Raw genomic sequence first — 55,101 nt, forward strand, 5'->3', positions numbered from 1 at the left:
GGGGGTGCGTCCGTCCTCCCCCCGGGTCCTTCGCCCCCCCTTTCTAGTTTGGGGCGTTGACGCGCCAACCGCTGCGGGCGGACACCCCCCGGCACGGCCCCTGCTCGCCGTACGCGGGTGCGGGCCGGCTGTGGTGGCGCAGTCCGTCTCGGTCCTTGGCGCCGGGCGGCGAGTGCGGGTGGGGTGTGGTCAGGGCGCGGTCGCCTTTGCGCGCTTGCGTACGGTCGCCGCCGCCATGGTGATCGCGGCTCCTGCCACCGCCCACGCCGACAGGACCAGGAGCGACGTCGTCATCGCGTTGGCGTCGAAGTAGGCGATGGAGCGGGTCGACCAAGTGCCGGCGCCCGGGGGGAGGGCCGGGCCGATCGCCTTCCAGAAGGGTGGGAGGAGGGGTGGGGGCAGCGCGCCGCCGGCGCTGGGGTTGCCGAGGATGACCACCAGCAGGATGACCAGGCCGATGCCGATCGTGCCGAAGAGGCCCTGCAGCGCGAGGGTGGCCGCGCCGACGGCGAAGATGATCAGGGTGCCCAGGCCCCAGAGGGCCGCGGTGCTGCCCGGCAGGGCGTCCAGGGCCGGGCCGGCGATGAGGGCTCCGCCGAGGCCTCCGGTGAGGGCGACCAGGGCCATGACCGCCAGCCGGATCGCGGCGCGGGAGGGGTTGGAGGGTTTCGCCCCGGCGCTGATGGCCAGGGCCGCGGCGCCCAGGTAGCCGCCCACGCACCAGCCGATCACCAGGTAGAAGGACGAGAGTCCGTTGGGGTCGTGGGGTGCGGACGGGATCACGTCGACCGTTCGGACGGTGCGTCGCTCGGACTTCTCCAGGTCGGTGACCAGGGCCGTCAGCGTGGTGGAGAGGATTCTGCCGCCCCCGGAGGCGACCAGGAGGGTGTCGGTGCCGCCCCGGGGGTCGATGATCAGGGCCGCGTCGATGTCGCGGTGGGTGAGCTGGGACCGGGCCGTGGCCTCGTCGGGCAGGGCGCGGGGGTCCAGGGGGGAGCCGGGCAGTCGTTCCAGCCGGGTGACCGCCTGGCCCGCGGCGGCCTGTGGGGCGACCACGCCGAAGGGCACGTCCTTGGGTTTCGGGTCGTGCAGTGCTCCCACGTACGAGGCGATGAACAGCAGCTGGAGCGCGATCACGCCGACGATGAGCAGGGTGGCCCGCGGGGTGACGGCGTCTCTCACCTCCGTGCGGAAAGAGCTGTGCGGCATGCCTCCACGGTCGGGGGGTTCGGGGTGTTTCCGCAGGTGGGGCGGGGCCGAACGGATGTCGCACATACATTCGAGGATGGAGGTATGGTGGGGGTGAGGTAGCTGGGAACAGATGTTCGAGAGCTGGTGTGGCTCACAAGTGCGGGAGGTGCGTGTGCCGGGGTTCACGCATCTGCACACCGTCTCCGGATTCTCGTTGCGCTATGGAGCCTCGCACCCGGAGCGACTGGCCGAGCGTGCCTCCGAGCGGGGCATGGACGCCTTGGCGCTGACCGATCGCGACACGCTCGCCGGCGCTGTCCGGTTCTCGAAAGCCTGCGGGAAGGCGGGGGTCCGCCCGCTGTTCGGGGCCGATCTGGCCGTGGCGGGTGCGGAACCCGGGGGCGAGCGGCGGGGGCGGCGGCGGACCCCGGTGCGGGGTGGTGCCTTTGTCGACGAGTCGGCTCCCCGCGTCACCTTTCTTGCCCGGGACGGTGCCCGGGGGTGGGGAGAGCTGTGCCGGCTCGTCTCGGCTGCCCATGAAGGGGAGGGGACGCCTCTGCTGCCCTGGGGGCGCAATCATGCCGAGGGGCTGACCGTGCTGCTCGGGCCCGCGTCGGACGTCGGGCGCGCCCTGGCCGCCGGGCGGCCCGACCGGGCGGCGCGGCTGCTCGCGCCCTGGCGTGACGTCTATGGCGACGCCCTGCGGCTGGAGGCCGTCTGGCACGGCCGGGAGGGCACGGGGCCGGGGTCGCTGCGGCTGGCCGCCCGGACCGTCGGGTTCGCCGCCGAGCAGCGGATCCGGCCCGTGCTCACCAACGCGGTGCGGTACGCCGACCCGGGTCTCGGGCCGGTCGCCGACGTGCTGGACGCCGCCAGGCTGCTGGTGCCCATCGACCCGGCCAAGGGGCTGGACTCCGGTGAGGCCTGGCTCAAGGGCGCAGGCGACATGCTCGCCGCGGCGGAGCGGATCGTGGCGGCCGCGGGGTTCCGGCGGGAGACCGCTCACCGGCTGGTGGAGCAGACGCAGGCCACGGCCGCCGCGTGCCGGGTCGATCCCGAGGACGATCTCGGGATCGGCACCGTCCACTTCCCCGAGCCGCATCTGGTCGGTGCCGGGCGCCGGACCGCCCAGCGGACGCTGGCCTCGCGGGCGGCGGCCGGCATGGTGCTGCGCGGATACGACCGGCGGCGGGAGTACTGGGAGCGGATGCACCACGAGCTGGACATCATCGCCCACCACGGTTTCGCCTCCTACTTCCTGACCGTCTCCCAGGTGGTGGAGGACGTACGGAAGATGGGTGTCCGGGTCGCCGCCCGGGGGTCCGGGGCCGGGTCGCTCGTCAACCATCTGCTCGGTATCGCGCATGCCGATCCGATCGAGCACCGGCTGCTGATGGAGCGGTTCCTGTCGAAGGAGCGGGTCGTCCTGCCCGACATCGACATCGACGTGGAGTCCGCGCGGCGGCTGGAGGTCTACCGGGCGATCATCGACCGGTTCGGCACCGAGCGGGTCGCGACGGTCGCGATGCCGGAGACGTATCGCGTGCGGCACGCGATCCGGGACGTGGGGGCCGCCCTGTCCATGGATCCGGCCGAGATCGACCGGGTCGCCAAGTCCTTTCCCCACATCCGGGCGCGGGACGCCCGCGCGGCGCTGGAGGAGCTGCCCGAGCTGCGCGCGCTGGCGGGGGAGAAGGAGAAGTACGGGAAGCTGTGGGAGCTGGTCGAGGGGCTGGACGCCCTGCCGCGCGGGGTGGCCATGCACCCGTGCGGGGTGCTGCTGTCCGACGCCTCCCTGCTGGCGCGTACGCCGGTCATGCCGACCAGCGGCGAGGGCTTTCCGATGTCGCAGTTCGACAAGGACGACGTCGAGGACCTCGGGCTGCTGAAGCTCGATGTGCTGGGCGTGCGGATGCAGTCGGCCATGGCGCACGCGGTGGAGGAGGTACGGCGGGTGTCGGGTGCCCGGGTCGATCTGGACGGGCTGGCGCCGGGGGATCCGGAGACGTACCGGCTGATCCAGTCCACCGAGACGCTCGGGTGCTTCCAGATCGAGTCGCCCGGGCAGCGGGATCTGGTCGGGCGACTCCAGCCGGCCACGTTCCACGACCTCGTCGTCGACATCTCGCTGTTCCGGCCCGGTCCGGTCGCCGCCGACATGGTGCGGCCGTTCATCGAGGCACGGCACGGGCGGGCGCCCATCCGGTATCCGCACCCCGACCTGGAGGGGCCGCTGAAGGAGACCTACGGGGTCGTCGTCTTCCACGAGCAGATCATCGACATCGTGGACATCATGACCGGCTGCGGGCGCGGCGAGGCCGACCGGGTGCGGCGCGGGCTGTCGGACCCGGAGTCGCAGGAGCGGATCAAGGTGTGGTTCGCGCAGCACGCGGCGGTGAACGGCTATGACGCGGAAACGATTCAGCGGACCTGGGAGATCGTCGAGGCCTTCGGGTCGTACGGCTTCTGCAAGGCGCACGCGGTCGCCTTCGCCGTGCCGACGTACCAGTCGGCGTGGCTGAAAACGCATCACCCGGCCGCCTTCTACGCGGGGTTGCTCACGCACGACCCCGGCATGTACCCGAAGCGGCTGCTGCTGGCGGACGCGCGGCGGCGGGGCGTGCCGGTGCTGCCGTTGGACGTGAACGCGTCGGGGGTCGCACACCGTATCGAACTGGTGTCCGGTAAATGGGGTCTGCGGTTGGCCCTCTCCGATGTGCACGGCATCAGCGAGGCCGAGGCGGCGCGGATCGCCGGGGGGCAGCCGTACGCCTCGCTGGTCGACTTCTGGGAGCGGGGCCGGCCCAGCCGTCCGCTGGCCCAGCGGCTCGCACAGGTGGGAGCACTGGACGCGTTCGGCGCCAACCGCCGCGATCTGCAACTGCATCTGACCGAGCTGCACCGGGGCGCCCGGAGCGGGGGCGGCGGCCAGCTTCCCCTGGCCGGGGGGCGCGAGACCGCCCCGGCCGGACTGCCCGACCTCACCTCCTCGGAGCGGCTCAGCGCCGAACTGGGCGTGCTGTCCATGGACGCCTCGCGGAACCTGATGGACGATCACCGGACGTTCCTCGACGAGCTCGGCGTGGTGTCGGCACGCCGGCTGCGCGAGGCCCGGCACGGGGAGACGGTGCTGGTCGCGGGTGCCAAGGCGGCCACCCAGACACCGCCGATCCGGTCCGGCAAGCGCGTCATCTTCTCCACCCTGGACGACGGCACGGGCCTGGTGGACCTCGCCTTCTTCGACGACTCCCACGACGCCTGTGCCCACACCGTCTTCCACTCCTGGCTGCTGTTGGTGCGCGGGGTGGTGCAGCGCCGAGGCCCGCGCAGCCTCAGCGTGGTGGGCGCCGCCGCCTGGAACCTCGCGGACCTGCTGGACGTACGCCGGGAGGAGGGGCTGGAGGGAGTCGCCGCCCGGCTGGCCGGCGGGGGTGGTTCCGGTGGTTCCGGCGACGACGGTGACGGGGCGGTGCGCCGGCGGCTCGCCGGCTCGGAGGGGGCGCCCGCGCCGACGGGTTCCGCGGCCCAGGATCCGATGGAGCAGCGGAAGATCCGCATGGCCACGGGGTACGAGATGCACCCCTGGGCCGATCTGCGTCCCGCGGGGGAAGGGCCCGCGGCGGTCGGAAGAAAGTTGTGGCACCAGAGTCCGGGGAGTGCGGGATGACCATCCTCTGCGTACGTTTCCAGCTGCCTCCGACGAGCGAGGCGGATCTGCCCCACCTGCTCGGGATGCTGGAGGAGTTCACCCCCGTCGTCCAGGCCCTGCCGCCGGACGGGGCACTGGCCGACCTGCGCGGCGCCGAGCGGTACTTCGGGCGGGACGCGGTCGAACTGGCCTCGGTGATCCGGGTGCGGTCGCTCGCTCTCCACGGCGTCGACTGTGTCATCGGGGCCGGGCCCGGGCCGATGCTGGCCCGGATGGCGCTGGACGACGCGGCGCCCGGGGTGACGCGTGCGGTGCCCGGCGAACCGGACGCCATCGCCGGGTTCCTCGCGGACAAGCCCGTCGCCGCGCTGCCCGGTGTGGGCGCCGCGACCGCCCGTACGCTGGGCGACTACGGCCTCGACACCCTCGGCCGCGTCGCCGCCGCACCGCTGTCCACGCTCCAGCGGCTGATCGGCGCGAAAGCCGGACGGGAGCTGCGCGAGAAGGCGAACGGCGTCGACCGCGGCCGGGTCGTGCCGAACGCCGTCTCCCGGTCCCTGGCGGCGGAACGCCCCTTCGGGCGCGACGAGCTGGACCCGGACCGGCACCGCCGGGCGCTGCTGTCGGCCGCCGAGGAGCTCGGCGCCCGGCTGCGGGCCCTGGAGAAGGTCTGCCGCACGCTCACCCTGACCGTGCGCTACGCCGACCGGTCCGCCACCACCCGCAGCCGCACCCTGACCGAGCCGACGGCGCACTCCCCGGCGCTGACCCGGACCGCGTACGGCCTGTACGAGGCGCTCGGACTGCAACGGGCCAGGGTGCGGGCCATCGCCCTGCGCGCCGAGGGGCTCGACCCCGCCGACCAGGCCTCCCACCAGCTGACCTTCGACCCGGTGGACGAGAAGGTCCGCCGCATCGAGGAGGTGGCGGACCGCGCGCGAGCGAAGTTCGGGCCGCGGGCGGTGATGCCCGGGGGGTTGGGCGGGGCGGCGGCGTAGAGCCCTCCGCCTGACGTCAGTTGGCCCACGGCGGCGCGATGCGGGTGCCGTCGGCCAGGCGTGCCTCCAGGCCGATCGAGGTGGTGACCCAGGAGTACGCGGTCCGGTCGGTCGGGTTCTCGACGGTCAGGGTGGCACCGGGATTGATGATCACCGTGTCGCCCGCGGTGATCCGCTCGGTGCGGCCGTCGAGGGTGATCAGCAGTTCGCCGTCGAGCAGATGGAAGATCTCCTCCCGGCTGACCGTGTGCGCGGGCGCCTTGAGGCCGGCCGGGATCTCCCCGCGCCAGGCGCACAGCTCCCTGCTGCCGCTGCTCGGGGTGGCGTACGAGACGAATCGGGCGCCGTGGATCTCGTGGGTGACGGCTTCGGACGATCGGACGATGGGCATGAGGCCTCCAGTTGGTCAACTTGGTTGACTATATGGTCAAGCGGGTTGACCAATACGTCAAGGGTGTTTCAATGCATGCGTGCAGAACTCCGAGGCCATGGCCCTGTCCGCCGCCCTGCTCGCTGTCGCCGGTGGGCTCACGCAACGCATCAACGAGGGTGTACTCGCCCGCGGCTTCGAAGGGGTGCGGCCCGCCCACGGCTTCGCCTTCGCCCGGCTCGCCCCGGACGGTGCGACGGTCACCGACCTCGCCGTCCATCTCGGGGTGACCAAGCAGGCCGCGAGCCGGCTCGTCGACGAGCTGGTGCACAAGGGGTACGCCGAGCGGGGGCCGCATCCCGAGGACGCGCGGGCGCGCCTGGTCGTGCTGACCGAGCGGGGGCGGCGGTGCACGCGTGCGGCGGAGGAGGCGGCCGCGGAAGCCGTTCGGGAGTGGGAGGACCTGCTGGGGGAGCGGGAGGTGCGGTCGTTGGGGCGGCAGTTGCTGCGAATCGCTCCGGACGGGCCCATCCGGCCCGCCTGGTGAGGGGGTGTCAGCCGGGGCCGGGGCGCCGGTTACCGCTGCAAGTTTTTACTGACGCGTAACTTCCCAGTTTGACTACTCGCCCGTAACTTGACGAGTGAACAGCATCCTCGTGATCCGGATCACAGGGCCAAGTGCCGTCGCACCTCCCTTGAGCCGCAAGGAGATCACCCGATGCTGCCCTGGAAACGAGTGCTCAGACCCCTGGCCGCGCTGCTGCTGACCGCCGCCGCCGTCACCGTCCCCGCCACCACCGCCCAGGCCGCCGGCGCCCCGGGCTCCGGCTGGAACGACTACTCCTGCAAGCCGTCCACCGCCCACCCCCGCCCCGTCGTCCTGGTCCACGGAACCCTCGGGAACTCCGTCGACAACTGGCTGGGCCTCGCCCCCTATCTGAAGGTCCGCGGCTACTGCGTCTTCTCCCTGGACTACGGCCGGCTGGACGGGGTCCCCTTCTTCCATGGCCTCGGCCCCGTCGAGAAGTCCGCCGGGGAGCTGAAGGACTTCGTCGACAAGGTGCTCGCGGCCACCGGTGCCGCCGAGACCGACGTGGTCGGGCACTCGCAGGGCGGCATGATGCCCCGCTACTACCTGAAGTTCCTCGGCGGAGCCGCCAAGGTGAACGCCCTGGTCGGTATCGCGCCCAGCAACCACGGCACCGACCTGAACGGCTTCACCCGCCTGCTGCCGTACTTCCCGGGCGCCGCGGACCTGCTGTCGAAGAACACCCCCGCCCTCGCCGACCAGGTGACCGGCTCCGCCTTCCTCACCAAGCTCAACGCGGGCGGCGACACCGTGCCCGGTGTGCGCTACACCGTCATCGCCACACGGTACGACGAGGTCGTCACGCCGTGGCGCAGTCAGTACCTGACCGGGCCCGACGTGCGCAACGTCCTGCTCCAGGACCTGTGTCCCGTCGACCTGTCCGAGCACGTGGCCGTCGGGCTGCTCGACCGGGTCGCCTTCCACGAGGTGGCCAACGCCCTGGATCCGGCGCGGTCCAGGCCCACCACCTGCGCTTCGGCTTTCGAATGACACGTGTCATCTGTTGACACGTGCCAGGGAAACGTTTCGGGGCCTGTCCGGCCTGAGCCGCCGGACAGGCCCCGGGTCATGGGGCGGTGGGGATCAGCCGCCGTGCCGCCCGCCGCTCACCGTCCGGCGCCGGGCCGACAGGAACAGGGCCGACGAACCGAGCGCCAGCGTGGCCGCCCCGCCGATCGCGAGGTACGTGGTACTGCTGTCGCCGCCGGTCTCGGCGAGGTTCTCGGTGGCACCGGCCGCCTTCGGCTGGTTGGGCGCGGCCGCGGCGGCCTTCGGCCGGTCGGCCGTGCTCTTGCGCGGGGCCGCGGCCGGCTCCGCCGAGGTGCTGGGGTCGTCGTCGCCGTGCCCGTGGTGCTCGATCGTGGACTTGTCGTTGCCCTCCTCGATCTGCTTCTTGGTCGGGGCGGAGGCGGTCGGGGCCGGGGCCGCGCCTCCCGCCGCGCCATCACCGCCGCCGAAGCTGACGTCCGAGCAGGAGTAGAACGCCTCCGGGCTGTCCGACCGCTGCCACACCGCGTACAGCAGGTGCTTGCCGGAGCGCTGGGGCAGGGTGCCGGAGAAGGTGTAGAAGCCGCCGGTGGCGGCCGGGTCGGTGGAGGTCGCGACCGGCTTCGCGAGATCCAGGTCCTTCCAGGCGAGCGGCTTGGCGGGGTTGTAGCCGGGCTTGGTGATGTAGACCTTGAAAGTGCCCTTGTGAGGGGCCGTCACGCGGTACTTGAAGGTGTGCGAGCCGCTTCTCACGTTCGTCGCCGGCCAGTCGGCGCGGGGGAGGTCGAGTCCCTTGAACTGCGCGTTGTTCGCGCTGCACAGCTTGCCGTCCGGGATGAGCTGCTGGTGCCGGCCGCCCGCGTCGCCGATGCGTATGCCGTTCCAGTCGTAGAGGGCCTGGGTGCCGCCCGCCGCCACCGCCGCCTTGCACGCGGCCGACTTCGGGCTCTCGGGGCCCTCCGCGTAGCACTGCGAGACGCGGCTGACCGGGTCGCCCATCGAACCGTGCGCGGCGGCCGGGGCGGCGGTCAGCGCGGTCACGGCGAGCGGGAGGCTGCCGAGAGCAGCGACGGTGGCTGCTGTGCGGCGTGCGGGCATGCGGGAACTCCTCGAAGCGGTGCGTGGAACAGGTCCGGACCCGGGTGGGCCGGATCCCGTGGGGTGCTCCGAAGCTAGCCCCTGAGAACCGTGAAATCGCCTGCTGGGGGCGGGTGGAGGAGATCCTTATGGCCCGCTTAAGGGAGTGTTCGGACTGGCATCAGGTAGGTACCGTCGCGACATGGCAGACGAGCAGATCCGGGCGGCCGTGGCCGCCGACGTACCGGTCGTCACGGATGTGATCGACGCGGCCTTCCGCCCGTACATCGAGCGCATCGGGCGGGTGCCGCAGCCCATGGGGGAGGACCACGCGGCGAACGTGGCGGCGGGCAAGGTGTTCGTGACGGGCGACCCCGTGACCGGACTCGTCGTGGTCGAGTCGTTCGCGGACCATCTCTTCCTCGACACCATCGCCGTCCACCCCACCGCGCACGGCGGGGGAGTGGGGCGGCGGCTGCTCCGGTTCGTGGACGCACACGCGCGGGCGCTGGGCCTGCCCGAGGTCAGGCTCTACACCAACGCGCTGATGTGGGAGAACCGGCGGATCTATCCGAGATACGGCTACGAACTGGTGGAACGCCGCGTGGACGGGCCCTACGACCGCGTCCACTACCGCAAGCGGCTGCTCTGAGGCATGCGTCTCATGACCGGCACCGGCCGCTCAGGCGTCCGGCCACCAGGTGCGGGCGATGTCCTTGCGGACTTCGGGCCGCCCGGCGGGGCGCTCGTCGGCCTCGTCGCGGACCCGGCGGACATCGGTCTTCTTCAGGGGCTTCTGCACGGTCACACGGCGCATGGCTGCCTCCTTAAAGGGTCTACCGGGTTCCGCGTTCTCACGGAGGTAGACCTTTCGGGGGAGAGTTACTCATCGCTCCTGGTCTGTCAGTGGCGGCAGTCACGATTCGAGTGTCAGTGGCGGGTGTCACTCTTGGCCCATGACGAATGTGGACTGGGACGCCGAGGCCGCCTCCTTCGACGAGGAGCCGGACCACGGCCTGCGCGACCCCGAGGTGCGCCGTGCCTGGGCCGGGCGGCTGCGCGGCTGGCTGCCCGCCCGGGCGGGAGACGTCCTCGACCTCGGATGCGGCACCGGCAGCCTGTCGCTCCTCGCGTCCGAGCAGGGACACCGGGTGACGGGCGTGGACCTCTCGGCGGCGATGGTGGCGCTCGCCAGAAAGAAGCTCGCCGGGCGTGACGCGGTGTTCCTCGTCGGTGACGCCGCGGCGCCGCCGGTCGGGGAGCAGCGCTTCGACGCCGTGCTCGTCCGGCACGTCCTGTGGGCCCTGCCCGACCCCGGCCGCGCCCTGAGGCACTGGCGCGGGCTGCTGCGGCCGGGCGGGCGGCTCGTGCTGGTCGAAGGCGTGTGGGGAAGCACCGCCCCGGTCGGCATATCGCCGGAGCGGCTCACCGGCCTCCTCGCCCCGATCGCCGGGCAGGTGCGCCTTGAGCGGCTGTCGGGCGATCCGTCGCTGTGGGGCAAGGAGGTGGCCGATGAGCGGTACGCGGTGATCGCGCAGGTCCGGGCGTCAGGCGAGGAGCGCGGTGAAGTCGCCGCCGCGGGCGAGTGACTCCAGCTCACCGAGCGCGGCCAGGGCGGCCCGCGCCGCCTCCGGGTCCGTCTCGGCGAGACCGCTCTCGGCGAACTCGTCCTCGTCCAGGCGGCGTACGTCCGAGCCGTCCGCCGAGCGCCACAGGTCCAGGTCCAGGTCCTCCACGACCAGCTCCGGCCCGGAGCGCACCGCGGGGCGGGTGATGTCGCAGTACCAGCCCTTCAGCGCGCCCGTGGCGGAGCGGACCTCCTTGATCGCGTACCAGCGGTCGCGCCAGTAGTACTCCGTGAAGACGTCCCCGGACTCGAAGCGGACGAAGCCGAAGTCGCGGACGCCGGAGCCCGCCCACGGGGCGCGGACCGCGACCCGGGTGCCGTCGTCCGACAGCAGCTCGCCCCGGTAACGGATCTTCGTACGGCCCGCCTTGACGAGCACGACCTCCAGCTGCGGGGGCAGGTCAGCCGAGTTCTCGGACATAACGCACTTCCTTCGCGCAGATCTCGTAGCCGAACCACTTGTTGATGGCGATCATCGGCTCGTTTCCAGTGTCGTTGCCGGTGAACGCCTCCGTGTACCCCGCGGCGCGGGCGCGGTGCAGGGAGTCGTTCTTGGCGAGCTTGGCCAGGCCCCGGCCCCGGAACGCGCGGGCGGTGCCCGTCATGGCGGTGGCATAACGGGAGCCGCCGTCGGTGTAGGCCGCGGTGAAGGCGGCGAGGCGTCCGTCGACGACCGCGATCGTGGTCAGCTCGTGGTCCAGGAGTGGCTGCCTCCAGGTCTCCTCGATCCAGGCCTCGTAGTCCGTCAGCTCCACATCGACGTCGCTCGGTTCGTCCGACGAGGCCTCCGCGTCCAGCTCGAACACGGGACGCGGGTCGTCCGCGAAGTCGGCGGCCGTGCGCAGCTCGACGCCCGCCGGCAGGTCCTGGCGGGGCGGCAGGGAGCCGTCCGCCAGAACCAGGCGCAGGAACCAGGCGGAACGGCTGGCCCGGAAGCCGTGCCGCTCGGCGAAGGCGTGGTTGTCCGGCTCGTCCAGCACCCAGGTGAACAGCTTGGTGACGCCCAGCCGCCCCAGCCGCTCCTCCGCGGTGCGCAGCAGGAGCGAGCCGGCGCCGCGGCCCGTGTGGCCGGGGCGCACGTAGATGTTGGCGGAGCCCTGACCCGGCTCCGGGCTCTCATGGGCGACGCTGATCTGGGCCGTGCCGATGATCTCGCCGTCCTCCTCGACGACGAGCTGCCCGAAGTGGGCGTCCGGGTGCGCGTGCGTCAGGGTGTGCACCACGGACTCCGGTGTGGAGAGCATGTACGGAAGGGCCAGGCGACGGGTGTCGGAGAACCCCTCGGCGTCGGCTCGGACGTCGGGACGCAGGTCGCGCACGATCAAGGTCATGAACGCGCACGCTACGTGTGGACCCGTCCGGGGTGCCTCTCATTTTCCGTCGGGTGCGCGACAATCGGCCTGTGACCTTGAAGATCGACATCGACGACAGCGCCCCGCCGTACGAACAGGTGCGGGCGCGGATCTCCGAGCAGGCCCGGTCGGGTGCGCTGCCGGTGGGGTACCGGCTGCCGACCGTGCGGGGGCTGGCGGAGTCGCTGGGACTCGCCGCGAACACGGTCGCCAAGGCGTACCGGGCGCTGGAGGCGGACGGGGTGATCGAGACGCGGGGCCGCAACGGCACGTTCGTGGCCGCCGCCGGCTCGGCGGCGGACCGCGAACTGGCCTCGGCCGCGCAGGCCTACGTGGAGCGGGCCAGGAGGCTCGGGCTGGGCGAGGACGTCGCGCTCGCCGCGGTACGGGACGCCCTGCGGGCGGCGTACGGGGAGTAGGCCGGCCCTAACCGGACGGTTGCGCCAGGCGTTCCGGAGTCCGCGTGACGTCCAGCCCCGCGGACCTCCCCGTCCGTGCGAACGCCATCGCGTCCTCCACCGCCGCGCCGCCCGGGTCGTTGTTGAAGTACGCGTAGACGTCCTCGCCGTCGGGCCAGGTCGTGGCGATGCGGTCGAGCCAGGTGGCCAGCGAGCGGCGTCCGTAGCGGGGCCAGGGCCGGGCGCGGCCCTGGTGGAAGCGGACGTAGCCCCAGTCGGTGGTGCGCCACAGGGGTGTCGCCGGGCGGGCCAGGATGTCGGCCCAGCACAGGGCGGCGCGCCGGGACTCCAGGACACGGCGGACCTGCGGGGTCCACCAGGAGTCGTGGCGCGGCTCGACGGCGACCCGGGTCGGGGCCGGGAAGCAGGCCAGACACGCGTCCAGCAGGCCCGGGTCGGCGCGCAGGGTGGGCGGGAGCTGGAGCAGCACCGGGCCGAGGCGGTCGCCGAGGCCCGCCGCGCGGCTCATGAGGCGGTGCACCGGCTCCTCGGGGTCCTTGAGCCGCTTGATGTGGGTCAGGTAGCGGCTCGCCTTGACCGCGACGACGAAGTCCCCGGGCACCCGCCCCCGCCAGTCCTCGAACGTCTCCCGGGCCGGCAGCCGGTAGAAGGCGTTGTTGATCTCGACGGTGGCGAACTGCCCCGCGTACTCCTCCAGCCAGAGCCGCATCGGCAGTCCGGACGGGTACAGCACGTCCCGCCAGTCCTTGTACTGCCACCCGGACGTGCCGACGAACAGGGTCATATCCCTATCAAAGCACCGCAGGCCCCGGAGGGCGGCCGTGGCGGTCGTGGCCTCCCGGTCCGCCGGACCGGCTACGCGTCGGCGCGCGTGTGGAAGCGGTAGAACAGCAGCAGGAAGAGGGCTGCCGTGACCAGCACCGCCGTGATGACCACGGGCCGGATGTCGTCGCCGGTCTGGCTGTAGAGGAAGCCCAGTGCGACACCGGCGAAGGCGGCCCGCAGCAGGGCGTGCAGGGCGTGCAGATCGCGCCTGAGGCGCCGGACCACCTGGACCACGGCGATGCAGAGCACCGTGAAGGCGAGCGCGCTCCACACGCCCGACGCCACATCCGATCCGGTGACCGGGCCGCCGTGACGCCGGTTCACCGCGACCCAGTTGCCGTAGACGGCACCCAGCACGACGGGCAGGACCCACCGTGCGACGCGGTGGGCGGGTTCGCTGAACACGGTGGGCGCCGTGTGCGCCATCAGAGGCCTCCCTGGTCCGAGCGGAGCGCGGCGTCGCTCCGCGGCACACCTTGGCACGCCCGGGTAACAGGGAGGTGAGAAGCGGTTGTGAGCGAACCCGGCGGTGGCCGCACCACAGACGCCGGCCGGCGGCCCGGCTACAGGTACAGCCCCGCGTCGACGCCCCCGCGCGGCTCCGGCAGGGACGTCGGGGACGTGCCCCGGCGCAGCGCGTACAGCTCCGCCAGCGTCGCGCCCTCGCGGCCGACGCCGTCCTCCTGGCCCAGCCAGTTCACCGCCTCGGAGCGGGTCAGCGGACCGACCTCGATCCGGGCGAGGCAGCGTCCGGGGCGGACCACGGCGGGATGCAGACGCTCCAGGTCCTCGTTGGTCGTGACCCCGACCAGGACGTTGCGGCCCTGGCCGAGCAGTCCGTCCGTCAGGTTCAGCAGCCTCGACAGCGCCTGGCCCGCCGTGTGCTTGGCCTCGCCGCGGATCAGCTCGTCGCAGTCCTCCAGGAGCAGCAGCCGCCAGCGGCCCTTGCCCGTCGCGTCCTCCTCGCCGATGGCGATGTCCATGAGGTAGCCGACGTCGGAGAAGAGCCGCTCGGGGTCCAGGACGCAGTCCACCTGGCACCAGTCGCGCCAGGAACGGGCCAGGGTCCGCAGCGCCGAGGTCTTGCCGGTGCCGGGCGGCCCGTGCAGCAGCAGGAGCCGGCCCGCGATGTCCTCGGGGGTCGTCTTCATCAGGCGGTCCATGGCGTCCGCCACCGGCGCGGTGTAGTTGGGCCGGACCTCCTCCCAGGTACCCGCCGCGATCTGCCGGGTGGTGCGGTGCGGGCCGCGGCGCGGGGAGACGTACCAGAAGCCCATGGTGACGTTCTCCGGCTGCGGTTCGGGCTCGTCGGCCGCGCCGTCCGTGGCCTGGTCGAGGACCTTCTTCGCGAGCTCCTCGCCGGTCGCCGTCACCGTGACGTCGGCGCCCCGGTTCCAGCGGGAGACCAGCAGCGTCCAGCCGTCGCCCTCGGCGAGGGTCGCGCTGCGGTCGTCGTCCCGGGCGACGCGCAGCACCCGCGCGCCGGGCGGCATCAGCGTCGCCCCGGACCGCACGCGGTCGATGTTCACCGCGTGGGAGTACGGCTGCTCGCCCGTCGCGAAGCGGCCGAGGAACAGCGCGTCGACGACGTCGGACGGGGAGTCGGAGTCGTCGACGTTGAGCCGGATCGGCAGCGCCTCGTGCGGGTTTCCAGACATGCCGCCATGATCCGGCACGGGGAGGCCGCGTGCACCCGGTTTCCCGGTGCACGCGGCATGTCGCCCCGGCGCAGGTCAGCCCCCGGAGCGGGCGACCAGCCGACGTGCCTGCCGAACCCGGCGTACGACGGCGTACCCCTTGGTCAGGGCGCGGTCCCCGGCGAACGTACGGGCGATCGCGCGGCCCTCGACGACCCGCTCGAACTCCTCGATGCCCGTGCTGCGGCGCACCGTCAGCCGCCGCAGCGCGTACGGCCCCTGGGCCCGCCGCGCGAGCCCGTTGCCGACGGCGAGGGCCTGGGCCCAGCCCGTCTCGCGCACCGCCTGCCGGACCCGGCGGCTGGAGTAGCCGTAGGGGTAGGCGAACGAGGCCGGTACGGTGCCCAGCTGGTCCGAGACGATCTCCTTGCAGTGGATCAGCTCGAACCGCAGTGTGGCGTCGGAGACCTGGTCGAGCTGCGGGTGGCTGTGGCTGTGTCCGCCGATCTCCACGCCTTGCGCCGCGAGTTCGCGGACCTGGTCCCAGTCCAGCATGGTGTCCAGGCCGCCCCCGGTGTCGTACGGCCCCCTGAGCCACCCCGTCGACACGAACAGGGTGGCGGGGAAGCCGTGCTTGGCGAGCGCGGGGAGGGCGTGCCGGTGCACGCCCTCGTAGCCGTCGTCGAAGGTGATGAGGACCGGCCGGTCGGGCAGTGGCCGGCCGGAGCGCCAGCGCGCGGCCAGCTCGGCCGTGGTGACCGGCCCGAGGCCCCGGTCGGCGAGCACCGCCATCTGCTCGGCGAACGCCTCCGGGGTCACCGACAGGGCGCGGGTCGCCTCGTTCGGGTCGGTCGCCACCGCGTGGTACATGAGGATCGGGACGCGGACGTCACTCACGGGCCGCCACCTCCACCCGGGGCACCCGGAACGTGGTCCCGCCCCGGCGCGCCCGGACGCTGCCGACGACGTAACCGCCCGCCGCCGTCAGCACCCCGGCCACGATCGCGCCGGCCCGTCCCGCCCCGCCCGGCCGGGCCAGCAGGGCGTCCCGTACCCCCCGCGCCACCCCGGCCGGCAGGACGCGCGTGGCGTACCGGCGCTCCGATTCCAGTCCCTTCTCGGCGCCGACGCTCCGCGCCACCAGCGCCTTGGAGAGGCCCTCGGCGTAGGTACGGGTGCGGAAGTAGCGGAAGTGCTCGCGGACCGCGGGCACCCGGTGGTGGATCACCGCCCGGTCGTCGATCAGCAGCACCGCGTCGGGCCGGGCGCGGCTGAGGCGGATGCACAGTTCCGTCTCCTCGCAGCCCAGCGGGCGTTTGTCGCCGTCCCGGCCGATGCCGGTGGCGAAGCCGCCCGCCGCGTCGAAGGCGCTGCGGCGGAACGAGGCGTTGCCGCCGAGCACGTTGCGCACCCGGACCCGGCCGGGCGGCAGGCCCCGGTACGTGCAGCCCACCACCCAGTCGAACTCCTCCGGGAACCAGTGCGGCCGCCGCCCCGACGCCCAGACCGGGACCGTGCGCCCGCCGACCGCCATCACCCGCTCGTCGGTGTAGGCCTCGGCGAAGTGGCGCAGCCAGTCGCGCTCGGCCACGGCGTCGTCGTCGAGGAAGGCCACGACCTCACCGCGGGCCGCGGCGATACCGGTGTTGCGGCCGGCCGACAGGCCTCGGGGCCCCGCGTTGGCGAGCACCCGCACCGCGGACCCCTCGGAGGACTCCTTGTACTCCTTGGCCAGCCGCTCCCGGAGCGTCTCGTTGTGATCGACGACCAGCAGCGTCTCCAGGGCCGGCCGCGACTGCGCGCGGACCGAGGAGACCGCCGCGAGGATGTCCTCCCAGCGGTCCTCGGTGTACGCGCAGATCACGACGGAGATGCCGGGACCGCTCAAGACACCTCTCCCCGCATCGCGGCCGGCATCGACGACCGAGACGAACGGCGCCGCAGGGCACGGCGGTTGGAGCGCTCCTGGAGGATGACCCGGAGCACGCGCAGCCCGTCCCGCACGGCCCGCAGGTTGCTGACGCCGTGGATGCGCAGGTACTCGTGGCTCGGGATCTCCTGCACCTTGAGCCCGGCCTTGACGACCCGGATGTTCATCAGGGTCTCGACCTCGAAGCCGGTGCAGTCCAGGTCGATCTTGTCGAGGCAGTGCCGCCAGAAGGCGTTGTAGCCGTAGCACAGGTCGGTGTAGCGGGCACCGAACTTGCGGTTGACGACCGTGCACAGCGCCCAGTTGCCCATCTTGCGGATGAAGGTCATGTCGTCGGTGCCGCCGCCGTTGGCGAAGCGGGAGCCCTTGGCGAAGTCCGCGCCGGAGACCAGGGCGGAGACGTAGCTGAGGATCTCGCCCCCGTCCGCCGAGCCGTCCGCGTCGACCATCACGATGATGTCGCCGGTGCAGGCCTGGAACCCGGTGATCAGAGCGTCGCCCTTGCCCTTGCCGCGCTGCTCGACGACCTTCACCTCGGGCCACAGTTCACGGGCCACTTCGACGGTGTTGTCGGTGGAGTTGCCGTCGACCAGGACCACTTCGTGGATCCAGTCGGGCAGGGTCTTGAAGACGTACGGAAGGTTCTCCGCCTCGTTCATCGCCGGGATGACCACGCTCACCGGCGGGGCTATGGCCAGGTGCGAGGAGACGGGCCGGTACTTCCCGGCGGTCGGCGGATGCGGGTCCGTCGCGGCCGGCTGCAGAACTGAACTCATGAGTCTGGTCCCTCTCGTCCGGTGGACCGCCCCCCCAGGGCAGTCCGGATCCAGTCCGGTTCGAAAGGGGGGTTCTCACCCGAGGCACGCCGAGATGGCGAGGCATGCCGGGATGAAGCTCCGGCACGCCGGGTGAGCTGGCAAAGCTGGCCGGCGGCGAAAAACGGCAGCCGACCGCGCGGCACGGCCCGGAGACAGTTGAGACCACCGAGCACGGCACCCCCCTACCGCGCCCCGCGCCGGTTCGTCGCGGTCCTTGAGCCCTCCCCTAGAGCCGCGTACTGACGGACCGATGCGGGTGAGATGTATGACGGTATTGACGATTGAACCCGTATGGCAAGACCTGGAACGGCCCCTCACGTTTTTGTTGGTTTGGCCGTTGCGGCAGGCGCCTTGTGCGACGCAAGTTGCGCGTTCCCTTCGCATAAACATGCGTTCCCCGGAGGCGATCAGGGCCTCCGGGGAACGTGTGTTCAGGTGCCGGTGCGGTCCGCGGTCACTGCACGAGCTGGAGCAGCCGGTTCGGCGAGCCGGAACCCGCGCCGGTGACCTTGCCGGTCACGGCGCCGTTCACCAGGGCCGTGGCGACCTGGGCCGGGGTGGACGAGGTGTGGCCCGCCAGGTAGACCGCCGCCGCGCCCGCGACGTGCGGGGTCGCCATCGAGGTGCCGGAGATGGTGTTGGTCGCGGTGTCACCGGTGTGCCAGCCGGCCGTGATGGAGGAGCCCGGCGCGAAGATGTCCAACGCGGAGCCGTAGTTGGAGTAGCTCGCCTTGGCGTCCGTGCTGGTGGTGGCGCCGACCGTGATCGCCTCGGCGACCCGGGCCGGAGAGGACGAGGAGGCGGTGGTGCTGCTGTTGCCCGCGGCGACGGCGTACGTGACGCCACTGGCTATGGAGTTGCGGACGGCCGTGTCCAGGGTGGCGGAGGCGCCGCCGCCGAGCGACATGTTGGCCACCGAGGGTCCCGAGTGGTTCTTCGTCACCCAGTCGATGCCGGCGATCACCCCGGCCGTGGTACCCGAGCCGCTGTTGTTCAGCACCCGCACGCCCACGATCTTCGCCTTCTTGGCGACGCCGTAGGTCGAGCCCGCGATGGTGGTGGCCACATGGGTGCCGTGGCCGTTGCCGTCGGAGGCGTTGCTGTCGCCGTCGACCGCGTCGTAGCCGTGGGAGGCACGGCCGCTGATCTGCTGGTGGGTGATGCGCACGCCGGTGTCGATGACATAGACCGTCACGCCGCTGCCCGCGCTGTCCGGGTAGGTGTAGGTGCCGGAGAGCGGCAGTGAGGCCTGGTCGATGCGGTCCAGGCCCCAGGGGGCGTTGGTCTGGGTGGCGGCGAGTCCGATCCGCTGGTTCTGCTCGACGGAGGCCACCGCCGGGTCGGCGGCGAGCCGCCGTGCGTCGGTGGCGGAGAGGGTGGCGGAGTAGCCGTTCAGCGCCTTGCCGAACGTCTTGTCGACCGAGCCGCCGTACTCCTTCACCAGCCCCTTGCCCGCGGCCGAGGCGGCCTTGAGGCCGGCGCTCTTCTTGAGCGTGACCAGGTAGCTGTCCTTGATCGCGGCCGGCGAGTCCGCGGCGAGCACCCGGCCCTCGGCGGGTGCGGCCTGGGCGGGGAGGGCGGTGAGCCCGCCCACGAGGGCGGCGGTCGCCAGCGAGGTGAGTGCGGCGAACCCGAGTCTCTTGCTACGCAGTTGTGCCATTACGAGGGAGTCCTCCTCCAGGCGGCGCGCGCCTGGGTGGGGCGCGCGTCATGTGGGGGTGTGCGCGTGCTCGCGCACACGGGCCGGGGAGCGTCGCGTTCCGCTCCCGGCCGGAGTAAAGCGTCGACCAACTACCGGCGTAGAACAAGAGAGTTGAGCATCCGTCAACAAATCTGTCATGGGCACGTAACAAGAGAGGTCCGACGCGTAACACGGGGTGTGGGGAACGTGCCGAGTATCCGCGGATGGACCGAAAAGACTTGGCATGGACACTTCCTGTCAACACGCGTAGCTGCTACCACGGTTATGGCAGAGATCCTGCTAAAGGGAGGTTCCATGAGACGTTCCCGACTTGTCGTCCTCGTGAGCTCGCTCCTCCTCGCCGTCGGCACCGCCCTCACCGGGGCAGCGACGGCGCAGGCGTCCTCACTCGCCGCAACTGGCGGCTACGTGGCGCTCGGTGACTCCTATTCCTCGGGAGTCGGAGCCGGCAGCTACATCAGTTCCAGCGGCGACTGCAAGCGCAGCACGAAGGCCTATCCCTACCTCTGGGCCGCCGCCAACTCACCCTCGACCTTCGCCTTCACCGCCTGTTCGGGCGCCCGAACGGGTGATGTTCTCGCGAATCAGCTCACTCCGCTCAGCGCCTCCACCGCCCTCGTCTCGATCAGCGTCGGCGGCAACGACGCCGGCTTCGCCGACGTCATGACGACCTGTGTCACCCAGTCCGACAGCGCCTGCGTCTCCCGCATCAACACCGCCCGGGCGTACGTCGACTCCACGCTCCCCGGCAAGCTCGACGGCGTGTACTCGGCCATCCGCTCCAAGGCCACCGCCGCCAAGGTCGTGGTCCTCGGCTACCCCCGCTTCTACAAGCTCGGCGCCACCTGCCTCGGTCTGTCCGAGACCAAGCGCAAGGCCATCAACGACGCCTCCGACCACCTCAACACCGCCATCGCCAAGCGTGCCGCGAACCACGGCTTCGCCTTCGGCGACGTCCGCACCACGTTCACCGGCCACGAGATCTGCTCCGGCGACTCCTGGCTGCACAGCGTCAGCTGGCTCAACATCGGTGAGTCCTACCACCCGAAGGCACCGGGCCAGTCGGGCGGCTACCTGCCGGTGCTCAACAGCAACGACTGACCGCTCAGCCGGAGCCGGAGTCCGAGTCCGAGTCCGATTCCGCGTCAGGGCCCGAGTCCGTGTCGGAAGGAGAAGGGGAGGCCCCGCCCGTCGGGGTCTCCGCCTCACACGCCACGGAGAACGGCACCGACTCGGACCTCGTCCGCACCGGCTCCCGCACCTCGACGCTGATCTCGTTCTCGAACGTCCCGGTCTCCGCCTCGGTCGTCACCCGCACCGTGTCCCGCTTCGAACGGGCGCCGCCCTCCGCGAACGACAGTGTCTTCCAGCCCCCGTCCAGCACCTGGCCGTCCCGCGTCACCCAGCGGTAGCTCACCTCGGCCGGCAGCCGCCCCACCGTGAGCGTCGCCGTGAACTCCGGCGCCTGGGCGTTCGGCGGCGGGCAGGTGCCCGCGTAGTCCGTGCGCCGGCCCTCCAGGGCGACCCGCACCGACTGCGGCGGCGGACTGCTCTCCTCGCTCTCGCTCGGGGTCGGCGACGGGCTGGACTTCTCGGTCGCGGTGTCCTCCGGCGCACTCTTGGTCGCCGTGGGCGTGGCGTCCCCGGCCCCCTGGTCGTTGCCGTCGGAACCGTCCCCGTTGTTGAGCAGCGCGTACGTCAGACCGCCGACCGCGAGCGCCAGCGCGATCACACCGGCGACCAGCACCCGCCCGGTCCTGCGGTCCCGGTCCCGGCCGGTGGCCGCCGTGGCGGCGGTCGTACCGGAGGCCGCCGACGGGCCGGGAAACGGCAGCGGGGGCGTGGGAGCGGGCTCGGGGTGGCCCGCGACCGTCGGCGGGAACGCCACCGCCCGCGTCGGATCAGGGCCCGGAGCGCCGCCCGCCGCGACGGCCCGCAGATCCTGCTCGGCCCGCTCGGGCGGCAGCCGCTGCTCGGGGTCCTTGCGCAGCAGCCCCTCGATCACCGGGGCGAGCGGACCCGCCCGGTACGGCGGCGGCAACTCCTCGTCGACGATGGCCCGAAGGGTGCTCAGCGGGGTGTCGTGACGGAAGGGGGGAGTGGCCCTCGACCGCCGCGTACAGCAACACCCCGAGCGACCACAGGTCCGACTCCGGGCCCGGTGTACGGCCGAGCGCCCGCTCCGGGGCGAGGAACTCCGGCGAGCCGATGACCTCCCCGGTCATGGTCAGCGCCGAGCTGCCCTCGACCATGGCGATGCCGAAGTCGGTGAGCACGATCCGGCCGTCGTTCGAGATCAGCACGTTGGCCGGCTTCACGTCGCGGTGCAGCACCCCGGCCTCGTGCGCCGTCCGCAGCGCCGACAGCACCTCGGCGCCGATGTGCGCCGCGCGCTGCGGCGCCATCGGGCCCTCGGCGTCCAGGACCTCCGCCAGGGAGAGTCCGCGGACCAGTTCCATGACGATCCACGGCCGGCCGTCGTCCGTCGCCACGTCGTACACCGTCACCACGTTGTGGTTGGCGACCCGGGCCGCGGCCCACGCCTCACGCTCCAGCCGGGCGTACATCCGCTGCACGTCGTCCCCCGCCAGCCCGGACGGGGCGCGCACCTCCTTGACGGCCACCTCGCGGTGCAGCACCTCGTCGCGGGCGCGCCACACGGTTCCCATGCCGCCCTCGCCGAGCGGCGCCAGCAGCCGGTAGCGGCCGGCGATCACACGCTCATGGCCCGGTTCTTCGAACACGGCGCCCCCATTCGCAGCCGGGCGAAATCTCCATGGGGTGTGTTTTCCCCACGAGGTCGGATTTCCTCACGACGTCCGTTTTTCTCCTGACGTCCGACGCCTCACGAACGTAACTCAGCCGAGTGCGGATGCCGCCCCCTTGAACACCAGTCCGGCACCGAGAACCACCACGGCGAAGGCCGAGCCGAGCGGAGCGGTCCGGCGCACCAGGGCCGCCATCGGGCCCACCGTCCAGCGGGGGCGCCGGTCCAGGAGCCGGGTCATGCCGCTGCCCGCCTTCACGACGGCGTATCCGGCGGCCGTGAGGGTCAGCGCCAGTCCGACGCCGTAGGCGACGACCAGCAGCAGCCCGAACCACGCCTGCCCCAGGGCCGCGGCGCCGACCAGCACCACCACGGCGGACGGGCTGGGCACGAGCCCGCCCGCGAAGCCCATGAGGATCGTGCCGCGCAGGGTGGGCGCGACGGGATGGCTGTGGGTGAAACCGCCGTGGGTGTGCTCGATCGTGTGGGCGTGAGGGTGGGCGTGAGGGTGGGTGTGATCGTGTGGGTGGTCGTGGTCGTGGTCGTGGTCGTGCTTGTGTTTGCGGCCGTGGTCGTGGTCGTGGTCGTGCCGACCGTGATGGTCGTGATCGTGGGTGTGGCCGTCGTGGTCGTGGGAGTGGGTTCCGTGGCCGTGATGATGACCGTGTGCGTGGTGGGTGTGCGCGCGGTTGCGCAGGGCGCGGCGGAGCAGACTCGCACCCGCCAGGGTCACCAGGATGCCGCTGGCCACACCGAGCCAGGCGATCACCGAAGGCGCCGCCGCCGAGCCGGCCGTGACCAGCAGGCCCAGGGCGACCACGCCCAGGGTGTGGGTGACGGTCACCGAGGCCGCCATGGGCAGGACGTCCTTCATCCGGGCCTGCCCGCCCCGCGCGGCCGCCGTGGCGGCCATGATGGTCTTGCCGTGGCCCGGCGCGAGCGCGTGCATCGCCCCCAGGACGACGGCGATGAGAAGGGCCAGCGCGGCGAAGCCGGCGCTGAGGTCCTGCCGGGCCACCAGGTCGTCCAGAGCACGCGTCCAGCGGTCCGCGCCGCGCGGGAGCACCGAGGCCGCGGGGGCGTCCGACCCCTCCTCGGCCAGGGCCGGGCCGCCGGGACGCACCCGCAGGGCGGCCGACGCGGTGTCGGCCGGGGAGGACAGCAACTCCTCCGGGTAGCGGGTCAGTTCGGCCGATATCGACTTCTCCGGCACGTCCGAGGCGGCGAGCGTCATACGGTCGCCCCGCGCGGTGATCTCCCGCCAGCCGGGGCCGCCGGAGGCCCCCGCACCGCGGAAGCCGAGGGACACGGCCTTCTCGCCCGTCGGCAGAGCAGCGGTCAGCTCGCACTCCACCCGCAGGGTGTCGAGCCCCGCCTGCCCGGGCCGCACGCGGGCCTCGCTGCGCTCGGCGGTGAGGGCGAGCTCGCGTCCGTCGACGGTCGCGCGGCTGTCCTCGGCGGCCGTGGCGCACCGCTCGCGGGCCCACATGGCGATGCCCAGCCGCTTGATGTCCGGCCCCGCCTGGGTCGCGGGGATCTCGGCGAGGTCCTCGACGTGGTGGACCCGCAGCTCGCCGGGGGTGGCGACCAGGCCGTCGTAGCGGTTGACGGTGAAGTTGCCCAGCGGGTGGGCGCTCGCCGTGGCGGCGGGCAGCAGGGTGAGCGCGCAGGCGGCCGTGAGGACGGCGGCGCCGGACGCGAACAGCCGGCGCAGGGTCACCGGTTCCCCTCCAGGTCCTTGAGTGCGGCCCGGGCCTCACGCGCGCCGGTGGGCGAGAAGCCGGGGTTCAGGTCCAGCGCGGCCTTCAGATGCCTGCGGGCCGCGCGCTCCTCGCCCGTGGCGCGTTCGATGACACCGCGGTGGTAGAGGAAGACGGCGTTGCGGTAGCCGGTCGCGGTCGCCCGGCGGGCGTACGGCAGGGCTTCCTCGTCGCGGCCGTTGACGTGCAGGGCCCAGGCGAGGGCGTCGGCGGTGTGCACGCTGTGGCGGCGGTCCCACTCGGCGCGGGCGGAGCGCAGGGCCTCCTTCTTGTCGCCGTGGTCGGCGGCGGCCATGGCCGAGTCGAGGTCGGCGTTGACGCCTCCGGCGCGGGCGAGGGCCGTCCAGGCGTCGACGAGGGCGTACTGGTCGCCGGCCTTCGCCCGGTCGCCGTCGGCGCCGCGGTCCTCGTACAGCTCGCCGAGGGCGACGAGCGGACCGGGCAGCGGGAACCGGGCGACGACCTGCTCGAGACCGGTCACGGCGGCGGCCCGGTCACCGCTGGCGGCCTGGGCGCGGGCACGGCCCTCCAGCGCGGGCAGGTACGCGTCGTCGGCGGCGAGGGCACGGGCGTAGTGGCCGAGGGCCGTCTTGTACTCGCCCTGGTTCCAGGCGAGTTGCCCGAGAGCGGTGGCGACGTACGCGACGTCGGCGGGGGCGCTCGCGGAGCCCAGGGCGCGCTCCAGCACGGACCGCGCCGTACGGACGTCGCCGCGCAGCTCGTGCACGTACGCGTACCGCGTGAAGACGGGGACACCGGGGCGCCGGTCGTCGGCGGTGTCGGCGGCCTTCGCGGCGTCGTCGTACCGGCCGAGTTCGACGAGGGCGTCGATACGGGTGCACAGGGCGCGTTCGTTGTAGGGGTTCTGCTTCAGGGCCCGGTCGGCGTGGTTCAGGGCGCCGGGGAAGTCGTGCCGGGCCGCGGCGAGGGCGGCCTGCCCGGCCAGGGCCTGGTCGTTGCCGGGTTCCAGGTCGAGGGAACGCCGCAGGGCGCGCTCGGCCTGCGGATACCGGGAGGGGTCGCCCTTCGTGCGGGCCTGCTCGACGTAGGCCACCCCGAGGGTGGACCAACCGCCGAAGTCCCTCGGCTGGGCGCGGAGGTGCTTCTGAAGGGACGCGATCCCCGCGTCGAGGTCTCCCCGGGCCAGATCGCCGGGCGACAACGCCCCGGCCGCCGACACGGCGTCGACGCCGGTCCCGCTGTCCTGCCCGCCGCCGACCGCGACGGCCCCGCCCGTCACCGCGACCGCCAGCAGCACGGCACACCCGGCCAGGTGCAGGTTCCGCCACCGCCGCCCCCCGTCGGCGGCCCGCCGCAACGCGGCGACCCGCTGATCGACGCCGGGTTCGAGGGCCGAGTCGCTCCCGGTGCCGTCCTCCCGCTCCCCGGCGGTCCCGTGCTCCGGCTCCGTCGACGGCGCGCGGTCGTCGTCGCGCCTCTCCGGTGTGCTGTCGGTCGTACGCGGAGGCATGACCTCTCCTCGGTCGGATGTGCTGGTGCGGAGTCGGCGACGCGGCCCGCGCCGTGGGGGACGGGGAACGGGCCGCGCCGGTCGGGGGAGCGGAACGGGTCAGTACGCCCGGTTCCGCATGCGGCGCCACCACATCAGGGCAGCGCCGATCAGGACGATGCCGCCCGCGCCGGCCCCCGCGGACGCGGCGATCAGGCGCATGTCGTCCGATTCCTGCGCGCCGGCCGGCTGGAGCGCGTCGCCCAGCTGGCTGCGCACGTCGTTGCCGCCGTCGACGCCCTTGGCGAGCGGGCCGCGCGAACCCTCCGTCGGCAGGGCGACGTAGGGGAAGGACTTCTCGAACTTCTTGTCGTTCTTGTCGACCGCGTCACCGAGGTCGTTCTTCGCACCCAGCAGCTCGCCCTCGACGACCTGGAGCGAGGCGTCGATCACGTCGTCGGTGAGGCGACGGCCGTTGGGGAAGCCGGCGTTGTCACCGTCGAGGACACCCAGCCGCTTGGGCTTCGCGGCCGGCTTGATCGAGGTGTTGAGCCGCAGCTGCTCCGAAGGCGTCACGTGCGGGGGCTGGTTGAGGTCCTTGACGCCCTTGAGGAACACGTCGACCAGGTCGTTGCGCGGCTCGTCCGGCGCCGGGATCTTGTAGATCGCCTCGATGAGCTTCGGCAGCTCCGGGTTGGTGACGTTCTCCAGGAACTGGGCGTCGTCCCGCGGCGTCGACGCGTTGAACGTGTCCTTGTCCTTGATCGGGTTGACGACCTCGTTGACCAGCGGGTTGCCGAGGCGCGAGACCTGCGTGAAGTAGCCCTTGGCGTTCTTGCGCTGGGTCGTCGACCAGATGCCGACGACCGGCTGCTCGTGCGACTCGGCGATGAAGCTGTTGGGGACCTGGAGCGCGATCGAGTTGACGTTGTAGCCCTTGAGGGTGTCGTTGCCGACCTCGGAGAGGTTCCCCCCGTACAGCAGGTCGAAGACGCGCAGGTCCAGGAAGAACGGGTCGTCGGCCTGTCCGGCGAACGTCTGGGCGCCCCCGGCGAGCTTGTGGACCGCCTGCTTGCGCAGGGCGGCGTAGTCCGGCATCGACGCCTTGCCGACGTTCGACGGCGCTACCGGCACGTCGTCGGCGACCTTGGTCTTCGACACGGCCTTCAGGTCCCGCAGCTTGATCAGTTCGAGGTCGTAGGTCTGCGTGATGTTCAGGTCGGGGTCGTCGAGGCTCTCGACCGGCCCGGTGTTGTAGAGGAACGTCTTGTCGTTCTTCGTGTGCGTCTTGAACGTGTACCGGAAGAGCAGGTCTTCCTTCGCGTCGCCGTTGCTGTCGATGCGCAGGTCGTACTGGGCGTCCTCGGCGAACGTGAAGAAGTTCGGGCCGCCGGCCGGTTCCTCGAAGGGGATCCAGTTCGCGACGATGGTCGTCGTGTCCGGCTTGTCCGGGCTGACGAACGCGTACACGTCGGTGTTGTCGTACTGCGGGGTCCCCGAGATCAGCGGGGCCTCGCGGTGGCTGGAGGCGGAGGCCTCCTCGGGTGCCAGCGCGGTCACACCGGCGGCTGCGAGCCCGCCGGCGGCCAGCGCGCCACAGATCACGGTCGCGATGCTCGCGCGTCCCGCACCGGTCCTGGAGATAGGTGTCATGCCGTCCGTCCTCCGTGCCAACTTGCCTGACACACGCCATTCGGAGCGGTCGGCGAAGCGGATTGGTCGAATCTCAAACGTTCTTACGGCGAGTCGGGAAAGTTGTTTCACCGCCGGGGACCCGCGTTTTCGGAGCGCTGATCCGTAACACCCTCCGGAGGTGTGTGCGTTGCGAATGCCTCGTGCGAGGGGACAGGCCCGGTGTGGCCTCGGAGAGGGGGACCGAGTGGAGGCGGACGAGCTGCTGCTGCTCGTGGCAGGTGGGGACCAGAAGGCCTTCGAGGAGTTGTACGGACTGGTGTCCGGGCCGGTGTTCGGTCTCGTACGGCGTGTGGTGCGCGACCCCGCCCAGTCGGAGGAGGTGGCTCAGGAGGTGCTCCTCGAACTGTGGCGGTCCGCGGCGAAGTTCGACCCGGGCCGGGGCAGCGCGATGGCCTGGATCCTCACCCTCGCCCACCGCCGGGCCGTCGACCGGGTCCGCAGCGCCCGGGCGGCCGGGGAGCGCGAGCAGCGCGAGGCGCTGCGCGCGAACCAGCCCGCCTTCGACCAGGTCACCGAGGAGGTCGAGGCCGGGCTGGAGCGCGAGTGGGTGCGCCGCTGCCTGGACCGGCTCTCGGTCCTTCAGCGCCAGTCGGTCACCCTCGCCTACTACGAGGGCTACACGTACCGTGAGGTGGCCGAGCAGCTCTCCCTGCCGCTGGGCACCGTCAAGACCCGGATGCGGGACGGCCTGACCCGTATGCGCGAGTGCCTGGGAGGTGTGGCATGAGCCTCTTCCGCCGCGAGGATCCGCACTCGCTCGCCGCGCCCTACGCGCTCGACGCCCTGGAACCCCCGGAGCGCGTCCGCTTCGAGAGGCACCTCGGGGACTGCGACCGCTGTGCCGCCGAGGTGCGCGCCCTGACCGAGGACGCGGTCCGGCTCGCCTGGTCCACGGCGGCCCCGCCCCCGGCCGCGCTGCGCGACCGGGTCATGCTCGCCGTGCGGACCACTCCGCAGGACCCGGCACCCCAAGGGGCCGCCCCGCAGGCGCCTGCGCGGGCGCGCGCCACGCAGCTGCCGCCGCACGTGTGGGGCGCCCAGCCGCCGCCGCGCCAGCGGCAGCGGCGCCGGATCCCGCTGTTCGTGCCCTTCGCGACGGCCACCGCCGCCGCGGCCCTCGTCGTCGCGTCGCTCTTCGCCGTCCAGGCGAACCGGGCCCAGGACCGGCTGACCGCCGAGCAAGATCGGTCACGTGAGATCGCCCACGTTCTGGCGGCTCCCGACGCCCGTGCGGGCAGTGGCCGGGACGGGCGGGGCCGCACCATCGGAGTGATCGCTTCCGCCACGGAGGGGAGTGCCGTGATCACCCTCGGCGGATACGGCGCCCCGACGGGCGGCCGCGTGCACCAGTTGTGGCTCATGCGCCCGGGCGCGCAACCACGCTCCCTGGGGCTCTTCGAGCGCGACACGCCCCTGGTCGCCACGGGTTTGGGCACCTCCGCGACGTCACTGGCCGTGACCGTCGAGCCCGCCGGGGGATCGCCGCAGCCCACCAGCCAGCCGATCGTCCAACTCGCCCTGAAATCTGTTGGATTCGGAGAGTGATCGGAGATACATCGTCAACCCCCTTATGGGGAAGGTGAATCCTGTGACCGCGATACACGCATGCCCGGACGGGGCGATAGGGTTAACCTGCCCGGGCCGGGTGGACTCGTACGGGTGGGGAGTGACATGGAACAGATAACAGTGCGCAGCAGGGCCAGGGTCCCTGCGATCACCTGCGGGAGCGGCGCGACCAGTTCGCGCCTCGACCGCCACCTCTCGGTGCTGGGCGGCCCCGCCGTCCCCCAGCGGGAGACGGTCGAGGCGACATCGCTGATGCGGGAACTGACCGCGCGTCAGCCGCACGACCGCAGTGGCAGGGGTGCGCGCGTGCGTCGCGTCTCGCTCTTCGCGCCGCTGCGCCGGCTGCGCCGCTCGCTCTTCGGCAGCAGGTAGGGGCCCGCGCTCGGGCGGTCACACCGCCCCTGGCGCAGCGCTGCGACACTCGTCGTCCGTCATCCCCGCGGCTCGCAGCGGCGCCAGGTGTGTTCCCGAGCGCGGCACGGCCCCTGTCGGTGTCTCATCCCCGCCCGGCAGTGACCGGGGGCCACGTCCGCGGTTCCGACCGCCTGTTCACCGCTCCCCGTGCGCGTACTGGCGCACGGCCAGCGGCACGAACACTCCCAGCAGCACGGCGCACCACAGGAGCGACCCCGCGACGGGGTGGGCCACCGGCCAGGCCGCCCCGTCGGGCGCCGGTGTGTTGCCGAAGAGGTCCCGCAGGGCCGTCGCCACCGCGCTGATCGGATTCCACTCGGCGACCGTCCGCAGCCAACCCGGCAGCCCGCTCGTCGGGATGTACGCGCTGGACAGCAGCGGCAGCAGGAACGTCGCCCCGCCGAGCTGCCCGGCCGCCGCCTCGTTGCGGGTGAGCAGGCCGAGGTAGATGCCGGCCCAGGTGCACGCGAAGCGGAACAGCATCAGCAGCGCGAACGCCCCCGCCGCTTCGAGCGGGCTCCCTTCGACCCGCCAGCCGACCGCGAGCCCCACCAGCAGGAACGGCACCGTCCCGACGGCCGTGGCCACGAGGTCCGCCGCGGCCTGCCCCAGTGGTACGGCCGCCCGGCTCACCGGCAGCGTACGGAAGCGGTTCGTCACGCCCCGGTGTGTGTCCTGGGCCGCCTGGAACATGCCGGCCATGATCCCGCCCGACGCGGTCGCCACCAGCAGACCCGGTACGAGGAACGCCCGGTACGCCTCACCCGGTACCGCCAGCGCGCTGCCGAAGACGTAGCCGAAGAACAGCAGCATGCTGATCGGCATCGTCTGGGTGAGGACCAGCAAGCCCGGGTTGTTGCGCAGCCGCAGCAGCTGGCGGCCCAGCATCGCGGTTCCGTCGTACGCCAGCATGCTCATGCGGCACGCCCCTTCTCGTCGGTCGTCGCGGTCGTCGCGGTCGTTCCGGTCGTCGCGGTCGTCGTGGTCGTCGTGGTCGTTCCGGTCGTCGCGGGCGGCGCGGTCTCCGTCAGACGCAGGAACACGTCGTCGAGGGTCGGCGGCCGCAGGCTCACGTCGAGCAGCGGCACGCCCGCCGTGTCCAGGGCACGCACGAGCAGCGGGATCGTGAGCGTCGGGTCCTTGCTGACCGCGCCGACGGCGTTGCGCTCGTGGTCGAACGACGGCTGCGCGCCCGTCAGCCGGTCCAGCACGGCCGCCGCCTCCGCGAGGAGGTCCGCGTCCGGTACGACGACCTCGGCGTGTGCCCCGACGAGCGACTTGAGCTGCGCGGGAGATCCGGTGTGGGTGACCCGGCCCCGGTCCACCAGGGCGATGTCGTCGGCCAGTTGGTCGGCCTCCTCCAGGTACTGCGTGGTGAGCAGCACGGTCGTGCCCTCGGCGGTCAGCTCGCGCACCACGTCCCAGATGAGGGTGCGGCTCACCGGGTCGAGGCCGGTCGTCGGCTCGTCCAGGAACAGCACGTCGGGGCGGCGGGCCAGGCTCGCCGCGAGGTCCAGGCGACGGCGCATGCCGCCGGAGTAGGTGGACGCGGGGCGGTCGGCGGCCTCGGCCAGGCCGAAGCGGTCGAGGAGTTCGGTGGTCCGGCCGGCCGGACCGCGCACCCGGTGCAGCCGGCCGAACAACCGCAGGTTCTGGCGCCCGGTGAGGTCCCCGTCGATCGAGGTGTCCTGCCCGGTCACGCTGATCCTCTTGCGCACGGCCGCGGCCTCGCGGACGAGGTCGTGCCCCGCGACCCGGGCGGAACCGGCGTCCGGCCGCAGCAGCGTGGTCAACAGCCCTACGGCCGTCGTCTTCCCCGCCCCGTTCGGTCCGAGGACCCCGCAGACCGTCCCCTCGGCGACCGCGAGGTCCAGCCCACGCAGGGCGCGGACCTGCCCGAACCGCTTCTCCAGACCTTCACTAAGTACAGCGTACGTAGAAGTCATGGCATGACCATAGCGCACTACGTACGCTGTACGTAACTAGGATGGTGGCCGAGGTGATGATCGATGGCGGACCGAGCGGCCGTACCCGAAGTGATCTGGGCGCGCCCCGAGCGCACCGGCCGGGGGCCGAAACCGGCGTTCACCCGCGCCGGCATCGCGGCGGCGGCGGTGCGGATCGCCGACGCGTCGGGTCTGGACGGGGTCACCATGCGGCAGGTCGCGGCGGAGCTGGGCTGCGGCACGATGTCGCTGTACAACTACGTCCCCCGCAAGGAGGACCTGTACGAGCTGATGATCGACGCCGTCGGTGCCGAACACGAGATGTTCGAGCCCTCGGGCGACTGGCGTGCCGACATGCTCCGCAACGCGGAGGAGACGCGCGCCATCATGCGCCGCCACACCTGGGTGCCGCGCCTGATGCCCGGGGTGTTCGGCTTCAGCCCCAACACCCTGCGCTACCTGGAGCACTGTCTGGCCTGCCTCGAACCGCTCGATGTGCCGGCCGGTACGAAGACGGAGCTGATCGCGCTGCTCAACGGGGTGGTGACGACGTACACGGGCAACGAGATCGCGACCGCCGAACGCACCCGCGCGATGCCGTGGTCGGCGGAGGAGGAGAACGCGGTCCGCATGGCCTATCTGGGCAGCCAGATCGCCACCGGCGCCTATCCGCGGATGACCGCCGCCTTTACGGAGCAGAGCGGCCCCGTCGACCTGGAGGCGGTGTTCCGGCGGGCCCTCGAACGCATCCTGGACGCCTTCGACCCCGACCTCCGCTAGAGCAGCGCCAGTTGACCCTCCGGGCCCTCCTCGGGGCCCGCCAGCACGGTAGCGGGCCGGCGGGCCGCGCCCGGCACCGGGAGGACGCCCGCCGTGCGCAGCTCCGTCGCCGTGACCGGCCCGGGGAGTTCCGGCTCCTCCAGGGGCCTCAGTTCGGCGAGGAGCGCGAGGACGGTGATCAGCTCCAGCAGCTCCGACGTCCAGGTCTGGGGCCAGGCCACGGGGCGGATCGCCGCCAGCGTGCCCGGCTCGCCCACGCCGACACGGGTCGCGAACCACTGCTCCAGGACGCGCACTCCGCCCACCTCGAAGTCCCAGGCCTCCGGCGGCACCGGGGAGATGCGGCCCTCGTCCAGGAACAGGGCCTCCTCGTCCCGGTCGTAGTGCAGCGTCACGGGCCGGGAGGGCAGCGGGGCGCGGACGTAGGGGCGGCGGCCACCGGGGAGCTTCGGGCGTTCGCCGTCGCGGCGCATCAGCCACAGCATCCGGTGGCCCAGCTCCAGGCCCCGCTCCCACGCGTCGGCGTCCCCGGTGAGCGGGACGGTGAGGTCCGGGCGGGCCGTGGCCGTGATCCAGGCCAGCACGTCCAGCGGGGCCGGGGTGGCGCCCAAGCGGGCTCCGAGGTGTTCCAGCAGACCGGGGGCCAGGTTCGGCTCGTGGCCGCCCGGGCGGCGGAACAGCGGGCGGATCCGGCCGGCGCGGAGCAGTGGGAGCAGTGAGGTGACGAGCAGGGGCGGGGTGGCCTCGGGTGTCTCCACCACGAAGACCTGCCGTGCGTCCGCCACCCGCCACAGCTCCGGGCGGGCCGCGTCGATCAGCCGCTGGTCGGGGATCAGCCACTGCTCGTCGTAGGGCGCGAGCAGGACGCGTTCCGGCTCCGGGCAGGGCCCCGAGGCGCGCAGCAGTTTCCCGGTGCCGCTGCCGGTCCGGCCGGGCAACTGCCCGACCGCCGTGTGCAGGGTGCGTGAGCGGGTCGGTTCGAACAGGGTCTCGCGGTCGGGCCCCTCGGCCTTGACCAAGGCGTCCCAGCGGGCCTTGAGGGACGCCGCGTCGGGCGCCGCCGGCCAGCCCCGGCCGAGCCGCGGCGGTGCGACGGACCACGGCATGAGGTCCGCCAGCAGCGGAGCGTCGTCGTGCGTCACGCTGGGCATCGTACGACCTGACGACGGCACGCGGGTCAGGTGGCTTCCAGGGTCACCGTGAAGGAGAACCGGTCGCCCCGGTAGTGGATGACCGCGACGTCGAGGACCTGCCCCGCGGCGTCGTACGTCACGCCCGTGTAGTGCAGGATCGGGCTCAGCAGGGGGACCTGGAGCAGTGTCGAGGTCTCCGGGTCGGCCAGCCGCGCCTCCACCGTGTCCGTGATGCGGCTGATGTCCGCCCCCACCACGTCCCGCAGCACCTTGGTCATGGGCCACCGGACGAGGTCGTCCAGGTCGATCCGCCCGGCCAGTTCGGGCCGCACGTAGTTGCGGGCGTGATTCGTCGGCTCACCGGTCTTCTCGTCGCTCCGCAGCCGGTGGTACGTGGCGACCTCCCGCACGCCCGGGAAGAACTCGGCGAGTTCCGTCGGCACGGGTGTGCTGCCGTGGTCCAGCAGTTCGGTCGTCATGCCGGACTGCTGGGCCACGATGGCGTCGACCGAGCCGAGCAGGCGCACCGGGGAGCCCCGGCGCGCGTGCGGCTCGATGAACGTGCCCCGCCGCCGGTGGCGCGTGATCAGCCCCTCGTCCTCCAGCTCCTTCAGCGCCTGCCGCATCGTCAGCACGCTCACGCCGTAGTGCCCCGCCAGCTGCTCCTCCGTGGGCAGCCGCAGCGGGTCCTGCGGCGAGCGGCCGAGGATCGAGGCGCGCAGCGACTGCGACACCTGATACCAGAGCGGCAGCTTGCGGTTCAGGACGATGGAGTCCGGGGCGAAGGAGGTCACGGGCCATCCGTACCGGTAGGAAATGAGCAGTGCAAGGGGCTCCTGGCGGATCTCCGACCCGGCGGAAGCCCGTCAGGGCTTCCCTAGGGGCGGAAGTGCCTCTCCATGCCCTGCCAGACGTCGTCGTAGCGCTGCTGGAGGTGTTCCGCGCGGGCCGCGTGCGGGGTCAGGGTGAGCGGCCAGCGCGTCTCGAACATGAAGGCCAGGCCGTCGTCGATCTTCTGCGGCTTCAGCTCGGCCGCGCTCGCCCGGTCGAACGTCTCCCGGTCCGGGCCGTGCGCCGACATCATGTTGTGCAGCGAGCCGCCGCCCGGCACGAAGCCCTCCGCCTTCGCGTCGTACGCGCCCTCGATCAGGCCCATGTACTCGCTCATCACGTTCCGGTGGAAGTACGGCGGCCGGAACGTGTCCTCGCCGACCAGCCAGCGCGGCGCGAACACCACGAAGTCGACTCCCGCCAGGCCCGGGGTGTCCGACGGGGAGGTCAGCACCGTGAAGATCGACGGGTCCGGGTGGTCGTAGGAGATGGTGCCGAGCACATTGAAGCGGTGCAGGTCGTAGACGTACGGCACATGGTTGCCGTGCCAGGCCACCACATCGAGGGGGGAGTGGTCGTAGGTGGCCGTCCACAGGTTGCCGCAGAACTTGTTCACCACCTCCACCGGTCCCTCGACGTCCTCGTACGCGGCGACCGGGGCGCGGAAGTCCCTGGCGTTGGCGAGCCCGTTGGCGCCGATCGGGCCCAGGTCGGGGAGGCGGAAGGGCGCGCCGTAGTTCTCGCACACATAGCCGCGGGCGGAATCGTCGAGCAGCTCCACACGGAAGCGGACACCACGCGGGATGAGCGCCACATGTCCCGGCTCCACATGCAGCAGTCCGAACTCGGTGCGCAGCAGCAGCCCGCCGCGCTCCGGGACGATCAGCAGCTCGCCGTCGGCGTCGCTGAACACCCGGTTCATCGATGCGTTGGCCGCGTAGAGGTGGACGGCGATGCCGGTGCGCTGGGTTGCGTCGCCGTTGCCGCCGAGCGTCCACAGGCCCGCCAGGAAGTCCGTCTCGGGTGCCGGGTCGGGCAGCGGGTTCCAGCGCAGGCGGTTGGGGTCGGGCACGGTCTGGTTGAAGGGGGCGGTGCGGACGGAGCCGTTGTGGGTCCGGGTGAACGCCGGGTGCGCGGCCGACGGGCGGATCCGGTACAGCCACGAGCGGCGGTTGTGCGCCCGCGGTTCGGTGAACGCCGAACCGCTCAGCTGTTCCGCGTACAGCCCGAGCGGGGCACGCTGGGGCGAGTTACGGCCCTCGGGCAGCGCGCCCGGGACGGCTTCCGAGCTGTGCTCGTTGCCGAAGCCGGAGAGGTAGGTCAGCCCTTCCGCGGTCTTCCGCGCTTCCCCGCGCTCGAACATGCTCGCGCGGGTGGTTCCCCCATCGCCCATGATCGCTGCTCCCTTGCGTCCGATTCCTATGGAGTACCGTAGGATTGCGATTTCCCCGACGCAAGAGGGGCGCGCCCCTCCTCTCCGGGGATGACGTGAACCCGACTTGAGAACGATCCGCAGGGCCGGACGTGTGTTCTAGGCTCCCGGACATGTCGTGGACACGTAGATCTCGCGCCGCGCTGGCGGTCTGTGTCCTCCTTCTGGCCGGATCCGCGGGCTGTGGCACCGACGACGCCCGTCGGGGCGGTGCGTCGCACGCCCCGGTGGGCACGATCCTGGAGGACCGGGACCAGGAGGGGCGGCCCTTTCGCGAGGTCGGACAGGAGGACGCCCCCGGCGTCGGCGTCGAGGTGCAGCCCGACGCGGCCGGCGGCTGGGACGTACGCCTGACCGTGCGCAACTTCCGCTTCTCACCGGCCGGCGCGGCGGCCCGCGCGGTGGCCGGGCGGGGACTCGCGCGCCTCTACGTCGACGGCCGTCCCGTCGCCCGGCTCCGCGCCCCCGCCTACCGGCTCGACGCCCGCCACGTCCCGCGCGGCACGCACCGCGTCACGGCCCGCCTCTACGCCGACGACGGCACCGTGTGGGCCGTGGACGGCAAGCCCGTGGAGAGCACGGCCGACGTCACCGCGTCGGAGCCCGGGCCGGGGATGTCGCCGGACGCGGCCTCCCTGCGCGAGGCCCGCGCGCACGGCGCGGACAGCGGGGGGCGAGGTTCACCGGACCGCGCCCGAGGGGCATCATGAAACCCGTGCCCCACGCGACATCGCTCCGTCGTGCGCCCGTGCAGCGGCGCAGCGCCGAACGCCTGACCCGGATCCTCGACGCCTGCGCCGACCTCCTCGACGAGGTCGGCTACGACGCCCTGAGCACCCGTGCCGTCGCCCAGCGGGCCTCGGTCCCGATCGGCTCCGTCTACCGCTTCTTCGGCAACAAGCGCCAGATGGCCGACGCGCTGGCGCAGCGCAACCTGGAGCGGTACTCCGAGCGCGTCACCCAGCGCCTGCGGCAGGCCGGCGAGGACGGGGGCTGGCGCACGGCCATGGACGCCGTGCTCGACGAGTACCTGGAGATGAAGCGCACCGCGCCCGGCTTCTCACTCGTCGACTTCGGCAACCAGATCCCGGTCGGCGCCCGCCACGGCGAACCCAACCACCGCGTCGCCGACCGCCTCACCGAGCTCCTCTCCGGATACCTCGACCGCGAACCGGACGAGGACCTGCGCCGGGTCTTCCTCGTCGCCGTCGAGACCGCCGACACCCTCGTGCACCTGGCGTTCCGGGTGGCACCGGAGGGGGACGAGCGGATCATCGAGGAGGCCAGGGAGATGCTGCGCGCCTATCTGGCCCGCGCCCTCGACTGACCTCGGTTCCGAGCCTGGTTCCGCCCTCGGTTCCGTCAGGCCCTCCCCGAGATGCATACCGGTCGGTATGCTCGGGCGCGTCAGCGCGTCACCGTAGCCGCCGTCCCGGGAGGACCCGTGTCCCGCACCGCCCTGCGTATCTGCCCCCTGTGCGAGGCCACCTGCGGCCTGACCCTCACCATCGAGGGGACACGCGTCACCCATGCCCGCGGTGACCGCGACGACGTCTTCAGCCAGGGGTTCATCTGCCCCAAGGGCGCCTCCTTCGGAGCGGTCGACTCCGACCCCGACCGGCTGCGCACGCCGCTCGTGCGACAGGACGGCGAACTGCGCGAGGCCACCTGGGAGGAGGCCTTCGACGCGGTCGCCGCCGGTATCCGGCCCGTCGTGGAGCGCCACGGCCCGAACTCCGTCGGGGTCGTCCTCGGCAACCCCAACGTGCACACGATGGCCGGCGCCCTCTACCCGCCCGTCCTGCTCGCCGGCCTCGGCACCCGCAGCGTCTTCACCGCCTCCACCGTCGACCAGATGCCCAAGCACGTCTCCAGCGGCCTGCTCTTCGGCGACGCGAACGCCATCCCCGTGCCCGACCTGGACCGCACCGGCCATCTGCTGCTGATCGGCGCCAACCCGCTGGAGTCCAACGGCAGTCTGTGCACCGCCCCCGACTTCCCGGGCAAGCTGAAGGCGCTCAAGGCCCGGGGCGGCACCCTCGTCGTGATCGATCCCCGGCGCACCCGCACCGCGAAGCTCGCCGACCGGCACATCGCCGTCCGGCCCGGCACCGACGCGCTGCTGCTGGCCGCGATGGCACAGGTGCTGTTCGAGGAGGGGCTGACGGAGCCCGCCCCACACGTCCAGGGCGTCGAGGAACTGGCCGCGGCCCTGCGGGAGTTCACCCCGGAAGCGGTCGCCGGGGCCTGTGACGTCGAGGCCGGTGTCGTCCGGGACCTCGCCCGCGGCCTGGCCGCCGCCCCGGCCGCCGCCGTCTACGGCCGGATCGGCAGCTGCACCGTCCCGCACGGCACCCTGGCCAGCTGGCTCGTCGACGTCCTCAACATCCTCACCGGCAACCTCGACCGGCCCGGCGGCGCGCTCTTCCCGCAGGCCGCCACCGACAAGACCCCCCGCCCCGCCGGACCGGGCCGGGGCTTCGCCCTCGGACGCTGGCACTCCCGGGTGAGCCGGCACCCCGAGGCGAAGGGCGAACTGCCCCTGTCGGCCCTCGCGGAGGAGATCGACACGGCCACCGAGGAGGGCGAGCCGGTGCGCGCGCTGATCGCCGTCGCCGCCAACCCCGTGCTGTCCGCGCCCGACGGCGACCGGCTCGACAAGGCGCTCGACTCGCTCGACTTCATGGTCAGCGTCGACCCCTACCTCAACGAGACCTCGCGCCACGCCGACGTGGTCCTGCCCCCGCCCCCGCCCTCCCAGAGCCCCCACCACGACTTCGCCTTCAACACCCTCGCCGTCCGCAACCAGGTCCGCTACACCCGCCCGGCCGTCCCGCTGGAGCCGGGCCGCATGGCGGAGACGGAGATCCTGGCGCGGCTGATCCTCGCCGTCACGGGCATGCACGGGGCCGATCCGGCAGCCGTGGACCAGATGGTCATCGACCAGACCCTCGGCAAGGCGGTCGAGGAGCCCCACTCGCCGGTCCACGGCGGTGATCCGCGCGAGCTCGCCGGCCGGCTCACCGGCGACACCGGCCCCGAGCGACGGCTCGACATGATGCTGCGCCTCGGCCCCTACGGCGACGGCTTCGGCGCACGACCGGACGGCCTCAGCCTGGACAAGCTGCTCGCACACCCCCACGGCATCGACCTCGGCCCGCTGGAGCCCCGCCTGCCGCAGCCCCTCAAGACCCGCAGCGGCCGGGTCGAGCTGCTGCCCGGCCCGATCGCGGACGACCTGCCCCGCCTGCGCGCGGCCCTGGCCGAACGCCCCGAGGGGCTCGTCCTGGTCGGCCGCCGTCATCTGCGCTCCAACAACAGCTGGATGCACAACGTGCCCGCCCTCACCGGCGGCTCCAACCGCTGCACCCTGCACATCCACCCCGAGGACGCCGAACGGCTGGGCGTCGAGGACGGGGCCGCCGTGCGCGTCAAGGGCGCCGGGGGAGAGGTCACCGCGCCCGCGGAGGTCACCGACGCGATCCGCCGGGGCGTGGTGAGCCTGCCGCACGGCTGGGGCCACAACCGTCCGGGGACCCGCCTCAGCCACGCCTCCACGGACCCCGGCGTCAACGTCAACCAGCTCCTCGACGGCCGTCTGCTCGATCCCCTGTCGGGCAACGCGGTCCTCAACGGGGTCCCGGTCGAGGTGGCCCCCGAGACGGGTCCGGAAGCGTCCGCCGTGACCGAAAAGCTCACCGCTCTGACCTGAGCAAAGCTGTGACCAGCAGTTTTGCGCTTATTGCTCGCACGTCAACGTCTTGTTAACGCTGCTTGAACGCACCTAACGTCTCGGACACCGCCGGCCCTGGTGGGATGTTCAAGGGCGAACGTTAGGTATCAACTCATGCTGACCATCCTCGGCTTCGCCATGATCGCGACCTTCCTGGTCCTGATCATGATGAAGAAGATGTCGCCGATCGCGGCGCTCGTACTGATTCCCGCGCTGTTCTGCGTGTTCGTCGGTAAGGGCGCCAAGCTCGGCGACTACGTCCTCGACGGCGTGACCGACCTCGCCCCCACCGCGGCGATGCTCATGTTCGCGATCGTCTACTTCGGTGTGATGATCGATGTCGGTCTCTTCGACCCGATCGTCCGCGGCATTCTGAAATTCTGCAAAGCCGACCCGATGCGCATCGTCGTGGGCACCGCCCTGCTCGCCGCGATCGTGTCGCTGGACGGCGACGGCTCGACGACCTTCATGATCACCGTCTCGGCGATGTACCCGCTGTACAAGCGCCTGAAGATGAGCCTGGTCGTGATGACCGGCGTCGCCGCCATGGCCAACGGCGTGATGAACACCCTGCCGTGGGGCGGCCCGACCGCCCGCGCGGCGACCGCGCTGAAGCTCGACGCCAGCGACATCTTCGTCCCGATGATCCCGGCGCTCCTGGTCGGCCTGGCCTTCGTCTTCGTCCTCTCCTACGTGCTCGGTGTGCGCGAGCGCCGGCGGCTGGGCGTGCTGACCCTGGACGAGGTGCTGGAGGAGGAGCAGGAGACCGAGACGGTCCTCGTCGGCTCCGGCGGTTCCGGCGACGGCAAGGTCTCGATGCGCAAGGCCACCACGGGCGGCTCCGGCTCCGGCACGGACGCTCCCGAGGCCACCGCCGGCTCCGGCTCCGCGGCCTCCGCCGACGACGAGGGCTTCCAGGGTCTGGACCCGAACCGGCCCACCCTGCGCCCCAAGCTCTACTGGTTCAACGCGCTGCTCACGGTCGGCCTGCTCACCGCCATGATCATGGAGTGGCTGCCGATCCCGGTGCTGTTCCTGCTCGGTGCCGCGCTCGTCCTCTCCGTGAACTTCCCGCACATCCCGGACCAGAAGGCCCGTCTGGCCGCCCACGCCGACAACGTCCTGAACGTCTCCGGCATGGTCTTCGCCGCCGCCGTCTTCACCGGCGTCCTCCAGGGCACCGGCATGGTGGACCAGATGGCCAAGTGGATGGTGGACGTCATCCCCGGCAGCATGGGCCCGCACATGGCGCTCGTCACCGGCCTGCTGAGCCTGCCCCTCACCTACTTCATGTCGAACGACGGCTTCTACTTCGGTGTCCTGCCCGTCCTCGCCGAGGCGGGAGCCGCCCACGGGGTCAGCCCGCTGGAGATGGCCCGCGCCTCCCTCGTCGGCCAGCCGCTGCACATGTCCAGCCCCCTCGTCCCGGCCGTCTACGTCCTGGTCGGCATGGCCAAGGTCGAGTTCGGCGACCACACCCGGTTCGTCGTGAAGTGGGCCGCCCTCACCTGCCTGGTCATCCTCGGCGCGGGCATGCTGTTCGGGATCATCTGAACCACTCCATGGAGGACGTCATCGTGAGGCCCGGTGGGAACCGCGGCTGGCTGCTCCGCCTCGTCATCGCCTTCGGCTTCGCGCAGGGGGCGGTGTCGATGGCCCGGCCCGCCGTCTCCTACCGGGCCCTCGCGCTGGGCGCGGACGAGCGCGCGATCGGTGTCATCGCCGGTGTGTACGCCCTGTTGCCCCTCTTCGCGGCCGTCCCCCTCGGCCGCCGCACCGACCACGGCCGCTGCGCGCCCCTGCTGCCGGTCGGCGTGGTCCTCATATCCGGCGGCTGCGCCCTCAGCGGAGTCGCCGGTTCCCTGTGGACGATGGCCCTGTGGAGCGGGGTGATGGGCCTCGGGCACCTGTGCTTCGTCATCGGCTCCCAGTCCCTCGTCGCCCGCCAGTCCGCGCCGCACGAACAGGACCGCAACTTCGGTCACTTCACCATCGGCGCGGCCCTCGGCCAGCTGGTCGGCCCCATCGCCGCGGGCGCGCTGATCGGCGGCGAGGACATGGCCGGCAGCAGTGCGCTCGCCCTGATCGTGGCGGGCGCCACGGCGGCGGTTGCGTTCACCTCGCTGTGGCGCATCGAGGATCGCCGTACGGCGTCCATCTCCCGCGCGGCCAAGGGCGACCGGGTGCCGGTCCGGGGCATCCTGCGCACCCGGGGGGTACCGGCCGGCATCTTCATCAGCCTCGCCGTGCTGTCCGCGACCGACATCCTGACCGCCTACCTCCCGGTGGTCGGCGAGCACCGGGGCATCGCGCCGTCCGTGATCGGGATCCTGCTCAGTCTGCGCGCGGCGGCCACGATCGCCTGCCGTCTGGTGCTGACGCCCCTGCTGCGGCTGCTCGGGCGGACCCTGCTGCTGACGGTCACCTGTCTGCTGGCGGCCCTGCTCTGCACGGGCATCGCCCTGCCGGTGCCGGTGTGGGCGCTCGGCCTGCTGCTGGTGGTGCTGGGCTTCTGCCTCGGGGTCGGCCAGCCGCTGTCCATGACGACGGTCGTCCAGGCCGCCCCCGACGACGCCCGCTCCACGGCCCTGGCCCTGCGCCTGACCGGCAACCGGCTCGGCCAGGTGGCCGCGCCCGCCGCGGCCGGACTGATCGCCGGAGTCGCGGGCGTGGCGGCGCCGTTCGTGATGCTGGGCGTGCTGTTGCTGCTGTCGTCGGGGGTTGCCGTACGGTCGCGGCGGGAGCCGGGGGAGCCGGGGGAGCCGGGGGAGCCGGGGGAGCCGGGGGAGCCGGGGGAGCCGGGGGAGCCGGGGGAGCTGGGGGACCCGGAGGAGCACGTGCCGGAGGCTGATGGTGAGGGCCGCGGGGGGCGGAGGGGCTTCCGGCGCCGGGTGCCGCTGCGCCGGAAGAGCGATATCTGACGCGTCGTAGGGCGGTGCTGCGCCCTCTTCGGCGCTGGGGTGACGGAAAGTCAGGTGACGAGGTGTTTGTATGTAAATCATCTGACTTGGAGGCATGTTCATGCCCGTCGTACCCCTCGCGCGTCGTGCCGGCACCCGCACCGCCGTCGTCGCCGCCCTCACCCTCGCAGGGACCACCCTGAGCGGGGTGTCCGCCGTCGCCGCTCCCATCCCGGGGGACAACGGAGACGTCAAGATCCACGCCAGCACGACGGCCGCGGCCAACCAGCGCAACGACCCGAAGGTCTGCGACTTCTACCTCGCCGCGTTCAACTTCGACGCGGGTGAGAAGGTCAACTGGACCATCCAGACCCAGCCCGAGGTTCCGGGCGGCGCCACCCGCACGGGCAGTTTCACCGCCGACGCGACCGGCGCGGGGCGCACCGCGGCCGTCGACCTGCCCAACGGGCAGTACAAGCTGACGTGGCTCACCGACCAGGCCCACGGCGCGGGCAAGTTCAAGGTGTTCAAGGTCGACTGCCCGACCTCCAAGCCGACGACGCCGGTCGGCGGCCCGCCGGCGGGCGGTGGCGGCATCGCCCGTGGCGAGGCCTTCACGCCGGTCACCGGCGCGGCCGCGGTCGGCCTGGCCGCCGTGGCCGGGACGGTCTGGTTCCGGCTCCGCCGCCGCCCCGATGGCGCCGCGTAAGCCACGTTCCGCGGATCGCTCCGCCCCGCTGGGGCGGGGCGGAGACGCGCTCGGATCCGACGCCGGACCGGTGAGGCGACCTACAGGCGGCGCCCGGCCCGGCGCCGCCCCGGCGGCTCGGCGAGCGCCGGCCTCCGGTCCCGCCGGTGTGTCGTCGGGGTGGAGCGGGGGTGGCTCCGGTTCCGCCGGTGTGTCGTCGGGGCGGGGTGAGGGCGGCTCTGGCTCGGCCCGCGGTGCGTCGGGGCGGGGTGGGGGCTGGGCTGGTTCTGCTGTGGGTTCGGGGGTGCGGCGGGGTGGTGTCGCCGGTCCGGGGTCCTGGTCGGACGCCGGGTCTGCCGCCGGGTCTGTACGGCGGCGTGAGGGTGGATCTGGCTCCGCTCGCGTGTCGTCGGGGCGGCGTGAAGCCCGGGCTGCCCCGGCCTCGGGGATCCGGCGTGGGGACAGGTCCGCTGCGTCCCCCGTCGCACGGCGGGGTTCCGGCGCCGTCCCGGGCGGGCGGTACCCCACGGGCGCCGGTGGTCCCGCAGGGTGGTCCGGGCGAGGTCGTAGGCCCTGGTACCGGACCCGCGCCTACCGGCTGACGCGGACGGTCGTGGTGGCCGTCTCGATGCTGCTCGTGGCCGGGGTCTGCTGGGACCGGGGTGACAAGCCCGGCTCAACCGTCACGGCCCTCCCGCCGGACTTCACGCCGGCCGCCCACCCGGCCGGCTCCGGCACGGGCACCGCTGCCCTGCCCCGCTCCTCCGGTACCGGCGCGGCCACCTCGCCGGGAGTCTCCGCCGCCCGCACCGGCGCCGCTGCCCTCCCGGCCGAGTCCACCGCCCCCGGCGCCCACACCGGCCCATCCCGGACGCCCGCGTCCCCCACGGCCACGCCCCGCGCCCCGGGCCCCGGCCCCCACGGCCCTCGCACCCAGCACCCCCGCGCCACCCCGCATCCACCCACCCCGGGGCACCGCAAGGGCACACCTGCCGCGCCGCCGCACAACCGTCCCGCGGCCGCCACCCCGCGCCCCGCTCCTCCCCGGCCCGCCGCCCGCGCCCCCGCCCCGGCCGCACGCAAGCCCCACCGGCCGGCCGGCCTGCGCCCCCTGCCCCGCTCCCGGGCCACCCGGCTCCTCATCCCCTATCTCCGCGTCGACGCCCCGGTCATGGGCCTCGGCCTCGACCGGGACCGTCGCCTCACCGCGCCGCCGGACGACGACCCCGAGCTCGTCGGCTGGTACCGGCACGGCGCCTCACCCGGCGAGCAGGGCACCGCCGTGGCCGTGGGGCACCTGGACACGGACAGCGGGCCCGCCGTCTTCGCGGGGCTGACCGAGCTGAAGCGGGGCCGGATCGTCAAGGCCCGCCGCGCCGACGGCCGGACCGCCGTCTACACGGTCGACAAGATCGAGTCGTACGAGAAGGCGCACTTCCCCAGCCAGGAGGTGTACGGCGCCCGGGGACGCCCCGAGCTGCGTCTGATCACCTGCGGCGGCAGCTACGACCGCCGGAAGGGCTACTCCGGCAACGTGGTCGTCTTCGCCCATCTCACCGGCATCCGCTGAACCGGGCCGTCCGCCTTCTCACCGGATGGACCGAGGCCCCCGATCTCGTCCGGTGTCTTCCCCCGGCCGCACACATTCCGTTAACTTCCGTGACCCACAGCCCCGTACGACCCGCACGGGGCTTCCGACCGCGGAGCACCAGCGCCCTGATGACCCCTCGGGGGCACCTCATGACACGCGCCATCTCCCTGCACGACGTGAGCAAGGCCTATCCGCGCGGCCCCCGCGTGGTGGACCGGCTGTCGCTGGACGTCTCGCCCGGCGAGTTCCTCGTGCTGCTCGGGCCGTCCGGCTGCGGCAAGTCGACCGTGCTCAGAATGATCGCCGGGCTGGAGGAGATCGACGAGGGCCATCTGCTGCTCGACGGCGAGTACGCCAACGACCTGCCGCCGTCCGGCCGGGACATGGCGATGGTCTTCCAGAACTTCGCCCTCTACCCGAACATGACCAGCCGCGCCAACATCGGCTTCCCGCTGCGCATCGAGGCCCCGGGCACGGACCCACGCCCCCGCGTCGACGCCACCGCCCGCATGCTCGGCATCGAGGACCTCCTGGACCGCCTGCCCGGCCAGCTCTCCGGCGGCGAACGCCAGCGGGTGGCCATGGGCCGGGCCATCGCCCGCCATCCCTCCGCCTTCCTGATGGACGAGCCGCTGTCCAACCTCGACGCCAAGCTCCGCACCCATCTGCGGGCCGAGATCTCCCGGCTCACCCGGGAACTGGGTGTCACCACGATCTACGTCACCCACGACCAGGCCGAGGCCATGTCGCTCGGCGACCGGGTCGCGGTGCTGCGCGGCGGCGTCCTCCAGCAGGTCGACGGCCCCCGCGCGGTCTACGCGCTGCCCCGCAACGTCTTCGTCGCCGCCTTCATCGGCACCCCGCGCATCAACCTGCTGCGCGGCCTGGTGCGGGCTCCGCTCGACGGGGCGATGACCATCAGCCTGGGCAAGCAGTTCCTCCGCCTGCCCGAACCACTCTCCCTCGACCACCAGTTGCTGCGGGTCCAGCAGGGTCGGGAGGTCATCGTGGGCCTGCGCTCGGAGGCCGTCAGGATCGCCAAGCACAGCGCGGCCCGCCCCGGCGAGGTGCCGATCACCGGCGTGGTCGAGCACGTGGAGTTCCAGGGGCACGAGATCCTGGTCCACTTCGACACCGGCTCCAGCCCCGCCGTCGTCCCCGACCTGGAAGCCCCGCGCCCCCGGCCCGGCCGCCCCGCCCGGCGGCGCCGCCGCGACGGCTCGGTCCTCACGAGGCTCCGGGAGCGGTCGGGGGCCGGGCGGGCCGGACCCGTGATCGCCCTGGACCACCCGGAGACGGCCGCCCCCGCGACCGCCGAAGCACGCCTGCCCGGCGATCTGATCGTCCGCACCACCCCGGACCTGGCCCTCCGGCACGGCATGCAGGTACCGCTCCTCGTGGACCTCGCCCACCTCTTCGTCTTCGACCAGCACGGCGACCGGATCTGTCCGCACCCGGACCGCCTGCCCGACCTGGGGGAGTGAGGAGCGGCACATCCGGACGGGGCCGTCCGCGTGCTCTGATGACCGGTGGTGTCTGGCGCCAGAAAACTATCGTCGCTAGTTTATGAGTCGGACGACGACGCCCCGCCCCGGAGGAAGCGCGATGAAGGCATACGACGGCATGTACATCGACGGCGCCTGGCGCCCCGCCGCCGGCCAGGACGTGATCGAGGTCGTGAACCCGGTCGACGAGCAGGTCATCGGCACGGTCCCGGCGGGCACCGCCGAGGACGTCGACGCCGCCGTACGGGCCGCGCGCGCCGCCCTGCCGGACTGGGCCGCGACCCCGCCCGCCGAGCGCGCGGCCCGTCTGGCCGCCCTGCGGGACGTGCTCGTGGCCCGGGCCGACGAGATCGCCGGAACGGTCACGGCCGAACTCGGCTCGCCGCTGAAGTTCTCGCAGGCCGTCCACGCGGGCGTGCCGATCGCGGTGGCGGGCTCGTACGCCGAGCTGGCGGCGACGTACGCCTTCGAGGAGAAGACCGGCAACTCGGTCGTGCACCACGAACCGATCGGTGTCGTGGCCGCGATCACGCCCTGGAACTACCCGCTGCACCAGATCGTCGCCAAGGTCGCCCCGGCCCTCGCGGCCGGCTGCACGGTCGTGGTGAAACCGGCCGAGGACACCCCGCTGGTCGCCCGGCTGTTCGCCGACGCGGTGCACGAATCGGGGCTCCCGGCGGGCGTCTACAACCTGGTCACCGGCCTCGGCCCGGTCGCGGGGCAGGCCCTCGCCGAGCACCCTGGCGTCGACCTGGTCTCCTTCACCGGCTCCACCGCCGTCGGCCGGCAGATCGCCGCGATCGCCGCCGGACAGGTCAAGAAGGTCGCCCTCGAACTCGGCGGCAAGTCCGCCAACGTCATCCTCCCGAGCGCCGACCTGGCCAAGGCGGTCAACGTCGGCGTCGCCAACGTCATGTCCAACTCCGGGCAGACGTGCAGCGCCTGGACGCGGATGCTGGTCCACCGCGACCAGTACGACGAAGCCGTCGGGCTCGCCGCTGCCGCCGCCGCCAAGTACGGCGAGCGCATCGGCCCGGTCGTCAACGCCAAGCAGCAGGACCGGGTGCGCGGCTACATCGAGAAGGGCGTCGCCGAGGGCGCCCGCCTGGTCGCCGGCGGACCCGAAGCCCCGCGCGAGCAGGGCTACTTCGTCAGCCCGACCGTCTTCGCCGACGTCACCGAGGACATGACCATCGCGCAGGAGGAGATCTTCGGCCCGGTCCTGTCGATCCTGAAGTACGAGGACGAGGAGGACGCCCTGCGGATCGCCAACGGCACGGTATACGGACTGGCCGGCGCCGTCTGGGCCGGCGACGAGGCCGAGGCGGTGGCCTTCGCGCGCCGCATGGAGACCGGCCAGGTCGACATCAACGGCGGCCGCTTCAACCCGCTCGCGCCCTTCGGCGGCTACAAGCAGTCGGGTGTCGGCCGCGAACTCGGCGTGCACGGCCTGGCCGAGTACCTCCAGACCAAGTCCCTCCAGTTCTAGAAGCAGGGGAGTCCCTTCCGTCATGGCTGTCCGCGCCGCCGTCCTGCCCGCCATCGGCTCCCCGCTGGAGATCACCGGCATCGACCTGCCCGACCCCGGGCCCGGCCAGGTCCGCGTCCGGCTCGCCGCCGCCGGGGTCTGCCACTCCGACCTGTCCCTGTCCGACGGCACCATGCGCGTGCCCGTCCCGGCCGTCCTCGGGCACGAGGGCGCCGGCACGGTCGTGTCCGTCGGGGAGGGCGTCGGTCATGTCTCACCCGGCGACGGTGTCGTCCTCAACTGGGCCCCCTCCTGCGGCGCCTGCCACGCCTGCTCGCTCGGCGAGGTGTGGCTGTGCGCCAACGCCCTCAGCGGCGCCGCCGACGTCTACGCGCGCACCACCGAGGGCACCGACCTCCACCCCGGTCTGAACGTCGCCGCCTTCGCCGAGGAGACGGTCGTCTCCGCCTCCTGCGTGCTCCCCGTCCCCGACGGCGTCCCGCTCACCGACGCGGCCCTGCTCGGCTGCGCCGTCCTCACCGGCTACGGCGCCGTCCACCACTCGGCCCGGGTCCGGCGGGGCGAGACCGTCGCGGTGTTCGGCGTCGGGGGAGTGGGCCTGGCCGCACTCCAGGCCGCCCGGATCGCGGGCGCCGCGAAGATCGTCGCGGTGGACGTGTCCGCCGAGAAGGAGGAGCTGGCCAGGGCGGCCGGCGCCACCGACTACGTCGTCGCCTCCGACACCACCGCCCGCGAGATCCGCGGCCTCACCGGCAAGCAGGGCGTCGACGTCGCCGTGGAGTGCGCCGGCCGCGCGGTCACCATCCGCACGGCCTGGGACTCCACCCGCCGCGGCGGCCGCACCACGGTCGTCGGCATCGGCGGCAAGGACCAGCAGGTCACCTTCAACGCCCTGGAGATCTTCCACTGGGGCCGCACCCTCTCCGGCTGCGTCTACGGCAACTCCGACCCGGCCCGTGACCTCCCCGTCCTGGCCGAGCACATCCGGGCGGGCCGCCTCGACCTGAGTGCGCTGGTGACGGAGCGCATCTGTCTGGACGGCATTCCGGCGGCCTTCGAGAACATGCTGGCGGGCAAGGGCGGCCGGGCCCTGGTCGTCTTCTAGGCCCGAACTGTCCCGTACCCCGGCCTCCCGCGAGGCCGGGGCCTTCGGCATGCCCGGGCCCGCGGTCGATGCCAAGTACAGGCAAAAGTCCTGGTGCACGACCCGTTGACGTACATACCGTCCGGTCAGTACGTTCCCCGGAACTCGCGCCACCCCCCGTTCCGTCCCCCGCACCCCCCGGAGCGTGCACCACATGGACACGGCACCTTCCGCTCAGCCCGCCACGACCACGCCCGCCGTCGGCAACCGCCGTCGTGTGGCCACCGCGGCGGCGCTCGCCTCGGCCGTCGAGTGGTACGACTACTTCGTCTTCGGCATCGCCGCCGCCCTCGTGCTCGGCGATCTCTACTTCCCCGCAGGCAGCACCACGGCGGGCGTCCTCGCCTCGTTCGCCACCTTCGCCGTCGGCTTCCTGGCCCGGCCCATCGGCGGCATCGTCGCCGGACACCTCGGTGACAAGCGCGGCCGCAAGCCGATGCTCGTCCTCGCGCTGACGCTGATGGGCGTGGCCACCACCGGCATCGGCCTGCTGCCCACGTACGACACCATCGGCGTCGCCGCCCCGATCCTCCTCGTCCTGCTGCGCGTCGCCCAGGGCGTCGCCGTCGGCGCCCAGTGGGGCGGCGCGATGCTCCTGGCCACCGAGTACGCCCCGGAGGGCAAGCGCGGCGTCTACGGCAGCGTCGTCCAGCTCGGCGTCCCCATCGGCGTGGTCACCGCCAACACCGTCTTCCTGCTGGCCGGCGCCCTCACCACCGACTCGGCGTTCACGTCCTGGGGATGGCGCGTACCGTTCCTGGTCGGCCTGCTGGTCCTGGCCCTCGCCTGGTACATCCACACGCGCGTCGAGGAGACCCCGGCGTTCCGGGAGGCCGAACGGGCGCTCGCCGAGAAGGAGAAGTCCGAGCAGAACTCGCCGCTGCGCACGATCCTGCGCGGTCACCTGGGCACGGTGCTCCTGGCCGGCGGCTCCTTCGCCGTGAACACCGCCACCTTCTACATCCTCATCACCGGCGTCCTCGACTACACGACCCGCGAGCTGGACATGAAGAAGAGCGCGGTGCTCACCGTCTCGCTCTGCGTCAGCCTCACCCAGCTGGTGCTGATCCCGGCCTCCGCCGCCCTCTCCGACCGCGTCGGCCGCATCCGGATCTACGGTCTGGGCGCCGTGGGCATCGCGCTGTGGGCCGTACCGCTCTTCCTGCTGATCGACACCGGGTCGCTGCTGTGGCTCGCGGTCGGCACGTTCGTCGCCAGCTGCTTCCTGAGCATCATGTACGGCCCCCAGGCCGCCCTGTTCGCCGAACTGTTCACACCCGAGATGCGCTACACCGGCGCCTCCCTCGGCTACCAGATCGCGGCCGTGGCGGGCGGCGGGCTCGCGCCCTTCATGATGGTGCTGCTCCTGGAGGCGACGGGCACGTCGATGGCCGTGTCCGGGTACATCATCGTGCTCTCGGTGATCGCGCTGGTGTCGATCAAGATCCTCGCGGACCGGGCCCGTGCGGCGCAGGCGCAGGCCGGGCCGGAGGCGGAGGCGGAGGCCGGGTCAGCGAGCTGAGTCCCCGGCCTGCTCGGGCCGCGGCTCCGGAACCGCTCCCGGAGTCACGGCCCGCGCCGCCGCCCGCGACCTCGACACCGCCACACCCGCCAGGCACAGCGCCCCGCCCACCAGAGTGAGCAGCCCCGGCACCTCGCCGAGGAACAGCCACGACATCAGGACGACCAGGGCGGGCGCCGCGTACGTCGTCGCACCCATCCGGCTCGCGGTGGTCCGGGACAGCGCGTACGCCCACGTCGTGAAGGCCAGGGCGGTCGGGAAGACGCCCAGGTAGAGCATGTTGAGCGTCGCCGAGGCCGGGGCGTCACCGGCCTCCGCGACGAGCTGCCCCGCGAACGGCAGGCACAGCACCGCGCCGACCAGGCACCCGAACGTCGTCACCTGCAACGGGCTCGCCGAGCCCAGCGCCGGCTTCTGCGCCACGACACCACCGGCGTACGCGATCGCCGCCAGCAGGCACAGCACCACCCCGAGCACCGACGACCCGCCCTCGCCCGACATCGACAGGCCCACCGTCACGGCACCGGCGAACGACACGGCCATCCCCGCCAGCAGCCGCGGCGGCATCGGGTCGCCGAGCAGCCGGGCGCCGAGCAGCGCGATCAGGATCGGCCCGGTGTTCACGACCAGGGCGGCCGTCCCCGCGTCGACCTGCTGCTCGCCCCAGTTGAGGGCGACCATGTAGAAGCCGAACCACAGCAGCCCCGATATCGCGATCCCGCGCCAGGCCGAGCGCGGCGGCACCCCCTCCCGCCGCAGCAGGCAGATCACCCCCAGCGTCAGCGCCCCGGCCAGCAGCCGCCCGAGCGCCAGCGCGCCCGGGGAGTACGCGTCACCGGCACTGCGGATCGACACGAACGCGGACGCCCACAGCACGACGGTGACCGCCGCCGCACCGGCGGCGAGCAGCTCCGCCCGGCGGGCGGGACGGGACGGGGAGGTGTTCGACATCATGCTCCAGAGGCTAGGAGGGGCAGAGCCGGGAAGCTCGCGGATTTCGGACGGGGCTACCGCAGCGCCGCCGCCTGGACCCCCAGCAGGTCGAAGAGGGCGCGTTCACCGGCCGCCGTCACCTTCACGGCCCGCTCCGAGCCGATGCGCACGCACCAGCCCGCGTCCAGGGCGTGCCGGCACAGCGCCGCGCCCGCGACGCCCGCGAGATGGGGCCGGCGTTCGGTCCAGTCGAGACAGGCCCGGGCGAGCGGCCGGCGGCTGCGCCGGTCGAGGGCGACACCGGCCGTGACGAACCACTCCATCCCCGCGTCGGTGAGCGCGAACCCCGTCTCCTGCTGGAGCAGTCCGCGGGCCGTCAGTGCGTCGGTGACCGCGATGCCGAGCCGTCCGGCGAGATGGTCGTAACAGGTGCGGCCCCGGGCCATCGCCGACCCGGCGTTCGCCTCCCGCAGGTTCCGCGGCCGTACGGCGGTGCCCGGCGGGACCTGGGCGGCCAGATCCTCCACCAGTTGGGCGATCCGGGCGTCGGCCAGCCGGACGTAGCGGTGCCGGCCCTGCCGCTCCTCGGTGAGCAGCCCGCCCGCGACGAGCCGGCCCAGGTGTTCGCTCAGCGTCGAGGCGGCCACGCCCGCGTGCCGTGCCAGCTCGCCGGCGGTCCAGGCCCGGCCGTCCAGCAGTGCCAGCAGGCACGCGGCCCGGGTCTCGTCCGCGAACAGCGCGGCGAACCGGGCCAGGGCCGTGGCCCGGGGGTCCCTCGTCGTCATGTCCCCAGCATGCGACACGGACGGTTCGGCGGTCGCCGAACCGTCGCTACGCCGTGCGCCGCACCTGCTCGTACTGCCGCGCCAGCCCGTCCAGCAGGGCCGCGAGGCCGGTCTCGAAGGCGCGCTCGTCGATCTTCTCCTGCTGCTCGGCGAGGCGGTGCGCCTGCTGGAGATGGGGGTAGTCGGCGGGGTCGTAGGCGCTCGCGTCGTCCACGAACCCCCCGGCGAAGGAGCCGAGGGCGGAGCCCATCACGAAGTAGCGCATCAGCGCGCCGATGGACGTGGCCTGCGCGGGCGGCCAGCCCGCGGCGACCATCGCGCCGTAGACGGCGTCCGCGAGGCGCAGTCCGGCCGGGCGGCGGCCGGGGCCGCGGGCCAGCACCGGGACGATGTTCGGGTGGTCGCGCAGGGCGGCCCGGTAGGAGACGGCCCAGTCGTGCAGCGCGGTCCGCCAGTCCCGGCCGTCCTGGAACATCGACAGGTCCACCTGGCCGCTCACCGAGTCGGCGACCGCCTCCAGGATCTCGTCCTTGGTGCGGAAGTGGTTGTACAGCGAGGGTCCGCTGACCCCCAGCTCGGCGGCGAGACGCCGCGTGGAGACGGCGGCCAGACCCTCCGCGTCCACGAGCGCGCGGGCCGTCTCGACGATCCGGTCGGTGCTGAGCAAGGGCTTGCGCGGTCGGGCCATGGCGCACATAGTAGGGCTGCGCTGTAAACTAGCAGTGCTAATTTAAATGTCCGGCTTTCAATGGGGTGACCTGTGGTGAATCTGGAGCTCAGCGAGGAGCAGAGCGCGGTCCGGCGGCTCGCCCGGGACTTCGTGGAGCGAGAGATCACCCCGCACGTCGTCGCCTGGGACCGGGCCGAGGAGGTCGACCGGGCGATCGTCGAGAAGCTCGGCGAGGTCGGTTTCCTGGGCCTGACCGTCGACGAGGAGTACGGCGGCTCCGGCGGCGACCACCTCGCGTACTGCCTGGTCACCGAGGAACTCGGCCGGGGTGACTCGTCCGTGCGCGGCATCGTCTCCGTCTCCCTCGGGCTGGTCGCCAAGACCGTCGCCGCCTGGGGGAGCGAGGAGCAGAAGCGGCGCTGGCTGCCCGGCCTGACAGCCGGTACGTCGGTCGGCTGCTTCGGCCTGACCGAGCCGGGCACGGGCTCGGACGCGGGCAACCTGACGACCCGGGCGGTGCGGGACGGCGACGACTACGTCATCGACGGCACCAAGACCTTCATCACCAACGGCACCTGGGCCGACGTCGTCCTGCTCTTCGCCCGTTCCACGGACGCCCCCGGCCACAAGGGCGTCTCCGCCTTCCTCGTCCCGGCCGACACGCCCGGCCTGACCCGCCGCACCATCCACGGCAAGCTCGGGCTGCGCGGCCAGGCCACCGCCGAACTCGCCCTGGAAGGCGTGCGCGTGCCGGCCTCCGCGCTGCTGGGGGAGGAGGGCAAGGGCTTCTCCATCGCCATGTCGGCTCTCGCCAAGGGCCGGATGTCGGTCGCCGCCGGCTGCGTCGGCATCGCCCAGGCCGCCCTCGACGCGGCCGTGCGCTACGCGGGGGAGCGCGAGCAGTTCGGCAGGACCATCGCCCACCACCAGCTGGTCCAGGAGCTGCTCAGCGACATCGCCCTCGACGTGGACGCCGCGCGCCTGCTCACCTGGCGGGTCGCCGACCTGATCGACCGGGGGCGGCCGTTCGCCGTCGAGTCGTCCAAGGCCAAGCTGTTCGCCTCGGAGGCCGCCGTCCGCGCCGCCAACAACGCGCTCCAGGTCTTCGGCGGTTACGGCTACATCGACGAGTACCCGGCGGGCAAGCTGCTGCGGGACGCCCGCGTCATGACCCTCTACGAGGGCACGAGCCAGATCCAGAAGCTGGTCATCGGCCGGGCGCTGACCGGCGTTTCGGCGTTCTGAGTACGCGTCTGAGTACTTCGGCGGATGTGGCGCGGGCCACGTCCGCCGATGCTTTCCCCATGAGTGACACACCGGGCAAGCAGCAGAACACGGCCGCCTTCTACGGCCAGGCCGTCGCCTCCTTCGCCGTCGCCATGGCGGCCACCGCGATCGGCATCTACCAGCTGAGCGCCGACGCCTGGGTGCGGGCCTTCCTCGCGATCGCCGTCCTGTACCTGGTCACGTCCTCCTTCACCCTGGCCAAGGTGATCCGGGACCGGCAGGACGGTGCGGCCCCCTCGTACGCCCCCTTCGAGAAGCGCTGAGCCCGCGCGCTGAACAGCCGCACTAAGCGCTCGCTCACCTTCGGCGGTATGGTGTTCCTCCTGACAGTGGGAAGGGGCGAGCGATGGGTACGGCGGAGGAGACGGCCGGCGGCGAGGCGCAGGCGTGGGGCGAGGTCACGCCCGACGCGGCGCGGCGGCTGCTGATCGCCGCGGTGGAGGCCTTCGCCGAGCGCGGCTACCACGCCACGACGACCCGCGACATCGCGGGCCGCGCCGGTATGAGCCCGGCCGCGCTCTACATCCACTACAAGACCAAGGAAGAGCTGCTGCATCGCATCAGCAGGATCGGGCACGAGAAGGCCCTGGAGATCCTGCGGACGGCGGCCCGCCGCGAGGGCAGCGCCACCGAGCGGCTCGCCGACGCGGTGAGCTCCTTCGTCCGCTGGCACGCGGGCGGGCGGACCACCGCGCGGGTCGTGCAGTACGAACTCGAATCGCTCGGGCCCGACGCCCGCGCCGAGATCCTCGCGCTGCGCCGCCAGGTCGACGGCGAGGTGCGCGGGATCATCGAGGAGGGCGCGCGCTCGGGCGAGTTCGAGGTCGTCGACGTGCACGGCACGACGCTGGCCGTGCTGTCGCTCTGCATCGACGTGGCGCGGTGGTTCAACGTCGACGGGCCCCGGACGCCGGAGCAGGTCGGCGAGCTGTACGCCGACCTCGTGCTGCGCATGGTCGGGGCCCAGGGCCCGGCGGCCTGAGGTCCGGAAGTCCCCCGGCCTCAGAGGTAGTAGCGCGCCACGGACTCGGCGACGCAGACCGGCTTGTCACCGCCCTCGCGCTCGACGCTGAAGGCGACGGCCACCTGGACGCCGCCCGCCACCTCTTCGACGGCGCTGATCGCCGCGGTGGCGCGCAGCCGGGAGCCGACGGGGACCGGGGCGGGGAAACGCACCTTGTTCGTGCCGTAGTTGACGCCCATCTTCACGCCTTCGACGGCGATCAGCTGCGGCCCGAAGAGGGGCAGCAGCGACAGGGTCAGATAGCCGTGCGCGATGGTGGTGCCGAAGGGGCCGGCGGCGGCCTTCTCCGGGTCGACGTGGATCCACTGGTGGTCACCGGTGGCCTCCGCGAAGAGGTCGATCCGCTTCTGGTCGATGTCGAGCCAGTCGGTGTACCCCAGTTGTTCGCCCACCGCCGACTTCAGGTCGTCGACGGACGTGAAGATCCTCGGCTCTGCCATGTCTTCCAGGCCTCTCGTGTGCAGGGGGTCTGCGCGCTCCATGTCTAAGCGACTGCTTAGCATGGTCGGCCGGGCGGGCCGTGTCAACGGACTCGGTAGGGTTCGAGGGGTGCCCCAGATCCCAGAGAAGATCCATGAGCTCACGGTCGGCCAGCTCGCGGCGCGCAGCGGCGCCGCCGTCTCGGCCCTGCACTTCTACGAGTCCAAGGGCCTGATCAGCAGCCGCCGGACCGCGGGCAACCAGCGCCGCTACTCCCGCGACACGCTCCGCCGGGTCGCTTTCATCCGGGCCGCGCAACGGGTCGGCATCCCCCTGGCGACGATCCGCGACGCACTCTCCGAACTCCCCGAGGAGCGCACCCCCACCCGGGAGGACTGGGCGCACCTCTCCGATGTGTGGCGCAGCGAACTGGAGGAGCGCATCAAGCAGCTGAACCGTCTGCGG

Annotated in this window: 52 protein-coding genes and 1 pseudogene (1 of these 53 only partly in view); 27 read left to right on the forward strand and 26 right to left on the reverse strand. The window is 72.6% G+C overall.

From position 1 onward, the window contains the following. Nucleotides 1-189 precede the first annotated feature (189 nt). The gene (locus AB0E85_RS24220) at nt 190-1,209 is read right to left on the reverse strand and encodes a DUF3533 domain-containing protein (RefSeq protein ID WP_361930745.1); all 1,020 of its coding nucleotides are present in this window, start codon (nt 1,207-1,209) and stop codon (nt 190-192) included. A gap of 154 nt (nt 1,210-1,363) precedes the next feature. Here AB0E85_RS24220 and AB0E85_RS24225 point away from each other — a divergent pair, with 154 nt between their 5' ends. Continuing rightward, nucleotides 1,364-4,858, forward strand: coding sequence for a DNA polymerase III subunit alpha (locus tag AB0E85_RS24225; RefSeq protein WP_361930748.1), 3,495 nt, complete (start codon nt 1,364-1,366; stop codon nt 4,856-4,858). Then, nucleotides 4,855-5,838: a hypothetical protein gene (locus AB0E85_RS24230; RefSeq protein WP_361930750.1), complete on the forward strand. Its 984-nt coding sequence runs from the start codon at nt 4,855-4,857 to the stop codon at nt 5,836-5,838. The genes AB0E85_RS24225 and AB0E85_RS24230 overlap by 4 nt, the downstream gene beginning before the upstream one ends. A 16-nt stretch (nt 5,839-5,854) precedes the next feature. Here the strand turns inward: AB0E85_RS24230 and AB0E85_RS24235 are convergent, their stop codons facing one another. Next, nucleotides 5,855-6,229, reverse strand: coding sequence for a cupin domain-containing protein (locus AB0E85_RS24235; RefSeq protein WP_361930753.1), 375 nt, complete (start codon nt 6,227-6,229; stop codon nt 5,855-5,857). Nucleotides 6,230-6,308: 79 nt separating this feature from the next. Between AB0E85_RS24235 and AB0E85_RS24240 the strand changes: the two genes are divergently transcribed. Further along, nucleotides 6,309-6,755 (forward strand): MarR family winged helix-turn-helix transcriptional regulator, encoded by a 447-nt coding sequence (locus AB0E85_RS24240; protein ID WP_361930756.1) that lies wholly within the window; start codon nt 6,309-6,311, stop codon nt 6,753-6,755. A gap of 171 nt (nt 6,756-6,926) precedes the next feature. Then, a complete protein-coding gene (locus AB0E85_RS24245) occupies nt 6,927-7,787 on the forward strand; it encodes an alpha/beta fold hydrolase (protein ID WP_361930759.1) in 861 nt (286 codons plus the stop codon). 93 nt (nt 7,788-7,880) lie between these two features. Here AB0E85_RS24245 and AB0E85_RS24250 read toward each other — a convergent pair whose 3' ends face one another. After that, nucleotides 7,881-8,882 carry a lytic polysaccharide monooxygenase gene (locus AB0E85_RS24250; RefSeq protein WP_361930762.1) on the reverse strand — a complete coding sequence of 334 codons (1,002 nt, stop codon included), beginning with the start codon at nt 8,880-8,882 and terminating at the stop codon, nt 7,881-7,883. Between the two features lie 181 nt (nt 8,883-9,063). On the opposite strand from AB0E85_RS24250, the gene AB0E85_RS24255 reads away from it, so the two are divergent. After that, on the forward strand, nt 9,064-9,513 hold the full coding sequence (locus tag AB0E85_RS24255) for a GNAT family N-acetyltransferase (RefSeq protein ID WP_361930765.1): 450 nt from the start codon (nt 9,064-9,066) through the stop codon (nt 9,511-9,513). A gap of 30 nt (nt 9,514-9,543) precedes the next feature. Here AB0E85_RS24255 and AB0E85_RS24260 read toward each other — a convergent pair whose 3' ends face one another. Next, nucleotides 9,544-9,678: a hypothetical protein gene (locus AB0E85_RS24260; RefSeq protein WP_107308287.1), complete on the reverse strand. Its 135-nt coding sequence runs from the start codon at nt 9,676-9,678 to the stop codon at nt 9,544-9,546. Nucleotides 9,679-9,817: 139 nt separating this feature from the next. Between AB0E85_RS24260 and AB0E85_RS24265 the strand changes: the two genes are divergently transcribed. Then, nucleotides 9,818-10,450, forward strand: coding sequence for a class I SAM-dependent methyltransferase (locus AB0E85_RS24265; protein ID WP_361930768.1), 633 nt, complete (start codon nt 9,818-9,820; stop codon nt 10,448-10,450). Here the strand turns inward: AB0E85_RS24265 and AB0E85_RS24270 are convergent. Then, nucleotides 10,409-10,909 (reverse strand): DUF402 domain-containing protein, encoded by a 501-nt coding sequence (locus AB0E85_RS24270; protein ID WP_361930771.1) that lies wholly within the window; start codon nt 10,907-10,909, stop codon nt 10,409-10,411. The two genes, AB0E85_RS24265 and AB0E85_RS24270, sit on opposite strands and share 42 nt — an antisense overlap. Further along, on the reverse strand, nt 10,890-11,819 hold the full coding sequence (locus AB0E85_RS24275) for a GNAT family N-acetyltransferase (RefSeq protein WP_361930774.1): 930 nt from the start codon (nt 11,817-11,819) through the stop codon (nt 10,890-10,892). Before AB0E85_RS24275 ends, AB0E85_RS24270 begins: the two co-directional genes overlap by 20 nt. A 71-nt stretch (nt 11,820-11,890) precedes the next feature. Here AB0E85_RS24275 and AB0E85_RS24280 point away from each other — a divergent pair, with 71 nt between their 5' ends. Further along, nucleotides 11,891-12,259, forward strand: coding sequence for a GntR family transcriptional regulator (locus tag AB0E85_RS24280; RefSeq protein ID WP_062925982.1), 369 nt, complete (start codon nt 11,891-11,893; stop codon nt 12,257-12,259). A 7-nt stretch (nt 12,260-12,266) separates the two neighbouring features. Here the strand turns inward: AB0E85_RS24280 and AB0E85_RS24285 are convergent, their stop codons facing one another. From AB0E85_RS24285 to AB0E85_RS24315, 7 genes are all read right to left on the reverse strand, one after another. Beyond that, nucleotides 12,267-13,043: a DUF72 domain-containing protein gene (locus AB0E85_RS24285; protein WP_361930778.1), complete on the reverse strand. Its 777-nt coding sequence runs from the start codon at nt 13,041-13,043 to the stop codon at nt 12,267-12,269. 71 nt (nt 13,044-13,114) lie between these two features. Beyond that, a complete protein-coding gene (locus AB0E85_RS24290; protein WP_361930781.1) occupies nt 13,115-13,510 on the reverse strand; it encodes a hypothetical protein in 396 nt (131 codons plus the stop codon). Nucleotides 13,511-13,647: 137 nt separating this feature from the next. Beyond that, nucleotides 13,648-14,742: a DUF5925 domain-containing protein gene (locus AB0E85_RS24295; RefSeq protein ID WP_361930784.1), complete on the reverse strand. Its 1,095-nt coding sequence runs from the start codon at nt 14,740-14,742 to the stop codon at nt 13,648-13,650. A gap of 75 nt (nt 14,743-14,817) precedes the next feature. Next, nucleotides 14,818-15,591 (reverse strand): polysaccharide deacetylase family protein, encoded by a 774-nt coding sequence (locus tag AB0E85_RS24300; protein ID WP_361930936.1) that lies wholly within the window; start codon nt 15,589-15,591, stop codon nt 14,818-14,820. Between the two features lie 19 nt (nt 15,592-15,610). Further along, on the reverse strand, nt 15,611-16,609 hold the full coding sequence (locus tag AB0E85_RS24305) for a glycosyltransferase family 2 protein (protein ID WP_361930787.1): 999 nt from the start codon (nt 16,607-16,609) through the stop codon (nt 15,611-15,613). After that, a complete protein-coding gene (locus AB0E85_RS24310; protein WP_361930790.1) occupies nt 16,606-17,427 on the reverse strand; it encodes a glycosyltransferase family 2 protein in 822 nt (273 codons plus the stop codon). Before AB0E85_RS24310 ends, AB0E85_RS24305 begins: the two co-directional genes overlap by 4 nt. Nucleotides 17,428-17,923: 496 nt before the next feature. Then, nucleotides 17,924-19,129 carry a S8 family peptidase gene (locus tag AB0E85_RS24315; RefSeq protein WP_361930793.1) on the reverse strand — a complete coding sequence of 402 codons (1,206 nt, stop codon included), beginning with the start codon at nt 19,127-19,129 and terminating at the stop codon, nt 17,924-17,926. 336 nt (nt 19,130-19,465) lie between these two features. On the opposite strand from AB0E85_RS24315, the gene AB0E85_RS24320 reads away from it, so the two are divergent. Further along, on the forward strand, nt 19,466-20,272 hold the full coding sequence (locus AB0E85_RS24320) for an SGNH/GDSL hydrolase family protein (RefSeq protein ID WP_361930796.1): 807 nt from the start codon (nt 19,466-19,468) through the stop codon (nt 20,270-20,272). Nucleotides 20,273-20,276: 4 nt separating this feature from the next. Here the strand turns inward: AB0E85_RS24320 and AB0E85_RS24325 are convergent. The 4 genes and pseudogenes from AB0E85_RS24325 to AB0E85_RS24340 form a co-directional block, all read right to left on the reverse strand. Continuing rightward, nucleotides 20,277-21,915 (reverse strand): annotated as a pseudogene (locus AB0E85_RS24325) (serine/threonine-protein kinase). A gap of 114 nt (nt 21,916-22,029) precedes the next feature. Then, nucleotides 22,030-23,658, reverse strand: coding sequence for a nickel transporter (locus tag AB0E85_RS24330; RefSeq protein ID WP_361930799.1), 1,629 nt, complete (start codon nt 23,656-23,658; stop codon nt 22,030-22,032). Next, the gene (locus tag AB0E85_RS24335) at nt 23,655-25,169 is read right to left on the reverse strand and encodes a tetratricopeptide repeat protein (protein WP_361930801.1); all 1,515 of its coding nucleotides are present in this window, start codon (nt 25,167-25,169) and stop codon (nt 23,655-23,657) included. Before AB0E85_RS24335 ends, AB0E85_RS24330 begins: the two co-directional genes overlap by 4 nt. A gap of 99 nt (nt 25,170-25,268) precedes the next feature. After that, nucleotides 25,269-26,801, reverse strand: a complete 1,533-nt coding sequence (locus AB0E85_RS24340) for a DUF4331 domain-containing protein (protein ID WP_361930803.1) — start codon at nt 26,799-26,801, stop codon at nt 25,269-25,271. Between the two features lie 226 nt (nt 26,802-27,027). Here AB0E85_RS24340 and AB0E85_RS24345 point away from each other — a divergent pair, with 226 nt between their 5' ends. From AB0E85_RS24345 to AB0E85_RS24355, 3 genes are all read left to right on the forward strand, one after another. Next, nucleotides 27,028-27,570 carry a sigma-70 family RNA polymerase sigma factor gene (locus tag AB0E85_RS24345; RefSeq protein WP_361930806.1) on the forward strand — a complete coding sequence of 181 codons (543 nt, stop codon included), beginning with the start codon at nt 27,028-27,030 and terminating at the stop codon, nt 27,568-27,570. Then, nucleotides 27,567-28,388 carry an anti-sigma factor gene (locus tag AB0E85_RS24350; RefSeq protein WP_361930809.1) on the forward strand — a complete coding sequence of 274 codons (822 nt, stop codon included), beginning with the start codon at nt 27,567-27,569 and terminating at the stop codon, nt 28,386-28,388. Before AB0E85_RS24345 ends, AB0E85_RS24350 begins: the two co-directional genes overlap by 4 nt. A gap of 126 nt (nt 28,389-28,514) precedes the next feature. Continuing rightward, nucleotides 28,515-28,781 (forward strand): hypothetical protein, encoded by a 267-nt coding sequence (locus AB0E85_RS24355; protein ID WP_361930812.1) that lies wholly within the window; start codon nt 28,515-28,517, stop codon nt 28,779-28,781. Nucleotides 28,782-28,958: 177 nt separating this feature from the next. On the opposite strand, the gene AB0E85_RS24360 is transcribed toward AB0E85_RS24355, so the two are convergent. Next, nucleotides 28,959-29,741, reverse strand: a complete 783-nt coding sequence (locus tag AB0E85_RS24360) for an ABC transporter permease (protein WP_361930815.1) — start codon at nt 29,739-29,741, stop codon at nt 28,959-28,961. Next, on the reverse strand, nt 29,738-30,769 hold the full coding sequence (locus tag AB0E85_RS24365) for an ATP-binding cassette domain-containing protein (protein ID WP_361930817.1): 1,032 nt from the start codon (nt 30,767-30,769) through the stop codon (nt 29,738-29,740). The genes AB0E85_RS24360 and AB0E85_RS24365 overlap by 4 nt, the downstream gene beginning before the upstream one ends. A 63-nt stretch (nt 30,770-30,832) precedes the next feature. Here AB0E85_RS24365 and AB0E85_RS24370 point away from each other — a divergent pair, with 63 nt between their 5' ends. Beyond that, nucleotides 30,833-31,549: a TetR/AcrR family transcriptional regulator gene (locus tag AB0E85_RS24370; protein WP_361930819.1), complete on the forward strand. Its 717-nt coding sequence runs from the start codon at nt 30,833-30,835 to the stop codon at nt 31,547-31,549. On the opposite strand, the gene AB0E85_RS24375 is transcribed toward AB0E85_RS24370, so the two are convergent. From AB0E85_RS24375 to hmgA, 3 genes are all read right to left on the reverse strand, one after another. Further along, a complete protein-coding gene (locus AB0E85_RS24375) occupies nt 31,546-32,700 on the reverse strand; it encodes a type ISP restriction/modification enzyme (RefSeq protein ID WP_361930821.1) in 1,155 nt (384 codons plus the stop codon). The genes AB0E85_RS24370 and AB0E85_RS24375 overlap by 4 nt on opposite strands. 26 nt (nt 32,701-32,726) lie before the next feature. Next, complete coding sequence (locus AB0E85_RS24380; protein WP_361930824.1) at nt 32,727-33,476, reverse strand: GntR family transcriptional regulator; 750 nt, start codon at nt 33,474-33,476, stop codon at nt 32,727-32,729. Nucleotides 33,477-33,559: 83 nt separating this feature from the next. After that, nucleotides 33,560-34,906: a homogentisate 1,2-dioxygenase gene (hmgA, locus tag AB0E85_RS24385; RefSeq protein WP_361930826.1), complete on the reverse strand. Its 1,347-nt coding sequence runs from the start codon at nt 34,904-34,906 to the stop codon at nt 33,560-33,562. A 152-nt stretch (nt 34,907-35,058) separates the two neighbouring features. On the opposite strand from hmgA, the gene AB0E85_RS24390 reads away from it, so the two are divergent. From AB0E85_RS24390 to AB0E85_RS24440, 11 genes are all read left to right on the forward strand, one after another. Next, nucleotides 35,059-35,655: a hypothetical protein gene (locus AB0E85_RS24390; RefSeq protein ID WP_361930829.1), complete on the forward strand. Its 597-nt coding sequence runs from the start codon at nt 35,059-35,061 to the stop codon at nt 35,653-35,655. Then, nucleotides 35,652-36,272 carry a TetR/AcrR family transcriptional regulator gene (locus AB0E85_RS24395; RefSeq protein WP_361930832.1) on the forward strand — a complete coding sequence of 207 codons (621 nt, stop codon included), beginning with the start codon at nt 35,652-35,654 and terminating at the stop codon, nt 36,270-36,272. Before AB0E85_RS24390 ends, AB0E85_RS24395 begins: the two co-directional genes overlap by 4 nt. Nucleotides 36,273-36,389: 117 nt before the next feature. Then, nucleotides 36,390-38,657, forward strand: a complete 2,268-nt coding sequence (locus tag AB0E85_RS24400) for a molybdopterin oxidoreductase family protein (protein WP_361930835.1) — start codon at nt 36,390-36,392, stop codon at nt 38,655-38,657. Nucleotides 38,658-38,792: 135 nt separating this feature from the next. Then, a complete protein-coding gene (locus AB0E85_RS24405) occupies nt 38,793-40,232 on the forward strand; it encodes a citrate:proton symporter (RefSeq protein ID WP_361930838.1) in 1,440 nt (479 codons plus the stop codon). A 23-nt stretch (nt 40,233-40,255) separates the two neighbouring features. Further along, nucleotides 40,256-41,599, forward strand: a complete 1,344-nt coding sequence (locus AB0E85_RS24410; protein WP_361930840.1) for an MFS transporter — start codon at nt 40,256-40,258, stop codon at nt 41,597-41,599. Nucleotides 41,600-41,693: 94 nt separating this feature from the next. Then, complete coding sequence (locus AB0E85_RS24415) at nt 41,694-42,287, forward strand: hypothetical protein (RefSeq protein WP_079128908.1); 594 nt, start codon at nt 41,694-41,696, stop codon at nt 42,285-42,287. Between the two features lie 595 nt (nt 42,288-42,882). Next, on the forward strand, nt 42,883-43,836 hold the full coding sequence (locus tag AB0E85_RS24420) for a class F sortase (RefSeq protein ID WP_361930844.1): 954 nt from the start codon (nt 42,883-42,885) through the stop codon (nt 43,834-43,836). A 170-nt stretch (nt 43,837-44,006) separates the two neighbouring features. Then, nucleotides 44,007-45,341, forward strand: coding sequence for an ABC transporter ATP-binding protein (locus tag AB0E85_RS24425; protein WP_361930847.1), 1,335 nt, complete (start codon nt 44,007-44,009; stop codon nt 45,339-45,341). A gap of 121 nt (nt 45,342-45,462) precedes the next feature. Next, nucleotides 45,463-46,851, forward strand: a complete 1,389-nt coding sequence (locus AB0E85_RS24430; protein ID WP_361930850.1) for an aldehyde dehydrogenase family protein — start codon at nt 45,463-45,465, stop codon at nt 46,849-46,851. Nucleotides 46,852-46,873: 22 nt separating this feature from the next. Next, a complete protein-coding gene (locus tag AB0E85_RS24435; RefSeq protein WP_361930853.1) occupies nt 46,874-47,956 on the forward strand; it encodes a Zn-dependent alcohol dehydrogenase in 1,083 nt (360 codons plus the stop codon). Between the two features lie 193 nt (nt 47,957-48,149). Further along, a complete protein-coding gene (locus AB0E85_RS24440; protein ID WP_361930855.1) occupies nt 48,150-49,517 on the forward strand; it encodes an MFS transporter in 1,368 nt (455 codons plus the stop codon). Here AB0E85_RS24440 and AB0E85_RS24445 read toward each other — a convergent pair. From AB0E85_RS24445 to AB0E85_RS24455, 3 genes are read right to left on the reverse strand one after another with little or no spacing between them, the layout of a single operon-like run. Then, nucleotides 49,506-50,468, reverse strand: coding sequence for a DMT family transporter (locus AB0E85_RS24445; RefSeq protein ID WP_361930938.1), 963 nt, complete (start codon nt 50,466-50,468; stop codon nt 49,506-49,508). The genes AB0E85_RS24440 and AB0E85_RS24445 overlap by 12 nt on opposite strands. A gap of 56 nt (nt 50,469-50,524) precedes the next feature. Next, nucleotides 50,525-51,235, reverse strand: coding sequence for a winged helix-turn-helix domain-containing protein (locus tag AB0E85_RS24450; protein WP_361930857.1), 711 nt, complete (start codon nt 51,233-51,235; stop codon nt 50,525-50,527). A 46-nt stretch (nt 51,236-51,281) separates the two neighbouring features. Next, nucleotides 51,282-51,923: a TetR/AcrR family transcriptional regulator gene (locus tag AB0E85_RS24455; protein ID WP_361930860.1), complete on the reverse strand. Its 642-nt coding sequence runs from the start codon at nt 51,921-51,923 to the stop codon at nt 51,282-51,284. A 75-nt stretch (nt 51,924-51,998) separates the two neighbouring features. Between AB0E85_RS24455 and AB0E85_RS24460 the strand changes: the two genes are divergently transcribed. The 3 genes from AB0E85_RS24460 (at nt 51,999) to AB0E85_RS24470 (ending at nt 54,174) form a co-directional block, all read left to right on the forward strand. Beyond that, the gene (locus AB0E85_RS24460) at nt 51,999-53,150 is read left to right on the forward strand and encodes an acyl-CoA dehydrogenase family protein (protein ID WP_361930862.1); all 1,152 of its coding nucleotides are present in this window, start codon (nt 51,999-52,001) and stop codon (nt 53,148-53,150) included. A 59-nt stretch (nt 53,151-53,209) separates the two neighbouring features. Beyond that, the gene (locus tag AB0E85_RS24465; protein ID WP_062925953.1) at nt 53,210-53,455 is read left to right on the forward strand and encodes a YiaA/YiaB family inner membrane protein; all 246 of its coding nucleotides are present in this window, start codon (nt 53,210-53,212) and stop codon (nt 53,453-53,455) included. Between the two features lie 83 nt (nt 53,456-53,538). Then, nucleotides 53,539-54,174 (forward strand): TetR/AcrR family transcriptional regulator, encoded by a 636-nt coding sequence (locus AB0E85_RS24470; RefSeq protein WP_361930865.1) that lies wholly within the window; start codon nt 53,539-53,541, stop codon nt 54,172-54,174. Between the two features lie 20 nt (nt 54,175-54,194). On the opposite strand, the gene AB0E85_RS24475 is transcribed toward AB0E85_RS24470, so the two are convergent. Then, nucleotides 54,195-54,656 carry a MaoC family dehydratase gene (locus tag AB0E85_RS24475; protein WP_361930868.1) on the reverse strand — a complete coding sequence of 154 codons (462 nt, stop codon included), beginning with the start codon at nt 54,654-54,656 and terminating at the stop codon, nt 54,195-54,197. Nucleotides 54,657-54,765: 109 nt separating this feature from the next. On the opposite strand from AB0E85_RS24475, the gene soxR reads away from it, so the two are divergent. Continuing rightward, nucleotides 54,766-55,101, forward strand: partial view of a redox-sensitive transcriptional activator SoxR gene (gene soxR, locus AB0E85_RS24480; RefSeq protein WP_361930871.1) — the 5' portion only. It continues 132 nt past the right edge of the window; 336 of the gene's 468 nt are visible here — the first part of the coding sequence; its start codon is at nt 54,766-54,768; its stop codon lies beyond the right edge, outside the window.

The organism is Streptomyces sp. NPDC029044 (genome assembly GCF_040637495.1).
In the GTDB taxonomy this organism is placed as follows: Bacteria; Actinomycetota; Actinomycetes; order Streptomycetales; family Streptomycetaceae; genus Streptomyces.

Coding starts and splice junctions, on each gene's coding strand:
- AB0E85_RS24260 (WP_107308287.1), bottom strand. CDS start 9,678: ATGCGCCGTGTGACCGTGCAGAAGCCCCTGAAGAAGACCGATGTCCGC.
- AB0E85_RS24450 (WP_361930857.1), bottom strand. CDS start 51,235: ATGACGACGAGGGACCCCCGGGCCACGGCCCTGGCCCGGTTCGCCGCG.
- AB0E85_RS24350 (WP_361930809.1), top strand. CDS start 27,567: ATGAGCCTCTTCCGCCGCGAGGATCCGCACTCGCTCGCCGCGCCCTAC.
- hmgA (WP_361930826.1), bottom strand. CDS start 34,906: ATGGGCGATGGGGGAACCACCCGCGCGAGCATGTTCGAGCGCGGGGAA.
- AB0E85_RS24265 (WP_361930768.1), top strand. CDS start 9,818: ATGACGAATGTGGACTGGGACGCCGAGGCCGCCTCCTTCGACGAGGAG.
- AB0E85_RS24465 (WP_062925953.1), top strand. CDS start 53,210: ATGAGTGACACACCGGGCAAGCAGCAGAACACGGCCGCCTTCTACGGC.
- AB0E85_RS24370 (WP_361930819.1), top strand. CDS start 30,833: ATGGCGGACCGAGCGGCCGTACCCGAAGTGATCTGGGCGCGCCCCGAG.
- AB0E85_RS24365 (WP_361930817.1), bottom strand. CDS start 30,769: ATGACTTCTACGTACGCTGTACTTAGTGAAGGTCTGGAGAAGCGGTTC.
- AB0E85_RS24390 (WP_361930829.1), top strand. CDS start 35,059: ATGTCGTGGACACGTAGATCTCGCGCCGCGCTGGCGGTCTGTGTCCTC.
- AB0E85_RS24360 (WP_361930815.1), bottom strand. CDS start 29,741: ATGAGCATGCTGGCGTACGACGGAACCGCGATGCTGGGCCGCCAGCTG.
- AB0E85_RS24250 (WP_361930762.1), bottom strand. CDS start 8,882: ATGCCCGCACGCCGCACAGCAGCCACCGTCGCTGCTCTCGGCAGCCTC.
- AB0E85_RS24270 (WP_361930771.1), bottom strand. CDS start 10,909: ATGTCCGAGAACTCGGCTGACCTGCCCCCGCAGCTGGAGGTCGTGCTC.
- AB0E85_RS24435 (WP_361930853.1), top strand. CDS start 46,874: ATGGCTGTCCGCGCCGCCGTCCTGCCCGCCATCGGCTCCCCGCTGGAG.
- AB0E85_RS24395 (WP_361930832.1), top strand. CDS start 35,652: ATGAAACCCGTGCCCCACGCGACATCGCTCCGTCGTGCGCCCGTGCAG.
- AB0E85_RS24430 (WP_361930850.1), top strand. CDS start 45,463: ATGAAGGCATACGACGGCATGTACATCGACGGCGCCTGGCGCCCCGCC.
- AB0E85_RS24455 (WP_361930860.1), bottom strand. CDS start 51,923: ATGGCCCGACCGCGCAAGCCCTTGCTCAGCACCGACCGGATCGTCGAG.
- AB0E85_RS24440 (WP_361930855.1), top strand. CDS start 48,150: ATGGACACGGCACCTTCCGCTCAGCCCGCCACGACCACGCCCGCCGTC.
- AB0E85_RS24470 (WP_361930865.1), top strand. CDS start 53,539: ATGGGTACGGCGGAGGAGACGGCCGGCGGCGAGGCGCAGGCGTGGGGC.
- AB0E85_RS24300 (WP_361930936.1), bottom strand. CDS start 15,591: ATGTACCACGCGGTGGCGACCGACCCGAACGAGGCGACCCGCGCCCTG.
- AB0E85_RS24475 (WP_361930868.1), bottom strand. CDS start 54,656: ATGGCAGAGCCGAGGATCTTCACGTCCGTCGACGACCTGAAGTCGGCG.
- AB0E85_RS24220 (WP_361930745.1), bottom strand. CDS start 1,209: ATGCCGCACAGCTCTTTCCGCACGGAGGTGAGAGACGCCGTCACCCCG.
- AB0E85_RS24230 (WP_361930750.1), top strand. CDS start 4,855: ATGACCATCCTCTGCGTACGTTTCCAGCTGCCTCCGACGAGCGAGGCG.
- AB0E85_RS24425 (WP_361930847.1), top strand. CDS start 44,007: ATGACACGCGCCATCTCCCTGCACGACGTGAGCAAGGCCTATCCGCGC.
- AB0E85_RS24310 (WP_361930790.1), bottom strand. CDS start 17,427: ATGAGTTCAGTTCTGCAGCCGGCCGCGACGGACCCGCATCCGCCGACC.
- AB0E85_RS24295 (WP_361930784.1), bottom strand. CDS start 14,742: ATGTCTGGAAACCCGCACGAGGCGCTGCCGATCCGGCTCAACGTCGAC.
- AB0E85_RS24245 (WP_361930759.1), top strand. CDS start 6,927: ATGCTGCCCTGGAAACGAGTGCTCAGACCCCTGGCCGCGCTGCTGCTG.
- AB0E85_RS24375 (WP_361930821.1), bottom strand. CDS start 32,700: ATGCCCAGCGTGACGCACGACGACGCTCCGCTGCTGGCGGACCTCATG.
- AB0E85_RS24320 (WP_361930796.1), top strand. CDS start 19,466: ATGAGACGTTCCCGACTTGTCGTCCTCGTGAGCTCGCTCCTCCTCGCC.
- AB0E85_RS24405 (WP_361930838.1), top strand. CDS start 38,793: ATGCTGACCATCCTCGGCTTCGCCATGATCGCGACCTTCCTGGTCCTG.
- AB0E85_RS24285 (WP_361930778.1), bottom strand. CDS start 13,043: ATGACCCTGTTCGTCGGCACGTCCGGGTGGCAGTACAAGGACTGGCGG.
- AB0E85_RS24315 (WP_361930793.1), bottom strand. CDS start 19,129: ATGGCACAACTGCGTAGCAAGAGACTCGGGTTCGCCGCACTCACCTCG.
- AB0E85_RS24335 (WP_361930801.1), bottom strand. CDS start 25,169: ATGCCTCCGCGTACGACCGACAGCACACCGGAGAGGCGCGACGACGAC.
- AB0E85_RS24445 (WP_361930938.1), bottom strand. CDS start 50,468: ATGTCGAACACCTCCCCGTCCCGTCCCGCCCGCCGGGCGGAGCTGCTC.
- AB0E85_RS24235 (WP_361930753.1), bottom strand. CDS start 6,229: ATGCCCATCGTCCGATCGTCCGAAGCCGTCACCCACGAGATCCACGGC.
- AB0E85_RS24340 (WP_361930803.1), bottom strand. CDS start 26,801: ATGACACCTATCTCCAGGACCGGTGCGGGACGCGCGAGCATCGCGACC.
- AB0E85_RS24290 (WP_361930781.1), bottom strand. CDS start 13,510: ATGGCGCACACGGCGCCCACCGTGTTCAGCGAACCCGCCCACCGCGTC.
- AB0E85_RS24255 (WP_361930765.1), top strand. CDS start 9,064: ATGGCAGACGAGCAGATCCGGGCGGCCGTGGCCGCCGACGTACCGGTC.
- AB0E85_RS24355 (WP_361930812.1), top strand. CDS start 28,515: ATGGAACAGATAACAGTGCGCAGCAGGGCCAGGGTCCCTGCGATCACC.
- AB0E85_RS24415 (WP_079128908.1), top strand. CDS start 41,694: ATGTTCATGCCCGTCGTACCCCTCGCGCGTCGTGCCGGCACCCGCACC.
- AB0E85_RS24275 (WP_361930774.1), bottom strand. CDS start 11,819: ATGACCTTGATCGTGCGCGACCTGCGTCCCGACGTCCGAGCCGACGCC.